Below are 57671 nucleotides of genomic sequence, written 5' to 3'. Positions count from 1 at the left end.
TTACACCCCGCTCCTATCTGGGTGCAGGGGGTGACCTTGGTTCCGCGTGTCCATAGACCCAGGAGGACGCATGTCCGGGCGCACGCAAAGCAGAAGATTCCGGTTGCGCAGAGACTCGGTACCGCTCGCTCGACGTCACGTCCGGGCGACCTTGGCCCAGTGGAAGCTCGCCGCACTCGCCGACGACGCCGAGTTGATCACGGGCGAACTGGCGACCAACGCCGTCCAGCACGCGAAGGGCATCGGCGAGTTCTTCGAGGTCGAGTTACGGCGCCGAAGCGGCGTGTTGATCCTCGAAGTCTCCGACTCCTACCAGTGGCAGATGCCCAAGAAGTGCGACGCGGACCCCGAGGACGTCAGCGGACGCGGACTGGTCATCGTCGACTGTCTGTCGGACAACTAGGGTGTACGCGCTCGGGATTCCGGCAAGACGGTCTGGGCCCACCTGACCGTCAACGGCAGAGAAGCGGCGGCCCCTGCCAACCCTGGCGCGGCACAAGGGGAGTCGTGCGGCGCAGCGTGATGCATCGCCCCGCGTCCGTGGGTCGCGTCGGCTGGTGGTGCGAGTTCGTCGCGTACTTGGCGGCGGGCGACGGTGGTGAGGGCGGGGCGAGGATGCGGACCAGTGCGGCCGGGACCCCGGAGCAGGCCTTGGTGTGGATGCGGCTTGCCGTGCGGGTCCTGCTGTCCGCGTTCGACCCGGAGGACACCGAGCGGGCGTTGCGCTGGCTCGACCATGGCCAGTGGGAAGCGGTCATGCGCCTGAGGGCCGGTGAGCCGTACGCGTTCGTCGCGTCCTCGGGGGACACGCGTGTCGAGTGGTCCGCCCGTCCCGTGCTGTTCCTGCCCGTGACCTGTGCCGCAGTGGGTCCGCCGGGGCCGTGCGGCAGACCCACTCGCAGTGTGTGCGTGATGCCGGGGCACTGGTCGGCGACGCCGCTTCTGTAAGCGCGCCGACTGCCTGCCCAGAGTGGCCAGATGAATCAGGGCGTTTCACGTCGTGGTGTCCCAGAGGAAGCTGGGACACCACGACGTACCAGCGCCCAGGTTCATCGGTGTGGCAGGTGCAGGGCGCGGTTCGTCTCCGACACCGAGGCGTGCTGGCTTCCTGACGACGTGACACTCAAGCGTGTGGCCTACATCCCACTGCCACCGCCGCGCAGCGACGACAGGACCATGCGCCCGTACCGAGTGGTCAGGGCCGCTGCCGTGGCCGCGACCGACAGGCCGAGCGCGATGAGCAGATGGGCCGCAGAGTCGTCACCGAGCACTTGAAGAACGCTGAGAGCGGTGCCGAGTGGCAAGCCGAGAATGGTGAGCACGCCCAGTGCCCCGCTGATCTGCTGGCTCTCCTGTGTCTGCACGAGCCTGCTGTAGTCGGCGGCCTCGGCGAGGATCTCGTTGAAGCGGGCGGGCAGCCGGTGCTGGTGCTGGAAGGCGAGCAGCAGTTCGTTCGCCGGGCCGTGGGCGGTGAGGTGCTGTCGCCAGTAGGTGCTGCGAAAGACAGCGATGTTCTTCTCCAAGGCGGAGACGCGGCGTACCAGTCGTGAGGAGTCGAACACCGCGGAGAGATCGTCGGTGAGTTCGTCGATGTGATCGCGCTGGAGGGAGCCGAGGAGCAGGGCGTCGAGATAGACCGTACGGGAGTGCAGCGCCCCGAACTCGAAGAAGTCACCCGCACCGGTGTCGGGCCGGTGGCCGACGAAGGCGGTCCCTTGCCGCAGCACCAAGGCGCTCCAGTCCGCCGAGATCCGTACGACGTCCTTGAGTTGTTCGTCGGCGGTCTCCGGCGGGAGGGGGAAGTCCTCCGGTGTGGAGCGTGAGGCCAGTTGCCACAGCCAGCTGTCCGCGGTGCCGGGCAGTACTCCCTGAGCGCCGTCGCGGAGAACGGGAGTGTGCTGTTCCGAGGGCGCCATGAAGGCGACGGTGTAGGGCCGGGCGATAGCGAACGGTGCGCCGACGGCACGGACGTCGGCGACCCCGGCGAGGAGCGCGGCCGGGTCGACGGGCCCGGTAAGCGGTTCGTCGACCGTTCTCGATCGTCGGCCTGCCAGGGCCCGGAGCACCGGCAGGAGCGGTCTGTCCACGCTGAAGTGCAGTACTGCCAAGGCGTGTTCGGGATTGCGGGCCGTGGCCGCGTGCAGCAGTTCGATGCCGAGCAGATGCAGCCTGCCGTGTTTGACGTCCTGCGGCAGGTGCCAGCGGCAGGGCCGTCCGGGTGCTCCGTACAGGGCGCGTGCGGAGGCGGGGGCGAAGTAGGTGGACCGGGTCGCGGCGTCGGTGCGGCGGCTGCCCAGCTCGAACGGGAAGGGACCTTCGGGCCAGTCGGGGACGCGCAGCATCCGCGCGGGCAGGACGACGGTCAGCTCCTGGCGCGCCCCCGTGACCTCGTCGAGCAGCGGCACTTCGGCGGTCACAGGTAGTACTCGGCAGGGTCGGGCTGGTCGAGGCGGATGACGAACTCCGCCCGGTCGGGGCTCTCGGCACTGATGTGGAAGCGGACGCGTTCGCCGGTGCGGATGGTCCGGAATCCTTCGGTCACGATCTGCCGGTAGTCGAAGCCGAAGTACCGCTCGTCCTCGTCGTCCCGGACGACGTAGGTGCTGAGCGCACCGCGTGGCCCTCCGCCGGTCGGTCGGGTGTCGACGATGGTTCCGTGGCGCGGTCCGCCGCCGCTCATGCTGTCGTCTCCTCTGTTCCGCTGGTGTCGATGTCCTGCGCACATCGGAAACCGACCGCGTTGCTCCCGCCGTTCTTCCGGTAGACGCCCTTGCTGCTGGCCTGCACCGCGCGCATCGGGTTGTCGTAGCTGCCGCCGCAGATGACGGCCGCGCCGGGGTCGGCCAGGGTTGTGGATGTCCACTCCCAGCAGTTGCCCACCATGTCGAGGACGCCGAACGGTGAGCGGTTGCCAGGGCGTTCCGTGACGGCCGTCGCTCCGGCCCGGCGCAGGGCGTCGCCCGCGAAGTCCCGGTACCACGCCTGGTACGTCACGACAGGATGGCCGACCCAGGAGTCGGCGCAGTTGACGCGGGTGCTGTCGGCTGTGTCGCCCCACGGGAACAGCCGCCCGTCGGTGCCGCGTGCGGTAGCTTCCCATTCGAGCGCGGTCGGGAGACGCTTGCCTTCGAAGGCGGCGAAAGCGAACGCGCTCCACCAAGAGACGCAGACGGCCGGGTGGGCGTCGTAGCGGGGATTCTCGTAGTAGTCCGGCCGCGCCAACCGGTCGGTCATCGGGCGGTGTGTGATGCGGGCGGGCTGGTCCGGGTGGTCCCATCGTGAGGTGCCGTCCGCGTCGAGGGCGTCGAGGAAACGGCGGTAGCGTGCGACGGTGACGGCATGGCGGTCGAAGCGCACGGGACGCTGGACACGGCGGATCAGCAGCCTTTCGGCCGGGCCGACCAGGTACGCCCCGGCGGGCAGCACGCAGTCGTCGGTTTCCGGAGCGGAGGGCATTCCGGCGAGGAAGGCGCGCACTTGCTCGGTGAGGAAGGCACCGCCGGGAATGTCCGCTGCTGCGTTCCGGGCCCCGGGGTCGGCGAGATGCCGGGCGGCCAGCAGCTCCTGGTACGCCGTGCGCACGAAGGCGGCGTGATCGGGCCCCGCAGGGCGCAGCAGCGGTGCGAGGACACAGGCGTCGAGATCGAGGCGCCCGCCCATGAAGGCGTCGGCGCCCAGCTGCCGGAACAAATCGAGGAGGGAGAGGACACTACGGTCGGTGAGGAACGCCCGTCCGAACACGACTGGCAGTCTCCGCTCCAGTTCCGGCTGCCCACGCTCGGCCAGTGTCCGCGTGACATGCGCGCCGAGGAGTTCCGCCAGTGTCTGCCCCGGCGAAAGGTCCAGCGCAGCGGTGAGGCGCTTCTCCAGAGGAGTCGCCTCGGGCTCGGCCAGACGTACGACGTGGAAGTGCGGGACACGTGCCGGGTCGAGGCCGTTCGCGTACATCTGCTCGACCAGTTGCTCGGAGCGGCCGGCGCCACTGTCCAGCAGCTGACGCACCTGGGGGGAGTCCGCGAGGAAGGACACCCGGGAACTCATGACCACCGCCGATTCGGCGGACAGAACCGCTGCGAGATCGGTGAAGAGCCGCAGGAATCCTGCGGGGCTCGATTCCTCGACCCCCTCGTCGACGGCATCGAGCACGCACAGCGCGGTTCCGGATCGGATCAGGTAGAGGAAGAGGTCGTAGGCACGGGAGCGGTCCGCTGATGTCATGGCCGGGGCCAGGAGGCGGGCCGCGTACTCGGAGAACGGTTCGTCCTTCGGCTTGAGACCGAGGTCGAAGTAGAAGCGGAAGCGGCGTATCTCCGGGTCGGCAGCCAGCGCGCGCAGGAGCGTGCTCTTTCCGCTTCCGGGGCGACCGGTGACCAGCGCGTTCGCACTGCCGCGTGCGAGGCGGGCGAGCAGTTCCGCCGCGTCCCCGGACTGCACCACCTGCGTGTCGCCGGTACGCGGGTCGGTGGTCAGCATCGCCGCGGTGACAGTGGCCCGCGGCTCCGCCGGGGGGACTGCGGAGGTGAGAGGGGCGAGGTGGTTGTCGAGCTTGACGATGGTGTCGACGAAACCGTCGTAGCGCACGATCCGGAAGTCCCGGCCCAGCAGCTGATCGAGCTCTCCGGACGCCGCCCCGCCGCCGCTGCGGTCGTCCAGGACGACGAACCGGGTGAGCTTGGGCAGCCGGGTGCGCAGCAGCTCGCCACCACTGGAGGCGAGGACGGCACTCAGGTCGTCGGCGTCCTGGGAAAGCATCAGCTCCACGTACTCCAGCCGTATGCCCGACTCGCGGCAGAACAGCTGGTACACGGTGTCCGGGCTGAGGACGAAGCGCTTCACCTGCCGGTAGCCCAGGGTGACGTACAGCCCGGCGAGGAACTCGCAGCGGCGAGCCACCTCCGGGGCCATGCCGGGTTCGCCGCCGAGCAGCGCCGCGCTCCCGGTGTCGGTGAACCAGACCAGTACGTCGACGAGCCTGCGGACCGCCAGCAGCCCGTCCTCGTCGCTGATGTCGTATCCGTCGTGCGTGGACCGGTTGCGGAGCCGCCGGATGTCGTCGAGCGCGTCCAGGACCGTACTACTGCGGATGTGGGGACGGCAGCGCTTGACGAGGTCGTTCAGCGCCTTCGTCGAAGGGTCACCCTCGATGCCGTGATGGCGCCACAGCTCCTTGAGGAGTTTCTCGGTCAGTTTCCCGACCAGGGCAACCGCGTTCTCTGGATAGCCGTCGTTGAGGGACCGCAGCGGCCGCTCCAGGTCGAGCCCTAATCGGTCGGCGATCCGGGAGTGGTCGTCGAGTTCAGTTCGCAGGCGCCGCAGCCGTTCGTCGACCACTGCGCTCACTCGCCCTCCCGAGGCCGCTGCCCAAGGACGAACGCGAACCGGTCGGGAAAGACCAGAACGGGCTCCGGATGCGCGGCCCGCATCTCTTCGATGCCCTTCTCGATCTCGCTGTCGCTGAACGTGGACAGCAGCGACATGTAGCGGGCACGCACCATGCCGAAGTACTTGTCCCGGTCGATGCACAGTTCATGCTCGACGTGGGTGAGACCGGCTTCCAGTCCGGCCGCGCCCAAGTGCCCTTGGATGTTGGCGGGGTCCGGCTGCAACTCCTCGAAGCGGTCGAGAGCCGCCTGGAACAGCGGGTACTGGATGGTGGCCGGGAGCATCACCACCAGCAGCCGTCCTCCGGACGCCAGCCGGTCGGCCAGACCGCGAAGCGTGCGCGCCTGATCGGCCACATGGTGCACCGATTCCTTGAGCCACATCGCGTCGAGTCGTTCGTACGGCAGGTCGGCGCGCCCTTCGGCGATGTCCTCGGCGGACGCGGCAATCGGCGCCAGGGTCGGCGGAGGCGGCGTGCCGAGCCGACGGAGCATCGCTTCCGAAGGGTCGACGCAAAGGATCGGATGCTGTGGCCGGAGTTGTTGGGCCACTTCACTGGCGAACAGGCCCGTACCACAACCGATATCGGCGATCCGATCGGTGGGACGGAGCCGCAGCGCCTCGGAGATCCGGCCGGACATCCAGGGCACGTAGTCCGGGCCGTAGACCCAGTGCTCGTCGTACTCGGCTGCCAGTTCCTCGTAGTGCCCCTGTACGTCGCCCCGCTCCACAGTCCCCTCGTGCCCCTCGTGTCTCGTTGGTGTGCTGCGGTTGTGCCACACAGAACATGTGCAGGTTATCGCGGGTGACTGTTCGGCAACAGGGCGTCGCTCGGGGGCGGTTGGCCCTTGATCGGTTTGTCCCTGGGGCGGGTGCGCATGCGCGGACGCCAGACAAACGGGTGGCCCCATGCCGACGGCCCGGACAGGGGCGGCCCCGAGCCTCTGGTCCGCCATCGTCCGCTCCGCATGAACGCTGCGCTGCGGAGAGCGGTGTCGGACCTACGCCAGGTGTAGGGGACGCGAGCAGCTCCGCGCCGAGAGCGACGAAAAGACCCCTGCCATACCGAAGCAGGACAAACGAATTACGCCGCGCCCATAACCCTCCGCTGGACGCAGGAAACCCGTAGCGACCAAACTGGCCCCTGACCATATCGGACGCTCGACGGGGGAAAGGTGCCGGACAGACCGATCGCGGGGCGCTACGAGTTGCTCGAACAGTTCAGCCATGGCGGCATGGGGGACGTGTGGCGCGGCTATGACGCCGTACTGGACCGTCCCGTGGCCGTGAAGCGCATCCGGCCCCAGTCCGTGACATCACCGGACCTGGCCGAGGAGTTCGCGAAGCGATTCAAGCGCGAGGCCCGTATCACCGCGCGCATCCAGCACCCGGGCGTACCGCAGGTGTACGACGCGGTGCTGGACGATGACACGTACGAACGCCTGTTCCTCGTGATGGAACTCGTCGACGGCGTCCCCCTCACCGGCTATATCCATCCCGACCGACCGCTGCCCATCAGCTGGGCCGTGGCCGTCGCAGCACAGGTCGCCACCGTGCTGTCGTACGCGCACGACGTGCCGGTCATCCACCGCGACCTGAAGCCGAGCAACATCCTCGTCGCGCGGGACGGGACGGTGAAGGTGCTGGACTTCGGGATCGCGGCGATCCTGCGGACCGACGTCACCAAGCTGACCGCGACCGGCAGCCCCGTCGGCACCTACCAGTACATGTCGCCGGAGCAGGTGCGCGGCGGGCAGGTCACGCCACGGGCCGACCTGTACGCGCTGGGGTGTGTGCTGCACGAACTGCTCGGCGGGCGGCTGCTGTTCAGCGCGGACAGTGAGTACCTGGTGATGTACCAGCACGTCAACGCGGCGCCGACACCGCTGCGGCAGCTGCGCCCCGAGGTTCCCGCCGAGTTGGAGGAACTCGTCCTGCATCTGCTGCGCAAGGCACCGGAGGCCCGCCCCGCGGACGTCCAGGAGGTGTACGAGCGCCTGCGGCCCTTCCTGCCGGCTGCCGGGGAGGATCCCGCGCCGCACGAGGCGGGACCGGCGGGGGCACCCGATCCGACCGGGGTGTTCCGCCGCCCGTACGCTCCCCGTCGGCGTGGTGGGGCGGCCGTGCAGCCGAACGGCGCGGTGCCCGAGGCACCCGACGCGCCGGTGCCCGCGCTGCTGCCGGAGACGTTGCGGGCGCAGATCCGTGAGGTGCGGGAGCACTACGACGCTCTCATGGAGGAGGACCGGTTCGCGCAGGCGGCCGAGGTGGTCGGCGAGATGGTGGAGCCCGCCGCGCGGGCGCTGGGCGCGGAGAACAAGGTGGTACTGGCGCTGCGGATGCGGCGGGCCGTCAGTCGTCTGCTCGGCGGCGACTTCCGGGCCGCGCTGCCTGAGTTCGAGATCCTCGCCGAGGTGCACACCCGGATCAGCGGGCCGACCAGCAAGGCGGCGCTGGACTGCCGTGCGCAGGCGGCCCGTTGCCGCGCGGAGCTCGGCCAGGTCACCGAAGCACTTGCCATGCTCCGGGACGTGCTCGACGTCGTACGGACCGTCGACAGCGACGTCAGCGAGGAGGCGGTCTCGCTGCGCCGGGACATCGGCATGCTGCTGCTCGCCCAGGGCCACGCGGAGGATGCCCGGCGCCTTCTCGAACCCCTCCACGACGACCTGTGCCTGGTGTACGGCGCCGAGGACGAGCTGACCGTCGAGGTCGCAGAAGCCCTCGCGCTGATCCGCCTGGGCCTGGACGACAACGGGTCCGACGCGTCCAACGGTTCCTGAAGAAGTCGTGGGCCGCAGTACCGGCAGTGGTGGTGGGGCTCATCTCCAACTCGAAGTGTCGCTGAAGTCGCTCGGCATCAAGGTAGCCGGGCTCTCCATCCCGCCACGCGGCGGGCACTGGGCCGGAATGGGCCTTCCGGGCGCACCAATGATGGCTGTAAAGAAAGGGAATGGTGGGGGAGTTGTGAAGCGACAGGTGGGGGTTCATGCGCATTCAGGTACTCGGACCGGTCTGTGCATGGCGGGACGGCACCCGTCTCAGCCTCGGCTCACCCCAGCGTCGCGCGGTTCTCGCCCTGCTGGCCGTGTCGCGCGGGCAGCAACTGCCGTTCGCCGGGCTCGCGGACGCCCTGTGGGGTGAGCGGCCCCCGGCGAGCGCGTCGAACGTCGTTCAGACGCACATCAAGCATCTGCGGCGCCTGCTGGAGCCGGACCGGCCGCCGCGCGCACCGAGTACGGTCCTGCCCCGGCTCGGCGACGGCTACGCGCTCCGCGTCCCGTACGACGCCATCGACCTGCTGCGCTTCAGGAACCTGGTCGCCGCGGCGGAGACCGTACGGCGGGACGGTGGCCGGGAGCGGGCCGCGGCGCTGCTCTCCGACGCGCTCGGGCTGTGGCAGCAGCCGCCCCTCGCCGACCTGCCGTTCCTCGCCGCCCACCCGATGGTCATCGCGCTGGCCGGGGAGCGTCACGGCGTGGTGGCCCAGTACGGCGAGGCCATGATCGCGGCAGGCCGGACCGCCGAGGCGCTGCCCCTGCTGGAGGAGGCCGCGGCCGCACAGCCGCTGGACGAGGACGCCCAGGCCCGGCTCATCCGGGCGTACGAGGCGGTCGGGCGCCGCGACCAGGCGGTGGACGTCTACCGGCGAAGCCGCCGCCGACTGGCCGACGAACTCGGCGTCGACCCCGGTCCCGAGCTCGACGAGGCCTACGCCGCCGTGCTGCGCAGCCCCACCAGGACCCCGGCCGTGCTGCGCGGCCCCACCAGGCCCCCGGCCGTGCTTCGCGGCCCGACCGGACCTACTGCTCGCGGCCCGGTGAGCGCCACCAGCACGCCGCCCCGACGATTACCCGCCCAGTTGCCCGCCGACGTGCCCGGCTTCTCCGGCCGGGACGCGGAGCTGGCGGCCCTGGACCGGCTGGTGACCGGTCCCGAGGACAGCCCGGCGAGCCCGACGGCGGTGGCCGTCTCGGTGGTCTCCGGCACCGCCGGGGTGGGGAAGACCGCGCTCGCCGTCCACTGGGCGCACCGGACCCGGCACCGGTTTCCCGACGGCCAGCTCTACGTCAACCTGCGCGGCTACGACCCCGACCACCCCATGCCACCCGGCGACGCCCTCACCCGCTTCCTCACCGTCCTCGGGGTCCCCGGCGACGAGATCCCGCTCGACGCCGACGACCGCGCGAGCCGGTACCGGACCGAGACGGCCGACCGGAGAATGCTGGTGGTCCTGGACAACGCCCTGTCCGAGGAGCAGGTCCGCCCGCTGCTTCCCGGCTCCCCGACCTGCGCCGTCGTGGTCACCAGCCGGGACAGCCTGGCCGGCCTGGTGGCCCTGCACGGCGCCCGCCGCGTCGGCCTGGGCCCGCTCCCGCCGCCCGACGCGCTCGACCTGCTGCGGACGCTCATCGGCGCGCGCGTCGACATCGAGCCGGGGCCGGCCGCCGACCTGGCCGACCAGGGCGTACGGCTCCCCCTGGCACTCCGGATCGCGGCCGAACTCGCGGTCGCCCACCCGTCACGGCCGCTGTCGGACCTGGTCGCGGAACTGGCCGACGAGCAGCGGCGCCTGGATCTGCTGGACGCGGGCGGCGACCGGCGCGCGGCGGTGGAGGCGGTGTTCTCCTGGTCGTACCGGCATCTGCCAGCCCCCGCCGCCCGCGCCTTCCGCCTGCTGAGCCTGCACCCCGGACCGGAAGCCGACGCCCACGCCGTCGCGGCCCTGACGGGAGACGCGCCGAGCGAGGAGAGAGCCGCCGACACGCTGCGGCTGCTGGCCCGCGCCCACCTCCTGCGGCCCGCCCCGTCCGGCCGGTTCGGCATGCACGACCTGCTGCGCGCCTACGCTCACCGCCTGGCCCGTACGCATGACTCCGAGGAGGACAGGCAAACCGCTCTGGCCCGCCTCTTCGACCACTACCTGGGCACGGCCGCGGTCGCCATGGACGCCCTCCATCCCGCCGAACGGCACCACAGGCCCGAGGTCACGCCACCGCCGTACGCCTCCCCCATCGCGGGCGACCCGGCCGCGGCGCGGGCCTGGCTGGACGCCGAGCGCCCGACCCTGGCGGCCGTCTGCGCGGTCGCCGCGGACCGCGGCAGCCCCCGGCACGCCGTCCGGCTGGCCGCCCTGCTGTTCCGTTACCTCGACGGCGGTCACCACACCGAGGCGCTGGAGATCCACCGCCACGCCCTGCACGCCGCCGAGACGACCGGCGACCTGAGCGGCCAGGCCCACGCGCTGACCAACCTCGGTGTCGTGCACTGGCGGCTCGCCGACGCCGGACCGGCCGCGGACCACCTCGTGCGGGCCCTGGAGCTGCACCGCCGGACGGAGGACCTGGCGGGGCAGGCCAGGACCCTGTCCAACCTCGGCAACGTCCACTGGCGGCTGGGCCGTCTCCACGATGCCGCACGCGACCATGAACAGGCCCTCACCCTGTACCGGGAGACCGGGGACCGGGTCGGCCAGGCACGCACCCTGACCAATCTCGGCAACACCCTGCTGCGACTCGGCCAGTACGAACAGGCGGCCGACCGGCAGCGCCGGGCCCTCGCCCTGCACGACCTCACCGGCGACCGGATCGGCCGCGCCCGCACCCTCTCCCACCTGGGCAACGCCCTGCTGCGGCTGGGCCGGTACGAGGACGCGGCCGACCACCAGCAGCGGGCCCTCGCCCTGTTCCGGCAGCTCGGGCACCCCGGCGGCGAGGCGTACGCCCTTTCCGGCCTCGGCGACATCCGGCTGCGGCAAGGCGCGTTCGAGGTCGCGGCCGACCACCAACGGCAGGCCCTCGAACTGTTCCGGGAGAACGGGGAGCGCTACGGCGAGGCCCCGGCGCTCAACGGTCTCGCCGAGGCCCTCCACGGCGGCGGCCACTACGCCGACGCGCTCGTCCACCACTCCACCGCCGCCGCGGTGGCGACCGTCACCGGCGAACACGACCAGTTGACGCGTGCACACGCGGGCGCCGAACGTGCCCGGCGGGCCTTGGAGACCCCCGCCGCGACCACGACCGGTGGACGGTGATGAGCCCGCCGTCGGAAGTACAGGCGGGCTCACCGTTGCCGGTCGGTCGACCGGACGTGTGTCAGGGGTTGGGGTCGAGTGCGACGGCCACGTCGCTGATGGCCAGCGGGAACTGGCCCACGCGGCTCGTGGCGCCGGTGAACAGGTTGACGGTGTAGAACGTCGCCGTGGTGCCGCTCGACGAGAGCAGCGTGGCGAAGCCCGTCACCGACGTCGTCTTGCCGCCCGTCAGGTCGCTGAAGATGTCGAAGCCGGCGTTGGGCGCGGCATCCACGCCGAGCGCGCCGACCGCGGCCAGCGTGCCGTTGTTGGCCGGCGACTGGAGGACGAGCTGGTCCGTGGTCGTGTCGAGGTCGAACAGGGTGGTCGCGGTGTCCGCGTTCAGGTCGTTGTTCGTGTACGCGGCGGCTGTGACGCCCCGGGTCGTCGCCCCGCTGGGCGGGGTGCTCAGGACCCGGTCCTCGATCGTGGTGTGGTCGTGGAGGTTGTGGCGCAGGTTCTGTCCTCTGTCGCTGATCACCCGGAGCCGGTCGGCCGCGGGGTTGAAGTCGACGCCGAAGTTCGTGCCGTACAGCGGGACCTGGAGCTGGGAGACCTTGCTGACGACCACGTCCGTGGTGGCCGGCGGGGTCTTGATCGTGTAGATGCCGCCCTGGTTGCCGACGCCGTACATGATGCCGTTCTGCACGCGGAAGTCGATCCCGACCAGCGCCGTGTCGCCATTGAGCCCGGTGATGACCCTGACCCAGTCCAGGACGTCGGGTCTGTCGGTCCTGAACATGGCCATCAGCCTGCCGTCACTCGTGATCCCGAACGCCCGCAGGCTGTCCACCTGGGCCTGGGCCGTGCTGCTGCCCGGGGCTCCCACAACGAGCGCCGCGACAGCCGACCCGGCCGCGACAGCCGCGGCCAGCCTCTTCCTGATCCGTGTTTTCATCGGTCGTTCCCTCCCGGTGAGCGTGTGGCGCGACAGAGGCACTCCGGCACGGCCCACTTGGCCGAACCATCAGCCGACGGCCACAAGCTATGCGGCGGGACTGGACACCCACTGGACGGTGATTGAACGCCTACGCCTCCCCGCATCTCCGGGCTACGGCGAGGACGCCGCGTCCGTGGAAGTGTCGTGCGGGGTGGTGGGTGGCGGCCATGGGCGGCCTGACGTACGCCCCGATCGAGACCGGCGTCGTCGGCCCGACCCCGAAAAACAGCTTGTGCGGGTCGAGACTGCGCTCGACCCGCACAAGTTGGGAATACGGCCTGTGTCCGAGGGGGGACTTGAACCCCCACGCCCGATAAAGGGCACTAGCACCTCAAGCTAGCGCGTCTGCCATTCCGCCACCCGGACTAGGTGTCCGCCGCCTGGACGGGGGTGTTCCCCGCGGCGACGTGGACAACAATACCAAGTTTCCGGAGTGGCTTTCACCTGCGTATCGGGGCTGTGAGCGGCGGCTTTCGGGCGCTGGACGTGCACTTGTGACGTGGGGTGCACGACCGGTCACGTTCCGAATTCCGTCGCCGTGTCAGTCCGTCAGGGCATGAGGTGGTAGTCCGGAAAGTTCCCCGGCAGCCGCTCCCCCGCCGGGCCCTGGGTCACCGCACGGACCAGGAGGTCGCCGCCCACGAAGGCGCCGCGCCAGGACGCGCCGAAGCCGCCGAAGAGCTCGTCCCGGTCGCCGCGGGAGCGGGGTTTGCCGTGGCCCACCTTGAACGCCCGGATCTGCGGGGCCAGCCGCTCGTACGTCGCCCTGTCGTCCGTCGACAGGGTGGCGACGAGCGCGCCGTTCGACGCGTTCATGGCGGCCAGCAGCTCCGCCTCCGTGTCGACCAGGACGATGGTGTCGACCGGGCCGAAGGGTTCCGCGTGATGGAGCGGGGAGGACGGGGGCGGGTTGAGGAGGGTGACGGGCTGGATGTACGCCTCCGTGTCCTGGCCGGGCAGGAAGCGGGCGTCGGCCGGCTCGCCGCGGTGCAGGGGGACGGCGCCGCGGTCGATGGCCTCGGCGACCTGGTCGGTCAGTTCCTTGGCCTTGGCCGCGTTGATGACGGGGCCGAAGTCCAGCCGTGGGTACGGGTCGTCCGGGTGCTCGACCGCCAGCGGGTGGCCGACCCTCAGCGTGCGTACCGCCGGGAGGTACGCCGCCAGGAACTCGTCGAACAGGGTCCGCTGGACGACGAAGCGCGGGTACGCCGTGCAGCGCTGTTTGCCGTAGTCGAAGAGCTTGGGGATGACCGCCGTCAGCGTGTCCCAGTCCGTGTGGTTCCAGATGCCCCAGGTGTTAAGTCCCTCCTGTTCCAGTACATGCCGCTTGCCGAGGTCGGCGACGGCCGTGGCCACCGCGGCGCCCGTGTCGCGGCCGCCGACGAAGGAGACGCAGCCGATCTCGGGGGCGCGTACGAGCGCCTCCGACAGTTCGCCTCCGCTGCCGCTGACGAGGGTGACGGGGATGCCCTCGCGGGCGGCGAGCGCGCAGGCCAGGGTGAGACAGGCGACGCCGCCGTCGGTCGGGGTCTTGGCGATGACCGCGTTCCCTGCCAATGCCTGTACCAGCATTGCGTGAACGAGCACGCTCATCGGGTAGTTCCAGCTCGCGATGTTGGACACCGGGCCGTCCAGCGGGGTCCGGCCCTCGATCATGGGCTCGATTCCGTCGACGTACCAGCGCACGCCGTCGATGGCCCGGTCCACGTCGGCCCGCGCGAGCCGCCAGGGCTTGCCGATCTCCCAGACGAGGAGGAGGGCGAGGAGCTCGCGGTGCTGGGTCAGGGCGTCGAGGGTCGCCGCGACCCTGGCCCGGCGTTCATCGAGGGGGATGTGGCGCCAGGCCCGGTGCTGGTCGAGTGAGGCGCGTACGGCCTGGTGGGCGGTGGTGCCGTCGAGGCGGGGCGGCCCGGCGATCGGGCTGCCGTCGACCGGGCTGGTCGCGGGGAGCACCCGGCCGTCGGTCTGCCAGGCGGCGCCCCAGAGGTTGAGGACGCGGTCGTCCCGGAAGGCCTCGGGGGCGACGGCGAAGCAGCGCTGCCAGGCCTCCGACCAGGAGGTTCCGGATTTGAGGGTGAGGGCGAGGGTGTTCGGAGTGGGGGTGTTCGGAGTGAGGGTGGATGCCATTCGAATGCTCCGCTCTCGGTGCACGGTCGGGGGCGGGGTCGTACATGGCTCGGTCGTGTCAACTATGGGTGACGTCCCGCCCCCACTCCCAGTACTCCGAGTACCAGTTGGGCCGTCTCGGTCGGTGTGCCGCCCACACGCACCCCGGCCGCTTCCAGGGCCTCCTTCTTCGCCCGTGCCGTACCCGACGAACCGGAGACGATCGCGCCCGCGTGCCCCATGGTCTTGCCCTCGGGTGCCGTGAAGCCGGCGATGTAGCCGATGACGGGCTTGGTGACATGCTCGCGGATGTACGCGGCGGCCCGTTCCTCCGCGTCGCCGCCGATCTCGCCGATGAGCACGACGAGGTCGGTGTCCGGGTCGTCCTCGAAGGCGGCCAGGCAGTCGATGTGGGTGGTGCCGACGACCGGGTCGCCGCCGATTCCGACGCAGGTGGAGAAGCCGATGTCGCGGAGTTCGTACATGAGTTGGTAGGTGAGCGTGCCGGACTTGGACACCAGGCCGATGCGTCCGGGCTTGGTGATGTCGGCGGGGATGATGCCGGCGTTGGCCTGGCCGGGTGCAATCAGGCCCGGGCAGTTGGGGCCGATGATCCGGGTCCCCTTCGACCGCGCGTACGCGGTGAAGGCGACGGAGTCGTGGACCGGGATGCCCTCGGTGATGACGACCGCGAGACCGATTCCGGCGTCGGCGGCTTCCACGACCGCCGCTTTGGCGAAGGCGGGTGGGACAAAGACGACGGTGACGTCCGCGCGGGTCACCTCGATGCCCTCGCGTACCGAGCCGAACACGGGTACGACGCGCTCCTCGAAGTCGACGGTACGGCCCGCCTTGCGCGGGTTGACGCCGCCGACGACGTCGGTGCCCGCCGCGAGCATGCGGCGGGTGTGCTTCATCCCCTCGGCGCCGGTCATGCCCTGGACGAGGACCTTGCTCTCCTTGGTCAGGTAGATGGCCATGTCCCGTCTCCTCAGGCTGCGTTGGCGAGTTGTGCCGCCGTGCGGGCGGCGCCGTCCATGGTGGTGGCCTGCTGGACCAAAGGGTGCGCGCGGCCGTCGAGGATCGCGCGACCGCGTACGGCGTTGTTGCCGTCGAGGCGGACGACGAGCGGCTTGGTCAACCGGACGGTTTCCAGGGCCCGTACGATGCCGTCGGCGACCGCGTCGCAGGCGGTGATGCCGCCGAAGACGTTGACGAAGACCGACTTGACGGCCGGGTCGGAGAGGATGACCGACAGTCCGTCGGCCATGATCTCGGCCGATGCCCCGCCGCCGATGTCGAGGAAGTTGGCGGGGCGTGCGCCGCAGCCCGCGACCACGTCGAGGGTCGACATGACGAGGCCCGCACCGTTGCCGATGACGCCGACCTCGCCGTCCAGCTTCACGTAGTTCAGGCCCTTCGCCGCGGCGGCGGCCTCCAGCGGGTCGTCGTGCGTGGCCCCGTCTTCTCCCCAACGCTCCTGACGGAAGCGGGCGTTGTCGTCGAGCGTCACCTTGCCGTCGAGGGCGAGGATCTGCCCCTGGGCCGTACGGACGAGGGGGTTGACCTCGACGAGGAGGGCGTCCTCGCGGGTCAGCACCTTCCAGAGGCGTACGAGGACGTCGACCGTCTGCGGCGGCAGCCCGGCGGCTTCGGCGATCTCGCTCGCCTTGGCCGTGGTGACGCCCTCGGCCGGGTCGATGGGGACTCGCGCGACCGCCTCCGGCCTGGTGGCGGCCACTTCCTCGATCTCCATGCCGCCTTCGGCCGAGGCGATCGCGAGGAAACGGCCGGCGGCCCGGTCGAGGACGTAGCTGACGTAGAACTCGCGCTCGATGTCGACGGGTTGGGCCAGCATCACCTTGCCGACCGTGTGGCCCTTGATGTCCATGCCAAGGATCTGGCGGGCCGTCAGTTCGGTGGCGGCCGGGTCGGCGGCGAGCTTGACGCCGCCCGCCTTGCCTCGGCCGCCTGTCTTGACCTGGGCTTTGACGACGACGCGGCCGCCGAGCCTGCGGGCGATCTCGCGCGCCTCCTTGGGCGAGTCGGTGACCTCGGCCCGTGGCACCAAGATGCCGTGTTCTTCGAAGAGTTCCCTTGCCTGGTGCTCGAACAGGTCCATTTCGGCTCCTGATTCAAAAGTGCCGCACGCCCCCTGGACACCACCCACCGGATGCGGGATAACAAGCTTCATACAGTATTCGTCGACTGTATGCAATGTACTGCGAGAGCGTTCCACCCCCTACGAAGGGACAGGACTTCGCCATGCCCGACGACAGCAGCGACAAGAGCACAGCACTCACCTCCGGTGGACATCTGGTCGCCAAGGCACTCAAAGCGGAAGGTGTGGAGGTCATCTACACCCTGTGCGGCGGCCACATCATCGATATCTACGACGGCTGCGTCGACGAAGGCATAGAGGTCGTCGACGTACGCCACGAGCAGGTCGCCGCCCACGCCGCCGACGGCTACGCACGCATCACCGGCAAGCCCGGCTGTGCCGTGGTCACCGCGGGCCCCGGTACGACCGACGCCGTCACCGGTGTCGCCAACGCGTTCCGCGCGGAGTCCCCGATGCTGCTGATAGGCGGCCAAGGGGCACTCACCCAGCACAAGATGGGGTCCCTGCAGGACCTGCCGCACGTCGACATGATGGCGCCGATCACCAAGTTCGCGGCGACCGTGCCGGACACGGCGCGCGCGGCCGACATGGTGTCGATGGCGTTCCGCGAGTGCTACCACGGCGCGCCCGGACCGTCCTTCCTGGAGATCCCGCGCGATGTGCTCGACGCCAAGGTGCCCGTCGACAAGGCGCGCGTGCCGAAGGCCGGGGCCTACCGCGCCTCGACCCGCTCGGCCGGCGACCCCGAGGCCGTTGAGAAGCTCGCCGACCTCCTCGTGCACGCCGAGAAGCCGGCGATCCTGCTGGGCAGCCAGGTGTGGACGACCCGAGGCACCGAGGCCGCCATCGAACTGGTGCGCACGCTGAACATCCCCGCGTACATGAACGGCGCGGGCCGCGGCACACTGCCTCCCGGGGACCCGCACCACTTCCAGCTCTCCCGTCGGTACGCGTTCTCGAACGCGGACGTGATCGTCATTGTGGGCACGCCCTTCGACTTCCGCATGGGCTACGGCAAGCGGCTGTCGCCGGACGCCACCGTCGTGCAGATCGACCTCGACTACCGCACCGTCGGCAAGAACCGCGACATCGACCTCGGGATCGTCGGCGACGCCGGGCTGGTCCTGAAGTCGGTGGCCGAGGCGGCCTCCGGGCGCCTCAACGGGGGCGCGTCGAAGCGCAAGGAGTGGCTCGACGAGTTGCGTGGCGCCGAGCAGACGGCGATCGAGAAGCGGCTTCCGAACCTCAGGTCGGACGCCTCTCCGATCCACCCGTACCGGCTGGTCAGCGAGATCAACGACTTCCTCACCGAGGACTCGATCTACATCGGTGACGGCGGCGACATCGTCACCTTCTCCGGGCAGGTCGTGCAGCCCAAGTCGCCCGGGCACTGGATGGACCCGGGTCCGCTGGGCACGCTCGGCGTCGGCGTCCCGTTCGTGCTCGCGGCCAAGCAGGCACGGCCCGACAAGGAGGTCGTCGCCCTCTTCGGTGACGGCGCCTTCTCCCTCACCGGCTGGGACTTCGAGACCCTCGTCCGCTACAACCTCCCCTTCGTCGGCATCGTCGGCAACAACTCCTCCATGAACCAGATCCGTTACGGCCAGAAGGCCAAGTACGGCGAGGAGCGCGAACGCGTCGGCAACACCCTCGGAGACGTCCAGTACGACAAGTTCGCGCAGATGCTCGGCGGTTACGGCGAGGAGGTCCGCGACCCCGCCGACATCGGCCCCGCGCTGCGGCGCGCCCGCGAGTCCGGCAAGCCCTCGCTGATCAACGTCTGGGTCGACCCGGACGCGTACGCCCCCGGAACCATGAACCAGACGATGTACAAGTGAGTTGAACCCTCCCCTGCCCGAAGACCGGGGATTTCTGGCTCAGGCCGCCCGATCGCTCGACGAGCGATCCGGTCTCACGCCCTCAGCACCAGCCGGGTTGGAACCTGCCCGGTTTGCCCAATGATTGGAGGCTGTTGTGCTGGCTTGGCTCTCGCTCAGCACGCCGCGACTCTACCACTGGAAGGCCCGGTGAAGCCCGTGACCGCCAAAGCTCTCGAAGGCATCCGCGTCCTGGACATGACCCACGTCCAGTCCGGGCCTTCCGCGACCCAGCTGCTCGCCTGGCTCGGCGCGGACGTCATCAAGCTGGAGGCGCCGACCGGTGACATCACGCGGGGGCAGCTGCGTGACCTCCCGGACGTCGACTCCCTCTACTTCACGATGCTCAACTGCAACAAGCGGAGCATCACCCTCAACGTCAAGACCGAGCGCGGCAAGGAGCTTCTCACCGAGCTGATCCGCCGCTCCGACGTCATGGTCGAGAACTTCGGGCCGGGCGCGGTCGACCGCATGGGCTTCACCTGGGACCGCATTCAGGAGATCAATCCGCGTATCGTCTATGCCTCCATCAAGGGGTTCGGGGACGGTCCGTACACCAACTTCAAGGCGTACGAGGTCGTCGCTCAGGCCATGGGCGGGTCGATGTCGACCACCGGGTTCGAGGACGGGCCGCCGCTGGCGACGGGGGCCCAGATCGGGGACTCGGGCACGGGCGTCCACGCCGTGGCGGGGATTCTCGCGGCGCTGTTCCAGCGGGAGAACACCGGGCGTGGTCAGCGGGTCAATGTGGCCATGCAGCACGCTGTGCTCAACCTCTGCCGGGTGAAGCTGCGCGACCAGCAGCGCCTGGCACACGGCCCGCTCTCTGAATATCCGAACGAGGACTTCGGCGACGAAGTTCCCCGATCGGGAAATGCCTCCGGCGGCGGTCAGCCCGGCTGGGCGGTCAAGTGCGCGCCGGGCGGCCCGAACGACTATGTGTACGTCATCGTGCAGCCCGTCGGCTGGAAGCCGATCAGCGAACTCATCGGCCGGCCCGAGCTGGCGGATGACCCCGAGTGGGCGACGCCCGCGGCCCGGCTGCCCAAGCTCAACAAGATGTTCCAGCTCATCGAGGAGTGGTCTTCGACGCTTCCCAAGTGGGAGGTGCTGGAGAAGCTCAACGCCCACAACATCCCGTGCGGACCGATCCTGTCCACCAGGGAGATCATCGAGGACCAGTCCCTGGTCGCCAACGAGATGGTCGTGCGCGTCCCGCACCCGCAGCGCGGCGCGTTCACGACGGTGGGCAGCCCGCTCAAGCTCTCCGACTCTCCTGTGGACGTGACCAGTTCGCCGCTGCTCGGCGAACACAACGAAGAGGTCTATATCGGCGAGCTCGGCCTCGGCGACGAGGAACTGCGCCTGCTCAAGTCGAACGGAGTGATCTGATTGATGGCCGAAGACCGGGTGCTGAGGGTGCGTACGCTCCTCGACACCGTACGGGCCGAGGGCCGCAGCGCACTGACCGCGCCCGAGGGCAAGGTGATCGCCGACGCGTACGGCATCGCCGTACCCGGCGAGGAGCTGGCGACGGACGTCGACGAGGCGGTGGCGTACGCGGCGCGCTTCGGCGGGCCGGTGGTCATGAAGATCGTCTCGCCGGACATCCTGCACAAGACCGATGCGGGCGGAGTGATCGTCGGGGTGGAGGGAGCGACCGACGTACGGGCCGCCTTCCACAAAATCATCGACAACGCGCGCGCGTACGACCCCCGGGCGCGCATCGAGGGCGTACAGGTCCAGGAACTGCTTCCCCAGGGGCAGGAGGTCATCGTCGGCTCGGTGACCGATCCGACGTTCGGGAAGGTCGTGGCCTTCGGGCTCGGCGGTGTGCTCGTCGAAGTGCTGAAGGACGTCACGTTCCGGCTGGCACCGGTGAACGCCGACGAGGCGCTGTCCATGCTGGACTCGATCCGGTCGGCGGAGATCCTGCACGGGGTGCGCGGGGCGGCGGCCGTGGACCGGTGGGCGATCGCCGAACAGATCCGCCGGGTCTCCGAACTCGTCGCGGACTTCCCGGAGATCGCCGAGGTGGACCTCAACCCCGTGATCGCCACCCCGGAGGGCGCGGTCGCGGCGGACATCCGCGTGATCCTCGCGGAGTCGGTGCCGAAGCCCCGGCGCACCTACACGCGCGAGGAGATCCTGGGGTCGATGCGGCGGCTGATGCAGCCGCGCTCGGTGGCGGTCATCGGTGCCTCCAACGAGCAGGGCAAGATCGGCAACTCGGTGATGCGCAACCTCATCGACGGCGGCTTCTCCGGGGAGATCCATCCGGTGAACCCCAAGGCCGATGACATTCTGGGCCGCAAAGCGTACAAGAGTGTCACGGACGTTCCCGGTGAGGTGGATGTGGCGGTCTTCGCCATCCCCGCCAAGTTCGTGGCCTCGGCCCTGGAGGAGGTGGGACGCAAGAGGATTCCCAACGCCGTACTGATCCCCTCCGGGTTCGCGGAAACCGGCGAGCACGAGTTGCAGGCAGAGATCGTGGCGATCGCCGAGCGGCACGGCGTCCGGCTGCTCGGGCCGAACATCTACGGCTACTACTCGACGTGGCAGGACCTGTGCGCCACGTTCTGCACGCCGTACGACGTCAAGGGCGGTGTCGCGCTGACCTCGCAGTCGGGTGGCATCGGGATGGCCATCCTCGGCTTCGCACGCACTACGAAGACAGGCGTTTCGGCGATCGTCGGGCTCGGCAACAAGTCGGACCTGGACGAGGACGACCTGCTGACCTGGTTCGGCGAGGACCCCAACACCCAGTGCATCGCCATGCACCTGGAGGACCTCAAGGACGGGCGCGCCTTCGTGGAGGCCGCGCGGGCGACGGTTCCCAAGAAACCGGTCGTGGTCCTGAAGGCGGGCCGTACCGCGGCCGGCGCCAAGGCGGCGGGCTCGCACACGGGCGCGCTGGCGGGCGACGACGCCGTGTACGACGACATCCTGCGGCAGGCCGGTGTCATCAGGGCTCCTGGGCTGAACGAAATGCTGGAGTACGCGCGCGCGTTGCCCGTGCTGCCGGCCCCGCAGGGCGACAATGTCGTGATCATCACGGGTGCCGGCGGCAGTGGCGTACTGCTGTCCGACGCGGTGACCGACAACGGCCTCTCCTTGATGGAGATTCCGGCGGACCTGGACGAGGCCTTCAGGAAGTTCATCCCGCCCTTCGGCGCCGCCGGCAACCCGGTGGACATCACCGGCGGCGAGCCCCCGTCCACGTACGAGGCGACGATCAGGCTCGGCCTGGAGGACCCGCGGATCCACTCGCTCGTCCTCGGCTACTGGCACACCATCGTGACCCCTCCCACGGTCTTCGCCGAGCTCACCGCGCGCGTGGTGGCCGAATTCCGGGACCGCGGCATCGAGAAGCCCGTGGTGGCGTCGCTCGCGGGCGACGTCGAGGTCGAGGAGGCGTGCCAGTACCTCTTCGAGCGGGGCGTCGTGGCGTACCCGTACACGACCGAGAAGCCGGTCGCCGTGCTCGGTGCGAAGTACCGCTGGGCGCGCGCCGCGGGGCTGCTGTGATGCGGGGTCTCTCGGCGCGTCGGCTGGCCGGGGCCCGGCGAGTGTCCTCCCGGCGTGACACGGCCCGCTGGGCACACGCGACGCGCACATCGAGGGGGCGGTCGATGAACTGAGCGACGGCCCGAACCACGGGGCCTGCGGTGACCGCTCGCCGCAGGCCCCTGCGCGAAGAAACACGGACAGGGGGCGCTGGCCAGACTTCTTCCACGCGAAGGGTTCGATCGACATGGCGACAACTGACATCTCCACATCCGTCCCCTACAGGGAGGTGACGGACGCCAACGGCCGGATGTACCGGATCGGTGAATCCGACATCGACATCATGGGCCGCAAACGCAAGTGGATGGTCATCCTGCCCTGGGTGGGCATGATGGGCATCAGCTCGGCGGAGTACGCGTTCGCGTCCGCCGAGGACACGCTGCACCAGGCACATCTCTGGTCCGAAGGCAGCATCTTCTGGATGCTGACCACCTGGGTGTTCTTCCAGGCCGCGGTGGCCTTCCCGGCGGGACGGCTGCGTGAGACCGGCAAGCTGCCGGCCCGCTGGGCGATGATGCTCGGCGCCACCGGAACGCTCTTCGGCTATCTGTCGCTGGCCTACGCGCCGAGCGTCACACTCGCCTTCATCGGCTTCGGCATGTTCAGCGGTATGGGCGCGGGCATGGTGTACGCCACCTGCGTCAACATGGTCGGCAAGTGGTACCCGGAACGCAAGGGCGGCAAGACCGGCTTCGTCAACGGCGGCTTCGCCTACGGCTCGGTGCCCTTCGTCTTCCTGTTCACCAACGTGATGGACGTCTCCAACTTCAAGGTCATCCTGGTCACGGTCGGCGTCTTCCTCGCCGGCGTCGTGGCCGTCGCCGGCTTCTTCTTCAAGGACCCGCCGAAGAACTGGTGGCCTGCCGAGATCAACCCGCTGAACCCGCCGGAGGACCCGCGCGCGCGTCGCTCCCTGGAGAAGAACCCGCCAGCCGTCCACCAGTACAGCCCCCTGGAGGCCTGGAAGACCGGCCGGGTGGCGCTGATGTGGTTCTGTCTCGCCTGCACCTCGGGCGTGAACATCTTCGGTATCTCCTTCCAGATCGACATCGGCAAGGAGGCAGGCTTCGCCGGCGGGATCGTGGCCACCGCCATGTCGCTCAAGGCAATCGTCAACGGCACCGGGCGCGGTGTGATCGGCTGGCTCTCCGACCTCTACGGCCGCAAGAGGTGCCTGCTGTACGTCTGCGTCATTCTGGGCGCTGCCCAGTTCGGCATCCTCTGGTCGGCCGAGGCCGAGAACCTTCCGCTGTTCCTGATCTTCTCCGCCATCTCCGGCTTCGGTGGTGGCGCCATCTTCCCGATGTTCGCGGCGATGACCGCCGACTACTTCGGTGAGAACAACAACGCGACCAACTACGGCATGGTCTACAGCTCGAAGCTCGTGTCCGGCCTCGGCGCGGGTATGGGCTTCGTGGTCGTCGACGCCTGGGGGCTCGACGGCGCCTTCATCCTGGCCGGCTGCATCTCGTTCTTCGCCGGATTCATGGCGCTCTTCCTGACCCCACCGGGACGGCCCAAGACCAGGGGCAGTGGCGGGATCAAGCCGAATCCCCAGCCGATCAGCCGGGAGATGGACTGATTCCCCAGCCCGCCTGACCGCACACACCGGAGCGGCCCCGGCTTCGGCCGGGCCCCTCACTTCGTACCGCGCGCCCCCGTGCAGTGAACCAAAGAGACCACGTACGGTACCGCGATCAACCTTCGAGCAACGGGACGTTCATGCCGAGACGATGGTCACTCCGCGTCACAGCAACCCTCGCAGCTCCCCTGATCGCCATAACTGGAGTCGATTCAGCCTTCGCCGATGACGGAGACGCTTCGATCCTCGGGAACACCTGGGTATACCTCGGATCGTCCGCATCAATGGTGCACATCGACGACGGTGACGACTTCCATGTCTGGGACGACCGCGCCGACAGCCACGGTGTGCGGGGGTCCTTGCAGGTGTTCCACCCGGTCGGCAATCGCTGGTCACTCGCGGACACCGTGTACAACGGCAAGGGGTCGGGCACCTACGCCTCTTTCAGGTACGACGTCCTCACGCGCCTCGCCTACCGGATGAGGGTGTGTACGGTGGACGGCTCGAGTGACACCTCCCCGGTCGCCTGCTCGAACTGGAAGACATTCAACGAGTGAGCTGAAAACAGGTGGCCGGCCCCGGAACCCCCTGGGTTCCGGGGCCGGCCGTCTGCCTACGGAGCCTTAATATCCGCACCTCTCCCGCAGCGAGTGCAGGTGCTCGCTGGACTTGCGGGCGAAGGCGAAGGACTCGACGGGATTGTCGTGCTCCGCCTGCCAGTGGTGGTAGCGGCGCCGGCCGTGCGTGCGCCGGGTGACCTTGGAGATGAACTTCTTGTAGTCGATGTCACCGCCCCCGACGTCCGTCATCCGGTAGCCGTCGCGCACGGAGTCGTCGCGGATGCCGTCCTTGACGTGGAAGAGCGGGTAGCGCTCGGGCCGTTTCAGGACATAGCGCAGCGGGTCGAAGGGGGCGGGGGTGCCGTCGACCTGCCTGGAGAAGCGGAACTGGCCGGCGAACGCCCAGTAGATGTCCATCTCCAGATAGACCAGACCGGGGTCGGTCTCGGCGAGCAGCACGTCGTAGAGGCGTACGTCGGGACGGTCCGACGCGAAGGAGAACTCCTCGGCGTGGTTGTGCTGGTAGAACTTCATGCCGCGCTTCCTGGCGGCCGCGCCGTAGGTGTTGAACTCCTCGGCCGCGCGCTTCCAGGCGTCCACCGTGTCGCCGTAGCGGAAGGGGCCCGACGCCGTGCCGATGTGCTTGAGGCCCAGGGCCTCCGCGTCGTCGAGAACCTTGGTGAGGTTCTGCGCGAAGGTGTACGCGTTGGGGTCACTGGAGTAGTAACCGACGTGGCTGCCGATCGGGTTGAGGCCGTGGTCGGCGGCGAGTCGCTTCAGCTGGGCCAGGGTGATGGAGCCCGCCGAACCCTGGGTGTAGCCGGCGAACTCGATCTCGTCGTAGCCATACTTCTGCAGTTCGCCGAAGACCGGGGCGAAGCCGAGCGTGGAGACCTTGTCGCGGAGGCTGTAGAGCTGGACGCCGAGGCGGCCGGGGGGCAGGACGGGCCGGCCTCTTCCGTGCCGGTCCGTGCCGGTCGCCCCGGCGGGCGCGGCTGCGGCCGGGGAGGCGGCGACGGTCGCGCCGAGCAGGGTCGCGGCGGTGGTGCCGGCGGCGACGCCGAGCACACCTCGTCTGCTGAGTCTGTGCGCCAGTTCCGGGTCTGCCGAGTTGTTCGTGCGGCTTGTGCGGCTCATGCGGGAACTCCTCGTTGTCGGCGGAGCGTTGTCAGTGGTGTCTGGTTCAGTGGTGTGTGTCCGGATGCATCGGTGGAGACCGGTTCAGTGGAGACCGGCGAGTTGGAGCAGCAGTGATTTCACGTCGGTGGCCGCGAGGCGGCCGTCGACAGCGCGGGGGGTGGAGCAGATGATGAGCGGACCGTCGTCGTCGCTCGTGGGAAGGCGGCCGTGGCTGCCGCGAATAGGTGACGGGTCGAGGGGCACGACCGCCATGCGGTAGCGCATGCCGAGTTTCTTGCGGGCCAGTGCGCCCGCCGCCTTGACCTTGACGTACGGGTCGAGCGGATCCATGAAGAGCTCGACCGGGTCGTAGCCGGGTTTGCGGTGGATCTCGACGAGCTGTGCGAAGTCGGGCGCGTGGGCGTCGTCGAGCCAGTAGTAGTACGTGAACCAGGCATCCGGCTCCGCGACGGCGACGAGTTCGCCGGAGCGCGGATGGTCGAGGTGATGGGTCTTCTTGCCCTCGTCGTCGAGGAGTTGCTCGATGCCGGGCAGGTCGGCGAGCGCTGCCCGGGTGGTCTCGAGGTCCTCGGGGCGGCGTACGTAGACGTGGGCGATCTGGTGGTCGGCGACGGCGAAGGCGCGTGAGGCCATCGGGTCGAGGTACTCCATGCCGTCCTGCGTGTGCACCTCGAGGAGTCCGGCGCGGCGCAGCGCGCGGTTGATGTCGACGGGGCGGTCCGCGCGGGTGATGCCGTATTCGGAGAGGGCGACGACCGTACGGCCTGCCGCGCGGGCGTCGTCGAGAAGGGGGGCCATGGCCGCGTCCAGGTCGGCGGCCGCTTTCCGGGAGCGCGGGTCGTCGGGGCCGAAGCGCTGCAGGTCGTAGTCGAGATGGGGGAGATAGCACAGGGCCAGGTCCGGGTGCCGGGTGCGCATGATGTGACGGGTCGCGTCGATGATCCAGCGGCTGGAGACGAGGTCGGCGCCGGGACCCCAGAAGTGGAAGAGCGGGAACGTGCCGAGTTTCTCGGTGAGTTCGTCGTGCAGGGCCGGGGGCCGGGTGTAGCAGTCGGGTTCCTTGCGGCCGTCGGCGTAGTAGATCGGACGGGGGGTGATGGTGATGTCGGTGTCGGCGCCCATGGCGTACCACCAGCAGATATTGGCGACCGTGTAGCCGGGGTGCGCGCGACGGGCGGCGTCCCACAGCTTGTCTCCGGACACCAGGCCGTTGTGCTGGCGCCACAGCAGTACGTCGCCGAGCTCGCGGAAGTACCAGCCGTTGCCGACGATGCCGTGTTCGGCGGGGTGGGTGCCGGTGAGGAAGGTGGACTGGGCGGCGCAGGTGACGGCGGGCAGGACGGTGCCGAGGTGAGCCCATGAGCCTGATCGGCTGAGGGCTTTGAGGTGGGGCATGTGGTCGAGGAGACGGGGAGTGAGGCCGACGACGTCGAGCACGAGGAGAGGGGTGGGCCCGCTGGTGTGCGCCGATTGGTTCGCAGCCTGGTCCGCGGACTGGTTCAGGGACTGGTTGCCGGAGTGGTTCACGGCAGCTCCTTCAGGCCGAGGTCCGTCAGCAGGTCGCGGGCCAGGGTGAGTTCCGCGGCGATGCCGTCGGCGAGCTGGCCGCGGCCGCGCGGGCGCAACTCGGGCGGGAGGGCCTGCCAGGTGTAGGTCTCGACCTCCAGATGGCGGGTGAGCGGGTGCGGGCCGCCGGCCAGTCGGGTCAGGGCGTCCTTGAGTACGGGCAGCGTAGAGGTGAGGGGTGCGGCGGGGGCCGCGTGCAGCGGGACGTGGAAGTGGGCTCGCCAGGGAGACGACTCGGGCAGGGAGTCGCCCTTGAGGGCTTCGCCGAGGTCGTCGGTGCCGCGGAGACCGGCAGCGGTGCTGGTGCGGGTCTGGTGCAGGAAGCGGGGTTCGTCGAAGGCTGCGAGGGCCTCGCGGACTTCGGGGAGATGGGGGTGTTCGGCGTGCAGGGCGGCTGAGAGCTGGGACTTGACGACGGGGACGCGGGCGGTGGTCAGCGCGTCCAGGGCGGTGTGCGGATCCTCGAAGGAGGTGGCGAGGTGACAGGTGTCGAGGCAGACGCCGATGCGGTCGTGGCCGATCGCGGTGAGCGGGGCGATGGCGTCGGCGGTGGTTTCGACGGTGCAACCGGGCTCGGGCTCCAGGCCGATGCGGATGGAGCGGCCGGTCAACTCCTCCAGGGCGTCGAGGCGTTCGGCGAGGGTGGCGAGGGCCGTATGGGCGTGGGCGGCTCGGGTGTCGTCATAGGCGGTGCGCCAGGCGAGCGGCAGTGTGGAGACCGTGCCTTCGGTGACGTCGTCGGGGAGGAGTCCGGCGAGGACGCGGGCCAGGGCGATGGTGTGGTGGAGACGTTCGGCGTCGGCCCAGTCCGGCCTGTACACCCGGTACTTGACCTCTTCGGCTCCGAATCCTTCGTACGGGAAGCCGTTGAGGGTGACCACTTCGAGGCCTCGGACGTCGAGTTCCGTGCGCAGCCGGCGCAGAGCGGAGGGGTCGGTGACGAGGGCGTGCGCGGCGTCCTTGGCGAGCCACAGGCCGATGCCGAGGCGGTCGCGGCCGAGGCGGCGGCGTACGGGTTCGCAGTGGTCGCGGAGTTGGGCGAGGACGCCGTCGAGAGTTTCGGCGGGGTGGACGTTGGTGCAGTAGGCGAGGTGGACGGTGGACCCGTCGGGGTGGCGGAAGCGCATGGGTCACGCCTCCGGGGTGGACGCGTCGGTGAGCGGAGCGCCGCGGAGGATGGAGTTGCCCTCATGGGTGGCGTCCGTTTCGGCGACGTCGAGGTCGAGACGGCCGCTGAGTCCGTAGAAGGCGACGGGGTTGCGCCACAACACTTGGTCGACGTCGTCCTCGGTGAAGCCTGCCTCGATCAGGGCGTCGCCGACCTTGCGGGTCTTGAGGGGGTCGCTCCTGCCCCAGTCCGCGGCGGAGTTGACCAGGACCCGCTCCAGCCCGTACTCCCGCAGGACGGCGATCATCCGTTCCTCGTCCATCTTGGTGTCGGGATAGACGGAGAAGCCGAGCCAGCAGCCGCTGTCCTTGGCCTCCTTGACGGTGATCTCGTTGAGGTGGTCCAGCAGGACCCGGTCGGCGGGCAGGGCGGATGCGTGGACGGCGTCCAGGGTGCGGCGCAGGCCGGCCAGCTTGTCACGGTGCGGGGTGTGGACGAGCGCGGGCAGCTCGTGGTCGGCGGCGAGCTGGAGCTGGGCGGCAAGCGCGGTGTCCTCGGCGGGCGTCATCGCGTCGTAGCCGATCTCGCCGACGGCGACGACCTGGTCCTTGACGAGATAGCGGGGCAGTTCGTCCAGTACCGGGACGCAACGGGGGTCGTTCGCCTCCTTGGGGTTGAGGGCGAGCGTGCAGTGGTGGGCGATGCCGTACTGGGCGGCACGGAAGGGTTCCCAGCCCAGAAGGGAGTCGAAGTAGTCGAGGAAGGAGGCGGGCGAGGTGCGGGGCTGGCCGAGCCAGAAGGAGGGCTCGACGACGGCGCGGACGCCCGCGGCATGCATGGCCTCGTAGTCGTCGGTGGTCCGTGACGTCATGTGGATGTGGGGGTCGAAGATGCGCATCAGGACTCCTTGCCGTCCGAGCCGTCCGAGCTGTCCTTGCCGTCCGAGCTGTCCGCGCGGTCCGTGCCATCGGTGCCATCCGCGCGGTCCATGCCGTCGGCGCTGTCCGCGCGGTCGGTGCCGTCGGTGCTGTCCGCGCGGTCGGTGCCGTCGGTGCTGTGCTGGCTGGGCGAGGTACCGGGGTGATCCACGGGGGCCGGAGCCGCGGGGGCCGGAGCCGCCGGGGCTGTGCGGGGCTCCGGCTCGGTCAGGGCCATCACGCGGTACAGGTCCTCGGGTACGGCACGGCCCGCGGCGGTGCGTTCGTCGGCGTAGGCGCCGAGCATGCGGGCGAGTTCGGCATCCGCGCGGGCGCGGCGGGCCAGGTCGGCCACCTCGTCCACGGGCACGCCGGTGAACAGGCACTTCAGGACGGCGTGCCGCCAGTGGTGGGCATCCAGGTGGCGGGCTGCGTACGGGCCGAGGGCGGCGGCGACCAGGCTCGTGTCGTTGGTGCGCAGGGCGTCCTCGACGAGCGGCACCGCCTGCGGACCGGACACCAGGTGGGGCAGCGCGTGCAGGACGGCCCGGCGTTCGGCGGCGGTGCCCTGGCGGTAGACGCGGGTGAGGGTGTCCGCGTCGGCGCGGGCCGCGTGCAGGATGAGCACGCGGACGGCGTCGGCGTGCTCGGCACCGCAGCGGCGGCCCGCCTCGGCCAGGCGCAGCTCCCACACGGAGATGGGCCCGTGGCTGCCCGGCCGGGCGGCGGCCTCGTCGAGGGCACGGTCCAGCCAGACGCGGGCCGGTGCGGCGAGCCGCGCGGCCAGCCGGGTGCGCAGTTGGGCCGGCGTGGTGCGGGCCGGGTGCGGGGCGTCGGCGGGCGTGGCGTGGACGGCCTGGAGGGGGTGGGCTGTCCGGTGGCCCGGGGTGTGGTGCTGGATCACGAGGTGCTCCGTTCGGGTACGGCGGAGGTGTCCCGGGAACCGTCCGGGGGCGCTGAGGCCGTGGCTGCCGCGCGGTGCAGGAAGGGCAGGGACCGTTCGGCGTGGTGCGGGCCCGCGTGGGAGTGGCGGGGAAGTTCGACGACGGTCAGGGCCTGGTAGCCGGTGGCGGCCAGGGCTTCGAGTACGGGCGGGAAGTCGATCTCCCCGTCCCCGAGAGGGAGGTGTTCGTGGATACCACGGCGCATGTCCTCGATCTGGACGTGGCGCAGCCAGGGCGCGGCGGCGCGGACGCAGTCGGCGGGAGGAAGGGGTTCCAGGCACTGGCAGTGGCCGATGTCGAGGGTGAGGCCCAGCACGTCCGGGTTGCCGAGGGCTTCGCGGAGGCGGTGGAAGTCGGCGAGGGTGGCGAGGAGATGGCCGGGTTCGGGTTCGACGGCGAGGGGGATGCCGGCGGCGGTGGCGGCGTCCAGCACGGGGGCGAGTGCGTCGGGGAGGCGTTTCCAGGCGGTGGACTCGTCCGTGCCGGCCGGGGTGATGCCGCTGAAGAAGTGCACGGCGTGGGCGCCGAGGTCGGCAGCGACCCGTACCGCCCGGACCAGCAGATCCACCCTGCGGGCCCGGTCCTCCGGGTCGGGGTCGAGCAGGGACGGGCCGTGTTTGCGGCGCGGGTCGAGGACATAGCGGGCGCCGGTCTCCACCGTGACGCTCAGGCCGAGCGCATCGAGCCGACGGGCCAGCCGGCGCGTGCGGGTCGCGAGGCCCGGGGTGAGCGGGTCCAGGTGCATGTGGTCGAGGGTCAGGCCGACGCCGTCGTAGCCCAGGTCGGCGAGCAGGGCCAGGGCGTCGCCGAGGCGGAGGTCCGCGAGCCCGTTCGTGCCGTAACCGAAGCGGAGGGGGTGAGGGCTCGGACGTGACGTGGGCTCCGGGGCCGGGTGCGGGCTCATGTGATGCTCACCTTCCTCGCGAACGCGCGGGCCGCCGGGGCGAGGGTCGCGGTGACCAGGGCCGTGCCCAGCGCGCCCGAACGGGCGGTCAGGGCGGCTTGGAGAGGGATCAGGGCACGGATGCCGGCGCCGACGGCTCGTTGGGTGAGCGGAGGTGAGGGGTTGAGGGTGGCGTGCAGCAAGGGGCGCGCGGCAGTCGCGGTATAGGCGGTGGTGAGGGCCGCGCGCAGGACCGCTGCCGCAGTGCCCGGGGGACGACGGTGTCCCGACGCGGGACCTCGCGTCAGCCGCCAGGTCAGCGCCCCCGTCGTCGCCAACGCGGCCAGAGGGGCTCGGATGGAGCCGCCCTGGGTCTCGTGGCGGGAGACGGCGGTGACCGCCAGGGTGTGCGTGCTCAGCAGGGCGGCTGAGGGGAGGGCTCGGCGGGAGCGGCCGGTTGTCGCGGCCGCGCCCAGGAGGAGGTCCAGGCCTCGGGCGGTGGCCATGGCCAGAGGGCCCGCGGGGGTGCGCTTCAAAGTGAGGTCGTACGACCAGACGGTGGCCGCGAGGGGGACGGCGACCGTCAGGGTGGGGCGGCCCGCGCGGGCGGCCAGGGCCAGGCCCGCCGCAGTCAGGGCAGCCGCTGCCGCGAGGGCGGCCGTGGGGTGTACGCGGCCGGAGGGCAGGGGGCGGTGCGGGCGGTCCACGGCGTCCTCGTCGCGGTCGGCCCAGTCGTTCAGGGCCATGCCCGCCTCGTAGAGACAGAGGGAGGAACCGATGGCGAGCAGGGTGCGGGGGTTCGGGCGGGCTCCGGCCGCGGCCGCGCCTGCCAGGGCGTCGCCGGGGACGGTGAACAGGGCGGGAAGGCGGAGGAGTTCGGCCCACGCTCGCGGCAGGGCGGCGGAGGTGGGTATGGGAGTGGGGGTGGTGCGTCGGAGGCGGGAGACCACATCTCTCGACTGCGAGTCCGTCTCCCCTGACGCCGGGCTCGTCGCCGCTGACGCCGAGCTCGTATGCCCCGACACCGGGCTCGTCTCCCCTTGCACCGGCCTCATACCTCCTGCCCTCCTCCCCCTCATCACGCCACCCCTCGCAGCCGTTCCGCGAAGGTCGCCAGGGCCGCGTACTGCTCCCCCAGAGCCGACGGCCCGTCGCCCGCCGGGTCCTTGAAGTAGAAGCCCAGCTCGGCCAACGGGCCCGACAGGCCGGCCTCCTGGGCCCGGGACAGCAGGCGGGCGAGGTCCAGGATCAGGGGTGCGGCGAGCGTCGAGTCGCACCCCTGCCAGGTGGTCTGGAGGGTCATGTGGGTGCCGAGAAAGCCGTCGAAGGCGATGTGGTCCCAGGCGGTCTTCCAGTCACCGAGGGCGGGAACGTCGTCGATGTGGGTCTCGCCCTCCGGTGCCACGCCCAGCGTGTCCGCCAGCACCCGTTCCTTGCCCGCGTTCTTGGCCGCCGCGGCGGCCGGGTCGGAGAGCACGGCGCCGTCGCCGCCGCCGAGGAGATTCGTGCCGGACCAGGCCCGCACGGTCAGCGCCCGCTGGGCGAACATCGGCCCGAGCACCGACCGCAGCAGCGTCTGGCCCGTCTTGCCGTCCCGACCCGCGTACGGCAGACCACAGGCAGCCGCCAAGGACGCAAGGGCCGGATGGTGCAGGCCGGTCGACGGGGTGAAGTTCACATACGCACAGCCCGCCCGCAGGGCCGCCGCCGCGTACAGAGAACTGGGCGGCAGACTGTCCCCGGTCGCCGAGGGTTCCGTCGACGCCACGTTCACGACCACCGCGCGGGACAGCCCGCACCGCCGTACGAAATCCCGTATGTCGGCGACGAAGGTCTCGATCATCGAGTCGTCGTCCCGCGTGTCCCCGGGCACCGGGCCGCCCGGCCTGATCTCCCGGTCGGCGGCGGCCAGTTCGGACGCCACCGCCGACGGGAGGCCGTGGGGCAGCACGCCGCCGGCGGCCAGGGTCTCCGCGCGCTTGGGCAGGGGGCAGTCCACGACGTCGTGGCCGCCGAAGACCAGGGAGGACAAGGGTGGCAGGCCGGAGTCGGTGAAGAGCGGGGTCTCGGTGACCATGCCCGTCGAGGTGTGCAGGCCGGCGGCCACGGCGGCGCAGCCCGCGACGACGGTGGTGGCGACGGAGCCGCGCGCACCGATCAGCCAGACGCCCACCCGGAGTTCGGAGCGGGACTCGGACATGGTCAGCCTCCTTGCCGTACGCAAGCCGAAAGAGAACCGGAAGAGAACCGGTCAGGACGGCGGGCGGGGGTCCGGCGTCCCCCGCCCGCCGTCGCTCAGTTGCCCTTCGCGGAGCGCTCGGGCAGTTCCTTGATCCGGATGTCGCGGAAGGACACCTGGTCCTCGGCTCCGTGGTTCTGGATGCCGATGTGGCCGTCACGCAGGCTCCGGACCGGATCGGTGTTGGTGAAATCGTTGATCTTCACGCCGTTGAGCCAGACGCGGAGCCGTTCGCCCTCCACGCGGATCTCGTACGTGTTCCACTCCCCCGGCGGGTTCAGCGCACGGTCGCGCTTGTCGAGGTCGGCGGACTGGAAGCTGTACACCGAGCCGGTCGTGCGCTCGGGGACATCGGTGGCGTCGATCTGGATCTCGTAGCCGTTGTCGACCGCCGACCACGGGTCGTCCGAGGCCGGGAAGCCCACGAACACCCCGGAGTTGTCGTCGCCGGAGGCACTGGCCATCCTCCAGTCGAGCTTGAGTGAGTACGACGTGAAGTCCGACCCCGCGTACCAGAGCATCCCGAGGCCGTCGGCCGACGTCAGTGTTCCGTCGTCGCTCAACTCGAAGGCGCCCGGTCCCGCCTGCCGCCATGCCGACAGCGACGCGGCCGTGCCGTCGAAGAGCGGCCGGTAGCCGTTCTCCGGTCGGCAGTCCGCCTCGGCGGCGCCGGTGGCCCACTGGATTCCGCCCAACAGGTGCTGACGGACGGCGGGTTCGGCGAAGGACTCCTTGCTGTGGCCGACGCCGGTGTAGAAGGAGCGGCCGCCCTGGTAGTTCTGGCACCAGGCGATCGGATGGTCGCCGTTCATGGTGCCGCCCCAGTACGAGGACTCGTCGAGGGAGGCCAGGACGCGGACCCGTTCCCGGGGGTTCGAGCGGAAGTTGTACCACTCGTCGGTGCGCTTCCAGGTGGTGGGCAGGTCCGCGGTCGCCGGGTGGGCGCGGTCCTCGACGTGCACCGTGGCGCGCATCGGCCACCACGGATGCGACTCGAAGTAGGCACCGACGAGCCCGCCGTAGAACGCCCAGTCGTACTCGGTGTCGGCGGCCGCGTGGATGCCGACGTAGCCCCCGCCACTGCGGATGTAGCCCTCGAAGGCCGTCTCCTGGGCGGCGTTCAGGACGTCACCGGTCGTCGACAGGAACACGACCGCGTCGTAGCGCCCGAGGTTGTCGGCCGTGAAGGCTCCGGCGTCCTCCGTCGAGTCGACCGTGAAGCCGCCCGTCTCGCCGAGCTGTTTCACCGCCTCGATGCCGGCGGAGATCGAGCCGTGGTGGAAGCCGGCCGTCTTGGAGAACACCAACACCCGTGTGCCGTCCTGCTTCGCCTGTGACGCCGCCGGTCCCGAGACGCAGCCGAGGAGCACGGCCGCTCCGACGACTGACGTTGTCAGTCGGTTGGTCGATCGCATGCTGTGTATGTCCCTCTCAGTCGGTGGTGAACGTGAAGTCGTCCACGTCGTACAACGCGCCGGTGCCGCGCCCCTTGAAGACCAGGTAGAGCGTGGTGGTGCCCCACGGTGCCCGGGACAGGCTCGCGGTGACGTCCTGGAAGTTCTCCCAGCCGCCGGTCACCGGCACGGTCGCGGTGCCGAGCAGCCGTCCCTTCGGGGAGCCCGCGCGGACCTCCAGCTTGCCGCCCGCGCCCGCCGAGGAGATCCGTGCGGTGATCTTCGTGGCGTTGGACAGGACGTACGGCTCGAAGGAGATCCAGTCGCCGTTGTGGATGTCGCCGACGGTCCTGCCGCCGTGCGCCGTCGGCTTGTCCTGCACGGTGATGCCGCCGGCCTCGCCGTAGTGCTCGGCCTGCCGGTGCTTGGGCTGGACCACATTCTGGTCGTGCGTGGTCAGCGGGGCCTGCCCGCCGCCTCCGCCGTCGGTGTACTCGGCGTCGAACACCCCGAAGATGTTGGCGTTCTCGTCGTGGCCGCCGTCGGCGCTGGTCTGGATGGTGCCGGTGCACCCGTTGGCGGACGTCAGCGGGTGGCCGTGGCTGTCGTGGCCGAGGATGAAGCTGACCTTCACCTTGGCGCAGTCGATCCTGCCGTCCTCCCGGTCCGCGACCCTCACCTTGAACGGCACGGCGTCACCGAAGCTGAACAACTGCCCGTCCTTGGGGAGTTCGAGCTTCACCCTCGGAGCGGTGTTGCCCACGACGACCTGCACGCTCGCGCTGCCCGTACGGCCCGAGGCGTCCTCGGCGGTCAGCGTCGCCGTGTACGTGCCGTTCTTCCGGTACGTGTACGAGGGGTTCGCCGCCGTCGACGTACCGCCGTCGCCGAAGTCCCAGCTGTACGTCAGCGCGTCGCCGTCGGCGTCCGTCGTGCCCGCGGACGAGAAGCGCACCCTCAGCGGTGCCTGCCCGGAGGTCCGGTCGGCCGCGGCCTGGGCCACGGGCGAGTGGCCGTCGGTGGCGTTCTCGATGCGGTACAGCGCCGAGTTCTCGTCGCCGCCGAACCACGCGAGACCGTAGTCGAGGACGTACAGCGCGCCGTCCGGGCCGAAGGCCATGTCCATCACCTGGGTGCCGGTCCAGGGAATGTCGTTGATGGACTGCACGGTTCCGTCGGCGTCGCTCGTGATCCGCTTGATCCAGCGGCGCCCGAACTCTCCGGCGAAGAAGTCACCGTCGTACGCCTCCGGGAACTTCACCGGGGAGTCCAGCTCGGGGTCGTAGTGGTAGACCGGGCCGCCCATCGGGGACTCGGAGCCGTCGCCGAACTCCGGCAGGGACGGGCCGTCGTAGGGAATCCAGGCGGCCTGGGCCGGGGGAAGGTCGGTCAGGCCGGTGTTGTTCGGCGAGGTGTTCCTGGGGGCGGCGCAGTCGAAGGCCGCGCCCGAGGCGCCGGTCGCGAAGTCGTAGTCGAGGTAGGCCTTGTTGTCGCCGACGCAGTACGGCCAGCCGTAGTTGCCCGGCTCGGTCACCCGCGCGAACTCGACCTGGCCGGCCGGGCCGCGTGTCGGGCTCGCCGCGCCCGCGTCGGGGCCGTAGTCGCCGACGTAGAGGATGCCGGTCTCCTGGTCGACGCTGAAGCGGAACGGGTTGCGGAAGCCCATCGCGTAGATCTCGGGGCGCGTCTTGTCCGTACCGGGGGCGAAGAGGTTGCCGTCCGGTATGGAGTACGAGCCGTCGGCGTTCACCTTGATACGCAGGATCTTGCCGCGCAGGTCGTTGGTGTTGCCGGAGGAACGCTGGGCGTCGAAGGCGGGGTTGCGGTTGGCGCGCTCGTCGATGGGCGTGTAGCCGTCCGACTGGAAGGGGTTGGTGTCGTCACCGGTGGACAGGTACAGGTTCCCCGCCGCGTCGAAGTCGATGTCACCGCCGACGTGGCAGCACAGGCCACGGGAGGCGGGGACGTCGAGGATCTTCGTCTCGCTCGCCGTGTCCAGCGTGCCGTCAGGGTTCAGGACGAACCGTGAGAGGCGGTTGACGCCCTCGAAGGGGGCGAAGTCGGCGGCGGTGCCGGTCTCGGGGGCGTCGCCCGCCGGGGTGTCCAACAGGGGTGCGTAGTAGAGGTAGATGAAGCGGTTGTCGGCGAAATCCGGGTCGATGCCGATGCCTTGCAGGCCCTCCTCGTCGTGCGCGTACACGTCGAGCTTGCCCACGAGTCTCGTGTTGCCCGCGGCGTCCGTCATACGGAGTTCGCCGTCGCGCGAGGTGTGCAGGACCGAGCGGTCCGGGAGTACGGCGAGCGACATGGGCTCGCCGACCTCGGGTTCGCCCTTGGCGAGGGTGACCTGCTGGAAGTCCTCCGCGGCGACCGCGGGGGCCGCGCCCGGGTCGGCGACGGCTGCGCCGGCCGCGGGTGCGGTGAGACCGAGTGAGGTGCCCGCGAGCAGCAGTCCGCTGAGCAGGGCGAGTGCCCCGCGGAATTTCGTGAGCCTCGGGCGTCTCGGGTGTGTGGTGCGACTCCTGTTGTCCCTGTTTTCGTCGTACGGGTGCACGAAATGCCTCCAGGAAGGGGCTGGTCGTACGCGGGTGCACGGGTGTGTGCGGGACGCCGGGGTGCGCCGTCACCCCGGAGAATCGGTGCGTTCAAATACCATCAACTGCTGTCTAATGCGCTCAATTGCCGCCGAACGCCGCGTCGAAGGACGCCGACGGCGGTTCGAAGTCGTACGCCTTGAGGCGGGTCAGCGCCTCGGGGGCGCCCTGGAGCCGGTCCATTCCGGCGTCCTCCCACTCGACGGAGACCGGGCCCTGGTAGTCGATCGAGCGGAGCATCCGGAAGACGTCCTCCCAGGGGACGTCGCCGTGCCCGGCCGACACGAAGTCCCAGCCACGGCGCGGGTCGCCCCAGGGCAGGTGCGAGCCGAGGCGGCCGTTGCGGCCGTCGAGCCGCTTGCGGGCCTCCTTGCAGTCGACGTGGTAGATCCGGTCGCGGAAGTCCCACAGGAAGCCGACGGGGTCGAGGTCCTGCCACACGAAGTGGGACGGGTCGAAGTTCAGTCCGAAGGCGGGACGGTGGTCAACGGCGGCCAGCGCGCGGTGAGTTGTCCAGTAGTCGTACGCGATCTCGCTCGGGTGGACCTCGTGCGCGAACCGCACGCCCTGGGCGTCGAAGACGTCGAGGATCGGGTTCCAGCGTGTCGCGAAGTCGTCGTAGCCGCGCTCGATCATCGACTCGGGGGCGGGCGGGAACATGGCGACCAAGTGCCAGATGGCGGAGCCGGTGAATCCGATGACGGTGTCGACGCCGAAGGCGGCGGCCGCCCGCGCGGTGTCCGCCATCTCGGCGGCGGCCCGCTGCCGTACACCTTCGGCCTCCCCGTCGCCCCAGATGCGGGCGGGCAGGATGGCCTGGTGGCGCTCGTCGATGATGGCGTCGCAGACGGCCTGGCCCACCAGGTGGTTGGAGATGGCCCAGCACTTCAGGCCGTACTTGTCGAGCAGTTGACGCCGCGAGTCGATGTACGAGGAGTCCGCGAGCGCCTTGTCCACCTCGAAGTGGTCGCCCCAGCAGGCGAGTTCGAGTCCGTCGTAGCCGAAGTCGCGGGCGAGGCGGCAGACCTCTTCGAGGGGGAGGTCGGCCCACTGGCCGGTGAAGAGCGTAAAGGTGCGCGGCATGCGAAAGGCCTCCTCAGACCGCTATCGGTGTGTAGACGGAGTTCTTCTCGGCGCTCTCCTCCACCGCCGCGAGGACGCGCTGCACCTGGAGCCCGTCGGTGAAGGACGGGTCGGGGCGGCTGCCGGCGGCGATGGCGTGCACGAGGTCGCGGGCCTGGTGCACGAAGGTGTGCTCGTAGCCGAGGCCGTGGCCCGGCGGCCACCAGGCCTCCAGGTAGGGGTGGTCGGGCTCGGTGACGAGGATGCGGCGGAAACCGGCGTGGGCGCCGGGTTCCGTGTGGTCGTGGTAGGCGAGTTCGTTGAGCCGTTCGAGGTCGAAGGCCAACGAGCCGCGCTCGCCGTTGAGTTCGATGCGCAGGGAGTTCTTGCGTCCGGTCGCGAAGCGCGACGCCTCGAAGGAGGCCAGCGCGCCCGAGGCGAACCGCCCGGTGAACAGGGCCGCGTCGTCGACCGTGACAGCCCCCTTCCCGGCGCCGCCGCCCGCTGCCGCGAGCCCGCTCGACACTCCTGCGGGCAGCGGCCGCTCCCGTACGAAGGTCTCGGTGAGCGCGGAGACCCCCACGACCGGCTCCCCCGCCAGGTACTGCGCGAGGTCGACGATGTGCGCCCCCAGGTCGCCGAGCGCCCCGGAGCCCGCCGCCTCCCTGCGCAGCCGCCAGGTCAGCGGGAACTGGGGGTCCACGAGCCAGTCCTGAAGGTACGTCACCCGTACGTGCCGCAGGGCGCCGAGCCGCCCCTCGTCGACCATGCTGCGGGCGAGCGCGGTGGCGGGCACCCGGCGGTAGTTGAAGCCGACCATGGCCGACTGACCTCGTGCGGAGGCCTCTTCGGCCGCCTCGGCCATGGCCCGGGCCTCCTCGACCGTGTTGGCGAGGGGCTTCTCGCAGAGGACGTGCTTGCCGGCGGCCAGTGCGGCGAGGGCGATCTCGGCGTGGCTGTCGCCGGGGGTGCAGATGTCGACGAGGTCGACGTCGTCCCGGGCGATCAGGGCGCGCCAGTCGGTCTCGGCCGCCGCCCAGCCGTGCCGGTCGGCCATGGCGCGCACAGCCTGTCCGTCACGGCCGCAGACGGCGGCGAGGACCGGGCTCAGCGGCAGATCGAAGACGTGGCCGGCGGTGCGCCAGCCTTGCGAATGGGCGGCGCCCATGAACGCGTATCCGATCATGCCCACGCCCAGCGAGGGCTTCTCGGCCCCCGAGGGCTTCTCGGCCCCCGTGGCGCCCGGCTCTCCCTCGTCGCCCTGGTGCGGCTGTGTCATCAGGATGTCCTCCTCGTCCTCGTCGTCGTGGTGCGTGGGGGGTGCGGGGGCGGTGCGTCACCTGAAGCCGGTGGGCATGTACTGGTCGACGTTGTCCTTGTCGACGACGGCCGAGTAGAGCGTCAGCGAGGCCGGGATCTCGAACTCGGCGAGGCCGCCGACCCCCTTGCCCTGGCCGAGGGCGCGGGCGAGGTCGATCGCGGACGCTGCCATGGTCGGCGGGTAGAGGACGGTCGCCTTCAGTACGCCGTCGTCCTGCTCGATGGCCTGGAAGGCGGACAGGGCACCCGCGCCGCCGACCATCAGGAAGTCGTCGCGCCCGGCCTGCTCGATGGCGCGCAGCGCGCCGACGCCCTGGTCGTCGTCGTGGTTCCACAGGGCATCGAAGTTCGGCTGCGCCTGCAGGAGTTGAGCCATCTTCGCCTGACCCGACTCGACGGTGAACTCGGCGGCCTGGCGGGCCACCTTCGTGATGTTCGGGTAGTTCTTCAGGGCGTCGTCGAAGCCCTGGGTGCGCTGCTGGGTCAGCTCCAGGTTGTCGAGCCCGGCCAGTTCGATGACCCGGGCGTCGTCCACGTCCTTGAGCTGCTCGCCGATGTAGGTACCGGCGTTCAGGCCCATGCCGTAGTTGTCGCCGCCGATCCAGCAGCGGTACGCCTGCGGGGAGTTGAAGATCCGGTCGAGGTTGACGACGGGGATGCCCGCCCGCATCGCCTTCAGGCCGACCTGGGTGAGCGCCTTGCCGTCGGCGGGCAGCACGACCAGCACGTCGACCTGCTTGTTGATGAGGGTCTCGATCTGGCCGATCTGCGCGGCGGTGTCGTTGGAGCCCTCGGTGATCTCCAGCGTGACGTCCTCGTACCTCTCCGCGCGGCTCTTGGCGTTCTCGTTGATCGCGTTGAGCCAGCCGTGGTCGGCCTGCGGTCCGGCGAAGCCGATGGTGACGTCCTTGCCGGGCGTGTCTTCGGCCGCGGGCTGCTCGTTGGCGGCGGGGTCGTCGTCGGACTCGTTGCTGGTGCAGCCGGCGAGGAGTGCGCCGGTCGAGACGGCGGCCGCCCCGAAGAGCAGTCCTCTGCGGCTCGTGAGCTCTGGCATGGCGGTGTGCCCTTCCCGTGTCGGATCGTCCCGTGTCAGGTCGTGCTTGCCGTACGTCGCTGGACCAGGACCGCGGCGACGATGATCGCGCCCTTGGCGATCTGCTGGACGTCGCTCTGGAGGTTGTTGAGCGCGAAGATGTTGGTGATCGTGGTGAAGATCAGCACCCCGAGCACGGAGCCGGTGATGGTGCCGCGGCCCCCGCTGAGCAGCGTGCCGCCGATGATCGCGGCGGCGATGGCGTCGAGCTCGTACAGGTTGCCGTTGGTGTTCTGGCCCGAGCCGGACAGGATGATCAGCAGGAACGCGGCGATGCCGCAGCACAGCCCGGACAGCAGGTACAGGTACAGCCGCTGCCGTCGTACGTCGATGCCGGCGAGCCGGGCCGCCTCCGCGTTGCCGCCGACCGCGACCGTGCGGCGGCCGAAGGTGGTGCGGTTGAGGATCAGCCAGCCGATGATCGTGACGACGGCGAAGACCATGACGAGCGGCGGGATGCCCAGCACGTACGCGTCGCGCTCGCCGAGGTCCAGGACGCCGTCCACGGTGACGACCTGGGTCCTGCCGTCGGTGATCTGCAGGGCCAGTCCGCGGGCCGAGGCCAGCATGGCGAGGGTGGCGATGAAGGGGACCATCCCGCCGTACGCGATGAGCAGGCCGTTCACCAGGCCGCAGCCCAGGCCGACGATGACGGACGTGAAGAGGATGCCTCCGAAGCCGTACTCCTGTGTCGCGACCGTCGTCGCCCAGACGGAGGCGAGGGCGACGATCGCGCCGACCGACAGGTCGATGCCGCCGGAGGTGATGACGAAGGTCATGCCGACCGTGACGACACCGATCACCGAAGCCTGAGTGAGGACGAGTTGGAGGTTGCGGGTGTCGAGGAACTCGTCGGGCTTGGTGATGCCGCCGATGACGACCAGCACGGCGAGGACGCCGAGGAGCGAGAGGGTGCGGACGTCGGCGCGGAACAACACGGTGCGCCACGGGGGGAGTTCACGCTCCGGCTGCACCTTGTCGGTGGTGCCCCGGGGCGGGGATACGGGCTGCGTCATGACGCCGGGGTTCCTTCCATGGAGCTTCCTTTCGTGGGACCCGGGGGAACCGTGGGACCCGTGGGGCTTCCTTCCATGACCAGGTCGAGGACGCGGTGCTCGTCGAGTTCACCCGCGGGCGCCCGGTGCACGACCCTGCCCTCGCGCAGCACGAGCACCCGGTCGGCGAGCCCGAGCACCTCGGGCACCTCGCTGGAGACCAGCAGCACGGCCAGGCCCTCGTCGGCGAGGCGCCGCACGACCGCGTACAGCTCGGCGCGGGCGCCGACGTCGACGCCTCGGGTCGGCTCGTCGAGCAGCAGGACGCGGCAGCCGCGCAGCAGCCAGCGCGCGAGGACCGCCTTCTGCTGATTGCCGCCGGAGAGCGTGCGCACCGGCACGGACGGGTTGTCGGGGCGCAGCGACAGCTCCCGCGTCGCGGCCCGCGCGGCAGCCAGCTCGGCGCCCCGGTCGATCCAACCCCCGTGCGAGAAGCGGGACATGGAGGACACGGACACATTCCGCGTGACGGACTCCAGCATCAGCAGCGCCTGCGCCTTGCGCTCCTCGGGAGCGAGCCCGAGCCCGGCCCGCACGGCGGCCCGTACGCTGCCTGGCTTCAACGGCCTTCCGTCGACCTGGACTTGACCGGTCGTCGGCTTGCGGGCGCCGTAGATCGTCTCCAGGATCTCGGAGCGGCCCGAGCCGACGAGTCCGGCGAGGCCGACGATCTCGCCCGCCTGGACGTCCAGGTCGAAGGGCTCGAACTCTCCGTCGCGCGCCAGCCCCCGCACCTGGAGCACCGGTGTGCCAGCACCGGGCGGAGACGTGGGCCGCTCCGGAAAGACATACTCGACGTTCCGGCCCGTCATCAGCGCCACGACCTCACGGGTCGGCGTGGTCTTCGCGGGCAGCCCTCCGGCCACGGCCCGCCCGTCCTTCAGTACGGTCACCCGGTCGCCGATGCGGCGGATCTCCTCCAGGCGGTGCGAGATGTAGACGACGGCGACCCCGTCGGCGGTCAGGTCCCCCACGATCCGGAAGAGGTTGTCGACCTCGTCGGGGTCGAGCGCGGCGGACGGCTCGTCCATGACGATGAGGCGTACGTCGTGGGAGAGCGCCCGGGCCATGGAGACGATCTGCTGCTGGGCGGCCGACAGTTCCCCGACGAGCCGGGCCGGATCGATCTCCGAGTGCCCAAGTCGCTTCATCAGCTGGGCGGTTGAGGACCGCGCGGTCCTCCGTCGTACGACGAAACCGGCGGCCGTGGGTTCATGGCCGAGGTGGACGTTCTCGGCCACCGACAGGTGCTCCACCAGATCGAGTTCCTGGTAGATGGTGGCGATGCCGAGGCGCATGGCAGCGATGGGCGAGCGGAGGGTGACATGGTCGCCGCGCCAGCCGATGGTGCCTCCGTCGGGCTGGTGGGCGCCGGCCAGGACCTTGATGAGGGTGGACTTTCCGGCGCCGTTCTGGCCGAGCAGACAGTGCACTTCGCCGGCCTGGACATCGAGGTCGACGCCGTCGAGGGCCCGGACTCCGGGGAACGACTTGGTCATACCGGACATGGTGAGCAGCGGTGTTTCTGGTGCCATGTGGGTTCCCCTTGGCGGGCGTGCGGGCCGGTTTCAAGGCGAATTCGCTTGTGCTTCGCATGTGCTTCGCTTGTGCGGCAAGCGTTTTCAGGCAGGGCAGAGCAGGGCGCTGTGCTGGTGGCGTAACCGACGGAGCGGTTACGCGGGAGAGAACAGGTGGTCGCTGATGAGCCGGGCCGCGCCGATGACACCGGCGGTGGGGCCCAACTCCCCCAGCACGATGGGCAGGTTGCCGGTCGCAAGCGGCAGCGACTGGCGGTAGACCTGGGTTCGGATGGCGGCGAGCAGGGTGTGGCCGAGGCCGGTGACCCCGCCGCCGATCACCACCAGGCCCGGGTTGAAGAAGCTGACGAGTCCGGCGATGACCTGACCGGTGCGGTTGCCGCCCTCGCGGATCAGGTCGAGGGCGGTGGCGTCGCCCGCGGCGGCCGCGGCGGCGACGTCCACGGCGGTCAGGGTGCCGTTCGCCTCCAGACGGGTCGCGAGTTCCGCCGACTGCCCCTGTTGGGCGGCGTCCACGGCGTCGCGGGCGAGCGCGGCGCCGCTGAAGTGGGCCTCCAGGCAGCCCCGGTTGCCGCAGGCGCACGGGCGGCCGTCCGGTACGGCGAGGATGTGCCCGATGTCGCCCGCGCTGCCCGTCGTACCGCGGTGGACCTCACCGCCGGCCACGATGCCGCAGCCGATACCGGTACCGATCTTGACGCAGAGGAAGTCGCCCACGGAGCGTGCGACGCCCGCGTGCTGTTCCCCCATCGCCATCAGGTTCACGTCGTTGTCGACCATGACCGGGCAGCCGAGTTCCTGGCTGAGTGCCTCGCGCACCGGGAACCCGTCCCAGCCCGGCATGATCGGCGGGGCCACCGGAACACCCTCGGGGAAGCGGACCGGGCCCGGGACGCCGATGCCGGCGCCGTCGAACCCCTCCGCGAGCCCGGAGGCCTTCAACTTGGCGGCCATGGACAGGACTTGCTCGAAGACGGCGACGGGCCCTTCCCGTACGTCCATGGGCTGGTTGATGTGCCCGAGGATCTCCAGCTCCGGGTTGGTGACCGCGACGTCGATGGAGGTGGCCCCGATGTCGACGCCCAGGAAGCGGAGCGCGGGGGCGAGCCGGATGTTGTGGGAGCGGCGGCCACCGCGCGAGGCGGCGAGTCCGTCGGCCACGACCAGGCCCGTCTCCAGCAGCCGTTCCACCTCGACGGCCAGCTTCGACCGCGAGAGGTCGACCTGATCGCCCAGCTGGGCCCGGGAGTTGGGGCCGCCGTCCCGCAACAGGCGCAGCAGCCTGGCCTGGTGCGCGTTCGCGGGTCGAGCCGTCATACGTCTCACGAGCCCCTCCCCGCCTCAACCGGCCTGCGTCCGTCGGGTTCCGGCCACCTCTGTGTGGCTTGCTTTCGAGGGGAACGTAGCAGCGGCTGCCGTGGCTGGGAAGAAGTTGCGCACGAATTGCTTCCAACTTTCTCCACTCACAGGACAAAGCAGTGCGTGCACTTGGGCGGCCCGGTGCGCTTGGGGCCGCTTCGAGGGACTTCGACGGACTTCGAGGGGCTTCGAGGCGCTTCGCGTGACCGTGGGCTACGGTCGCGGGCGCTCGTGGTACGTCTTGCGCGTGTGTTCGGTGTGCGCCCGCATGACCTCGGTCGCGCGCTGTTCGTCGCGGGCCTCGATGGCCGCGATGAGTTCGCGGTGCTCAATCCAGGACTGCTGCCCGCGCTGCCGGGCCACCGGCGTGTAGTACCAGCGGACACGGCGGTCTACCTGGGCGGCGAGTTCGGCGAGGACCACGTTTCCGGCGAGTTCCATGACCTTCGCGTGGAAGCGGGCGTTCATCGCGACCGCGCCGTCCACGTCGTCGGCGACGACGGCCCGCTCGCCCTCGGCGCACAGCTCCTCCAGGGCGGCGATGCCCGCGGTGCCCGCGGTGGCGGCGGCGAGCCGGGCCGCCTCGGCCTCCAACAGCGTGCGTACGGTGAGGAGTTGGTCGGCCTCCTCCTCGGTCGGCTCGTGCACGAACGCCCCCTGAGCCGGGCGCAGGTCGACCCAGCCCTCTGTGTTCAGCCGTTGCAGGGCCTCGCGCACGGGCTGCCGGGACACTCCGAGGTGACCGGCGAGTTCGCTCTCGACGAGGTGCTGGCCGGGGCGCAGGGCGCGCGTGGTGATCAGTTCGAGCAGAGCCTCGTAGACACGGTCGCGCAACGGTCCGGGGCGTTCGAGCTTGGGCACCGCCCCCTGCGGAAGTCCTGCCGACAACATCGCGGTCCCCCTCCGAGCACCACCAGGCGCTGCAAACGGAAAGTCAAAGGCCAGTATGAATTGGCTTTCGTCTACAGTCTACGGTGCACAATGGCCAGGCCCACGAGGAGTTGGGCACGTCACACCACGGCCGGACACCACAGTCGGACACCCACGGCCGGACACCACAGTCGGAAGCAGGGCACCACAGCGGGGCTCCATCGCCCGGGAGCCCCTCACGGGCAGCGGACGACCTGCCCCGCGTACGACAGGTTCCCGCCGAAGCCGAACAGCAGCACCGGGTCCCCGGTGGAGACCTCACCGCGCTCGACGAGCTTCGAGAAGGCCAGCGGAATACTCGCCGCGGACGTGTTGCCGGACTCGGTCACATCCCGTGCCACCACGGCGTTCACCGCGCCGATCTTCAGCGCGAGCGGCTCGATGATCCGCAGGTTGGCCTGGTGGAGGACGACGGCGGCGAGGTCGTCGGGGGTGAGTCCCGCCCGTTCGACGGCCTGGCGCGCGATGGCCGGAAGCCGGGTGGTCGCCCAGCGGTAGACGCTCTGCCCCTCCTGCGCGAACCGCGCGGGCGTCCCCTCGATCCGTACCGCGTGCCCCATCTCGGGCACCGAACCCCACAGCACGGGCCCGATGCCGGGCTCGCCCGGCCCGGAGGCCTCGACGACCGCGGCGCCGGCGCCATCGCCGACGAGCACGCACGTCGTACGGTCGGTCCAGTCCGTGACGTCGGACATCTTGTCGGCGCCGATGACCAGGACCCGGGTGGCGGCGCCGGCGCGGACGGCGTGGTCAGCGGTGGCGAGGGCGTGTGTGAAGCCGGCGCAGACGACGTTGACGTCCATCGCGGCCGGCGACGGGATACCGAGGCGGGCGGCGACACGGGCGGCCATGTTCGGGGAGCGGTCGACGGCCGTGGAGGTGGCGACGACGACCAGGTCGACGGCGTCCGGGGCGAGGCCGGCCGCGGCGAGCGCCTTGGCGGCGGCGTGTGCGGCCAGCTCGTCGACCGGCTCGTCGGGGCCGGCGATGTGGCGCGTACGAATGCCGACCCGGCTCCTGATCCACTCGTCGCTGGTGTCCACCAGGCCCGCCAGGTCCTCGTTCGTGAGCACCCTGGCGGGCTGGTAGTGGCCGACGGCGGCAATGCGCGAGCCGTTCATTCGGGTGGTCCCCCTCGTTGCTGGGTCAGCGGGATTCACCAGTCTGATCAGTGACTCACGGGTACGAGGGCGGGTGAGGCGACAGGATTGGGGCGTCCGGGTTGTGGGCTTCTGTCAGACCCTCGGACGCCCGAACACCTGCCGGGTCACCCGGTGAACAGTTGCGTCGCCTTTCGCACGAGTTCGTACAGCCCGTATCCGAGCGGCACCCCCACCCATACCCAGGCGAAGGCGATCAGTGCCCGCCGGTCAGGCGTTTTCGGACTGCTGTCGCTGGACATCGGCGGCCTCCTTCGGGGACGGGACGTGGTGGCGGGCGTGGACGGGCCGGACGAACTCGTTGGCGATGAAGCCGACGACGAGCAACCCGATCATGATGAAGAACGACAGCCCGTACAGCGACGGGCCGGTCCGGCCGGCCTCCTCCTGCCGGTCGGCGATCCAGTTCACGATCAGCGGTCCGAGGATCCCGGCCGTGGACCAGGCGGTGAGCAGCCGGCCGTGGATCGCACCGACCTGGTAGGTGCCGAAGAGGTCCTTCAGATAGGCGGGGATGGTCGCGAAGCCGCCGCCGTAGAAGGACAGGATGACGATCGCGCAGAGGATGAACAGCGGCTTCGACGAGTCCCCGAGCAGCGCGATGAGCAGATACATCAGCGCGCCCACGCCCAGGTAGACGCGGTAGATGTTCTTGCGGCCGATCAGGTCGGACGTCGACGACCAGGCGATACGGCCCGCCATGTTGGCCGCGGAGAGCAGCGCGACGAATCCGGCGGCCGCCCCGGCCGAGACCGGCATGGAGGAGTCGGCGAAGAAGTCCGTGATCATCGGGGCGGCCTTCTCCAGGATGCCGATGCCCGCGGTCACGTTCATGCAGAGGATGACCCACAGGCACCAGAACTGGGGCGTGCGGACGGCGCTGCGGGCCGAGACCTGCACGCCCTCAAGGGCGCTCGGCGCCGAGGCCACCGGCTTCACACTGCGCGGCACCCGCACCAGCAGCACGCCGAGCGACATGAAGACGGCGTACGCCAGCCCGTGCACGAGGAAGGCGAGCGCGATGCCGGAGGAGTCGGCGCCGAAGGTCTCCAGCATCTGCGCGGACCACGGCGAGGCGATGAGCGCGCCGCCGCCGAATCCCATGATCGCGATGCCGGTGGCCATGCCGGGCCGGTCCGGGAACCACTTGATCAGCGTCGAGACGGGTGAGATGTAGCCGATGCCGAGGCCGATCCCGCCGACGAAGCCGTAGCCGAACACGATCAGCCAGTACTGCTCGGTGGCGGCGCCCAGGGCGGAGAGCAGGAAGCCGGAGGAGAAGCAGACGAGGGCCACGGTCATCGCCCACCGTGGCCCGTTGCGCTCCACCAGCGTGCCGCCGAACGCGGCGGACAGGCCGAGCATGACGATGCCGAGCTGGAAGGGCAGCGCGCTCTGCGTGCCGCTGAGGCCGAGCGCGGACTCCAGCGGCGGCTTGAACACGCTCCAGGCGTAGGCCTGTCCGATGGAGAGGTGGACCGAGAGGGCGGCGGGGGGAACGAGCCAGCGGCTCCAGCCGGCCGGTGCGACAGGGGGACTCATGATCCCGGAAGGTAGGTGGCAGCCGTGTGGTTGAGAAGCCGTCGGGTCGACCGTATGCGGTGAGCGGTATCCAACGCGCGACGAACGGTCGCACTGGCCGGATTTCGCCAGGACCCGACAGGCTTCCCCACGGCCGCACAAACCCTCATGTGACGTTATGCGCTGGTTGGTCAGGGGTGCCTGGTGTGCCGGGGCTGCCGGGTATGGCTTCTGGCCGGTTGCCGTCCGTGGCCGGAGTGGCTTGGTCCGCGGCGCCGTCGGCCTCCCAGCGCAGCAGGTCTCCCGGCTGGCACTCCAGCGCCTCGCAGAGCGCGGCGAGCGTCGCGAAGCGCACCGCCTTGGCGCGGCCGTTCTTGAGCACCGCCAGGTTGGCCGGCGTGATCCCGACGCGCTCCGCGAGCTCGCCCACGGACATCTTCCGCCTGGCCAGCATCACGTCGATGTCGACGACGATCGGCATCAGATCACCTCGGCCAGCTCGGCCTCCAGCTGCGCCGCCTCGACGTCCCGCTCCACGGCCTGGGCGAGCAGCATCCGCAGCACGAGCACGATGAGCGCGACCCCCAGGACCGCCACGCCGGCCCCGCACACGAGGAGGACCACGCCCGGGGGCACGGCTTCGCCGGGCGCCAGGACGACCGCGAGCGCGAACACGAGGAGCGCGGCCGCCACCATCGCGCCGATCACCACCTCCACGTACCGGAAGGCGGCGTGGGAGAACACCGTTCCGCGCCGCACCATCGTCACCAGCCGCCACACGCAGACCAGGACGACCTGGACCGCCACCATCCCCATGACCGCGATCACGAGGACCGGGGTACGCACATGCGCGAGGTCCGCGTCGAGATCCTCCAGATCGACGGCCAGCAGCGGCACCATCACCGCCTGCACGAACACCGAACCGGCGAGCAGCACCACGAGCACGGCGCGCAGCGCGAGCACTGTCAGCTTTCCCATCACCCCTCCTTCAATCGTGCAACGATGGAAACCTATCGAAAATCGATAGATTAGAAAAGCCGGCGCCCTCAGATCCCCCGGACTCAGCGGCTCACAGCGGTCTCCCGCTCCACACGCGACAGCTTCTCGGGGTTGCGCACGATGTAGAGCCCGGTGACGAGGCCGTCGTCGATCCGTACGGCCACGACGTTGTCGATCTCCCCGCCGAGCCGCATGATCAGGGCCGGGCCGCCATTGAGCTGTACCGGTTCGAGCGTCGCCCGGCCGCCGATCTTCGGCACGCCGGCGCCCAGCAGGCGAGCCACCTTGTCGGCCCCCACGATGGGCCGCGGCACAGCCTGCTTGACTCCGCCGCCGTCGCTCAGGAGGACGACCTCCGGCGCGAGGATGTCGAGCAGACTCTGCAGGTCGCCCGTTTCGACCGCCCGCTGGAAGGCGCCGAGCGCAGCTCGGGTCTCGGCCGGAGAGACGTCGCCGCGCGGCCGACGCGCGGCGACGTGTGCCCGCGCCCGGTGGGCGATCTGGCGTACGGCGGCGGGGGTCTTGTCGACGGCTTCCGCGATCTCGCCGTACCCGAGGTCGAACACCTCGCGCAGCACGAACACCGCCCGCTCGGTCGGTGTGAGCGTCTCAAGGACCAGCAGCATCGCCATCGAGACGCTCTCGGCGAGTTCGACGTCCTCGGCCACGTCGGGCGCGGTCAGCAGCGGCTCGGGCAGCCAGGAGCCGACGTACGACTCCTTGCGCCGACTGAGTGTACGCATCCGGGTGAGCGCCTGGCGGGTGGTGATCCGGACCAGGTACGCGCGCCGATCCCGCACCGTGTCGAGATCGACGCCCGCCCACCGCAGCCAGGTCTCCTGGAGGACGTCCTCCGCGTCGGCCGCCGAGCCGAGCATCTCGTAGGCGACCGTGAAGAGCAGGTTGCGGTGGGCGACGAACGTCTCGGTGGCGGGGTCCGGACGGCCGTCCTCGCTCATGCCCCCGCCGTGTCCTCCGGCGCGGTCTCCCATGACTGGCTCCTGTCTCTGCGCTCTCGACCGTGTCACCCCACAAGACGCCGGGCCCCACCGTTTTGTGACACCACTTCGTGACACCGCTTTGTGACACCACTCTGTGGCTCCAGAGGACCAACCGGCGGCCCAAGCCACACCCTCTCGCTCCGGTGCTGCGCGAACCCTTGCTGCGCCAAGTTCCATACTGTAGACAATATTTCGTCGACAGAGTTCGACAGTTCCTCGGTACCCTCGACCGAACGGAGCTCCCTCGTATGAAAGTCGCAGTTCTCGGCGCCGGTGCGATCGGCGCCTACGTCGGCGCCGCCCTGCACCGTGCGGGCGCCGATGTGCACCTCATCGCCCGTGGACCGCATCTCGCGGCCATGAGGCAGCACGGGGTGCGGGTGCTCAGCCCGCGCGGCGACTTCACCGCGCGCGCCCACGCCACCGACGACCCGGCCGAAGTCGGCCCGGTCGACCAGGTCTTCCTGGGCCTGAAGGCCAACTCGTACGCGGCGTGCGGGCCGTTGATCGAGCCATTGCTGCACGACACGACGGCGGTGATCGCCGCCCAGAACGGCATTCCCTGGTGGTACTTCCACCGGCACGGCGGCCCGCACGACGGCCACCGCGTCGAAAGCGTGGACCCCGACGGCGCGGTCAGTGCGGTGCTCGCGCCCGAACGGGCCATCGGCTGCGTCGTCTACGCGGCAACCGAGCTGGCGGGGCCAGGAGTGGTACGGCACCTCGAAGGCACCCGGTTCTCCATCGGCGAGCCCGACCGCAGTGTCTCGGCGCGCTGTACGGCGTTCAGTGACGCCATGCGGGCGGGCGGCCTGAAGTGCCCGGTCGAGCCCGATCTGCGCAATGACGTCTGGCTCAAACTGCTCGGCAACATCTCCTTCAACCCGATCAGCGCGCTCGCCCGCGCGACCATGCGGCAGATGTGCCTGCACGGCGGCACCCGCCAGGTCATCGAGACCATGATGGCCGAGACGCTCGCGGTCGCCGAGGCCCTCGGCTGCCAGGTGGGCGTCTCCATCGAGCGCCGCCTCGCGGGCGCCGAGCGCGTCGGCGACCACCGCACCTCCACTCTCCAGGACCTGGAGCGCGGCAAACCGCTCGAACTCGACGTACTGCTGGCCGCCGTCGTCGAGTTGGCGGAGATCACCGGTGTTGAGGTGCCCACCCTGCGCACCGTCCACGCCCTCTCGGACCTGCTCGCGCTGAGGAGCGCCGCATGAAGAAACGCGACCGAACCCCGAAGACATACACCCGGCTCACACATCCGCTCATCAGGGACTCCCGCGAGGAGCCGTTCCGGCGGGCGAGTTGGGACGAGGCGCTCGACCGCGCCGCCCGCGGCCTCGGCGCGGCGCGTGGCGCGTTCGGCATGTTCTCCTGCGCCCGCGCGACCAACGAAATGAACTACGTGGCCCAGAAGTTCGCACGGGTCGTCATGGGCACCAACAACGTCGACTCGTGCAACCGCACCTGTCACGCCCCGAGCGTCGCGGGCCTGTCGGCCGCCTTCGGCTCGGGCGGCGGGACGTCGTCGTACGAGGAGGTGGAGCACACGGACCTCATCGTGATGTGGGGCTCCAACGCCCGCTTCGCGCACCCGATCTTCTTCCAGCACGTGCTGAAGGGGATACGGAACGGGGCGCGGATGTACGCCGTCGACCCGCGCCGCACATCCACCGCCGAGTGGGCGGAGAGCTGGCTCGGCCTGAACGTCGGCACCGACATCCCGATGGCCCACGCGATCGGACGCGAGATCATCCACGCGGGCCTGGCGAACGAGGCGTTCATCGAGCGGGCGACCACCGGCTTCGAGGAGTACAAGGCGCTCGTCGAGCCGTGGACGCTGTCCCTCGCCGAGAAGGTGACGGGCGTACCGGCCGCCGCCGTCAGGGAGTTGGCCCACGCCTACGCCCGCGCCGAGCGCGCCCAGCTGTGCTGGACCCTCGGCATCACCGAGCACCACAACGGCACGGACAACGTGCGTGCGCTGATCAACCTGTCGCTGCTGACGGGCCATGTGGGCCGCTACGGCTCCGGCCTGCAGCCCCTGCGTGGCCAGAACAACGTGCAGGGCGGCGGCGACATGGGCGCGATCCCCAACCGCCTGCCCGGCTTCCAGGACATTCTCGACCCCGGCGCACGGCTCAAGTTCGAGTCCGCCTGGGACACCGTCATCCAGCCTCGCTACGGGCTGAACCTGACCGAGATGTTCGAGGCGATGGAGGAGGGCACGCTCCGGGCCGTCTACTGCATCGGGGAGAACCCGGCGCAGTCGGAGGCCGACAGCGAGCAGGCGGTACGGCGGCTCGGCGCCCTCGACTTCCTCGTCGTCCAGGACATCTTCCTCACCAGGACGGCCGAGTTGGCGGACGTCGTGCTGCCCGCGACCGCCGGGTGGGCCGAGACGGACGGCACGACGACCAACAGCGAGCGCCGGGTTCAGCGCGTACGCAGGGCGGTGACCCCGCCCGGCGAGGCCCGCGAGGACATCGACATCATCTGCGAGCTCGCGGCGCGGCTCGGCCACGAGTGGAAGTACGCCGATGCCGAGTCCGTCTGGAACGAGCTGCGGTCGGTGTCGCCGGACCACTACGGGATGACGTACGAGCGGCTGGAGACCTACCAGGGCATCCAGTGGCCCTGTCCGGACACGGACAAGCTCGAACCGACGTATCTGCACGGCCGGTTGTGGGACCCGGACCCGGCCGGGCGGGGCAGGCTCGCACCCTTCGGGCTGGTGCGGCACGATCCGCCGGTGGATCTGACGGACGAGGAGTTCCCGATCCGGCTGACCACCGGGCGGCGGCTCGACTCGTACAACACCGGGGTGCAGAGCGGTGGTTTTGCCTCTCCGCTGCGGCGGGGCGAGTACGTGGAGCTGTGCCCGGAGGACGCGGAGCGCTACGGGGTGGTGGTCGGCGAGGAGGTACGGGTGTCCTCGCGGCGCGGCTCGGTGGTGGCGCCGGTGTGGGTCGATCCGGCCCTGCGGCCCGGGCTCGCCTTCATGACCATGCACTTTCCCGACGAGGTGGACACCAACCAGCTGACGATCGAGGCGAACTGCCCGATCGCGGGCACGGCGGAGTTCAAGGCCTCGGCGATCCGGATCGAGAAGCTGCCGGTTGCTACCTACGTGAGGTGATGTGGTGGATCTGCACTTCGGCGACAGCAAGCCCACGGACGAGGAGAAGGCGGCCGTCGACGCCCTGCTCGGGCCTCCGGAGTCCTCGTGGGAGGGCGCCGACCGGTCCGATGCCGACCTGAGGTGGGCGCGGGGTGGCCGTGCGGCCCGGGACCGCCGCGACCTGCTGTTGCCGGGGCTGCACGCCGTCAACGACCGGGTCGGCTGGATCAGTGAGGGTGCCCTCGGCTATCTGTGCCGGCGGCTGACGGTGCCGCCTGCGGAGGCGTACGGCGTCGCCACGTTCTACTCGATGTTCTCGGTGAAGCCTCGTCCCGCGACGGTTCTGCACGTCTGCACGGATCTCGCGTGCGCGGTGGCCGGGGCTTCTGAGCTGTGCGCCGGGGTGGAGTCGCGGTTGGGCCCGGCCAGCGGGGTCTCGGTCGAGCGGAGCCCCTGCCTGGGGCTCTGCGAGCGGGCGCCGGCGGCGCTGGTGGTACGGGCCGGGGTGACCCCCGAGGAGGATCTCGCCCCCGCCGCCCCTACCCGTCCCATCCCCAGGGGCTCCGCCCCTCCGACCCCACCAGGCGCTCCGCCCCTGGACCCCCCTCGGGGCTCCGCCCCGAACCCCGTTTCCGGGGGCCGGCCCCCGGACCCCCGCTCCTCAAACGCCGGAGGGGCTGAATTTCCCTGGACCGAGGCGGAATCTCCGCGACCCGGGGCTGGATCATCGCGGACCGAGGAGGAATCTCCGCAGACCGGAGCTGGATCCACCCGCACTGGGGGCAGGTTTTCGCTCAGCGAAGCTGGATCTTCGCAAGCGGAGGCTGAATCCTCCCGGACCGAGGGTGGATCTTCGCGGAGCGGGGCGGAATCTTCGCGGAGCGGGGCCGAACCTTCGCTGAGCGGGGCCGAACCTTCGCTGAGCGGGGCCGAACCTTTCAGCCGAGGCCAGGCATCACCAGCCCGTCCGGCGTTTGAGGACGAGGCCGGAGGCCGACAAGCCGCCCACTCGCCCGTGCACAACGCACCCACCCAAGGCACTCCCAGGCGGGGGTCTGGGGGCGGAGCCCCCGGCGGGGGTCCGGGGCGGAGCCCCGGGGATGGGACGGGTAGGGGCGGCGGGGGCGAAACAACCAGGGTCACCACCGTCGTCGCCCCTGCCACCCCGGACGGCACCGCCCTCGCGGCCACCGCCCCGGAGGCAGCCACAGCCGAACCCCCCGCCGCCACAGCAGTACCCCAGGCAGGCGACCCGGGCCTCATCCTGCTCCGGCGCATCGGCGCGGTGGACCCCGCCTCCCTGGACGACTACCGCGCACACGGCGGCTACACAGCCCTCCGCCACGCCTTCGCCCTCGGCCCCGCCGGAGTCATCCGCGAAGTCACCGACGCGGGCCTGGTCGGGCGCGGCGGCGCCGCCTTCCCCACCGGCCGCAAATGGCAGGCCACGGCATCGCAGCCCGACCACCCGCACTACCTGGTGTGCAACGCGGACGAGTCCGAGCCCGGCACCTTCAAGGACCGGGTGGTGATGGAGGGCGACCCGTACGCCCTCGTCGAGGCGATGACGATCGCGGCGTACGCGGCAGGGGCCCACAAGGGGTACCTGTACCTGCGCGGTGAATACCCACGCGCACTGCACCGCCTGGAGCACGCCATCACACAGGCACGGGCACGCGGCCTGCTCGGCGACGACATCCTCGGCCACGGCTACGCCTTCGACATCGAGATCCGGCGCGGCGCGGGCGCGTACATCTGCGGTGAGGAGACCGCCCTGTTCAACTCGATCGAGGGGTACAGAGGGGAACCGCGCTCGAAACCGCCCTTCCCCGTGGAGAAGGGTCTGTTCGGCAAACCCACCGTCGAGAACAACGTCGAAACACTCGTCAACGTCCTGCCCATCCTCACCATGGGCGCACAGGCCTACGCCGCGATCGGCACCCCCAGGTCCACAGGACCGAAGCTGTACTGCGTGTCGGGCAGCGTCGGCCGCCCCGGCATCTACGAGCTGCCCTTCGGCGCCACCCTGGGGGAGCTGCTCACACTCGCCGGTGTACGCGACCGGCTGCGTGCCGTCCTCCTCGGCGGCGCCGCCGGCGGTTTCGTGCGCCCCGACGAGCTGGACATCCCGCTCACCTTCGAGGGCACCCGCGAGGCGGGCACCACGCTCGGCTCGGGCGTCGTCATGGCCTTCGACGACACCGTCCCCCTCCCCCGGCTCCTGCTCCGCATCGCCGAGTTCTTCCGCGACGAGTCCTGCGGCCAGTGCGTGCCGTGCCGGGTCGGGACCGTACGGCAGGAGGAGGCGCTGCACCGGATCGTGGAGCGGACCGGCGCCGCCGCGGCCGACGACATCGCCCTGCTGCGCGAGGTCGGCCGCGCGATGCGGGACGCCTCGATCTGCGGTCTCGGGCAGACCGCGTGGAACGCCGTGGAATCCGCCATCGACCGTCTGGGGGCGTACGCATGACCGTGACACCACTGGGAATCCCCCGCCGCCTGCTGGAGTTCACCATCGACGGGGAGACGGCCAGGGCCCCCGAGGGCTCGACGATCCTCGACGCCTGCCGGGCGGCCGGAAAGGACATCCCCACCCTCTGCCAGGGCGACACGCTCACCCCGAAGAACGCCTGCCGGGTCTGTGTCGTCGAGGTCGAGGGGGCCAGGACCCTCGTCCCGGCCTGCTCCCGCAAGGCGGAGCCCGGCATGGACGTACGGACCGACACCGAGCGCGCCCGCCACAGCCGCAAGATCGTGCTCGAACTGCTCGCGTCCTCGGTCGACCTGTCGACAACGCCCGAGGTCGCCGAATGGATCAAGGAGTACGAGGCGAAGCCGGACCGCTTCGGCCCGGACGCGGCCCGCCTCGACGAAGAGCCGAAGATCGACAACGACCTGTACGTCCGCGACTACGACAAGTGCATCCTCTGCTACAAGTGCGTGGACGCCTGCGGCGACCAGTGGCAGAACACCTTCGCCATCTCCGTCGCCGGGCGCGGCTTCGACGCCCGGATCGCGGTCGAGCACGACGCGCCGCTCACGGACTCGGCGTGCGTGTACTGCGGGAACTGCATCGAGGTGTGTCCGACGGGAGCTCTGTCCTTCAAGTCCGAGTTCGACATGCGGGCGGCGGGTACGTGGGACGAGTCGGCGCAGACGGAAACGACGACCGTGTGCGCTTACTGCGGAGTGGGCTGCAACCTCACCCTGCACGTGCAGGACAATGAGATCGTGAAGGTCACCTCGCCGCACGACAACCCGGTGACCCACGGCAACCTCTGTATCAAGGGCCGCTTCGGCTACCAGCACGTGCAGAACCGGGACTGATGGGACTGATCGGAACATGGGACGAGTCACGGAACGACGCAAGGTGATCCGTATCCGGGACGGCGTGGTCTCCACCCGCCCGGACACGCTCGTCGCCGAGGAACCCCTGGAGATCCGCCTCAACGGCAAACCCCTCGCGATCACCATGCGCACCCCGGGCGACGACTTCGCGCTGGCGGCGGGCTTCCTGGTGAGCGAGGGGGTGCTCGGGGACGAGAAGGAGCTCCAGAACATCGTCTACTGCGCGGGCGCCACGGTGGACGGCTCGAACTCGTACAACGTGGTGGACGTGAGGACGGCCCCGGGTGTCGTGATCCCGGACATCACGCTCGAACGCAATGTCTATACGACGTCGTCCTGCGGCCTGTGCGGCAAGGCGAGCCTCGACGCGGTCCGTACGACGGCCCGGTGGGCCATCGACGACGGTGACGCCTCCCCGGACACTCCCCCGGTCCGGCTCGACCCCGAACTCCTCGCGAGCCTCCCCGACGGGCTGCGCGCGGCCCAGCGGGTCTTCGACCGGACCGGGGGCCTGCACGCGGCTGCCCTGTTCAGCGAGGACGGCGAGCTGCTGGACATCCGGGAGGACGTGGGCCGGCACAACGCGGTGGACAAGCTGGTCGGCCGGGCCCTGCAGAACGGCGCGCTGCCGCTGTCCCGCACGGTCCTGCTGGTCTCGGGCCGCGCCTCCTTCGAGCTGGCCCAGAAGGCGGTGATGGCCGGCATCCCGGTCCTGGCCGCGGTCTCGGCGCCGTCGTCACTGGCGGTCGACCTGGCTGCCGAGTCCGGCCTGACCTTGGTGGGCTTCCTGCGGGGCAGTTCCATGAACGTGTACGCGGGCGAGCACCGGATCGCCCTGCGGGCCGCTGCCACCCAGGGCTGACCGGCACCCCCGCGACAGCGCGGCGGGGCCCCGACCGGCGGGGAGCGCCCCCTGCGCCGACAGGGCCCCGCCGCGCGCACCTTGATTGGCTCGTGAGCCTCTATCGGCTCGTTCGCCTCCGGGGCGCCTGAGCCGGTGCCGAGAGCCCGACCGTGCTCAGGCACCTTTTTTGGCTCGTTCGCCTACGGGGCGCCACAGCCGGTGCCGAGAGCCCGACCGTGCTCAGCCCTCCTTCGTCGGGCCTGCGCGCGCTCGGGCTCTCGGCACCGGCGCGCCCCTACGGGGCACACGCGGCCCACGCGGTA

The 57671-nt window shown here is 70.4% G+C and carries 43 protein-coding genes, 1 tRNA gene and 3 pseudogenes; 15 read left to right on the top strand and 32 right to left on the bottom strand.

Annotated elements, in window-relative coordinates; genetic code table 11:
* The first annotated feature begins 103 nt into the window (after window positions 1-103).
* On the top strand, window positions 104-403 hold the full coding sequence (locus tag ACWD3C_RS32660) for an ATP-binding protein (RefSeq protein WP_451149785.1): 300 nt from the start codon (window positions 104-106) through the stop codon (window positions 401-403).
* 104 nt (window positions 404-507) lie between these two features.
* Entirely contained in the window at window positions 508-948 is a 441-nt protein-coding gene (locus ACWD3C_RS32655; RefSeq protein WP_451149784.1) for a hypothetical protein, read from the top strand.
* A 188-nt stretch (window positions 949-1136) separates the two neighbouring features.
* Here the strand turns inward: ACWD3C_RS32655 and ACWD3C_RS32650 are convergent, their stop codons facing one another.
* Genes ACWD3C_RS32650 through ACWD3C_RS32635 form a run of 4 tightly spaced genes read right to left on the bottom strand, consistent with a single transcriptional unit; the run spans window position 1137 to window position 6023 of the window.
* Complete coding sequence (locus tag ACWD3C_RS32650) at window positions 1137-2417, bottom strand: hypothetical protein (protein WP_451149783.1); 1281 nt, start codon at window positions 2415-2417, stop codon at window positions 1137-1139.
* On the bottom strand, window positions 2414-2680 hold the full coding sequence (locus ACWD3C_RS32645) for a hypothetical protein (protein WP_451149782.1): 267 nt from the start codon (window positions 2678-2680) through the stop codon (window positions 2414-2416). The genes ACWD3C_RS32650 and ACWD3C_RS32645 overlap by 4 nt, the downstream gene beginning before the upstream one ends.
* On the bottom strand, window positions 2677-5340 hold the full coding sequence (locus ACWD3C_RS32640) for an SUMF1/EgtB/PvdO family nonheme iron enzyme (RefSeq protein WP_451149781.1): 2664 nt from the start codon (window positions 5338-5340) through the stop codon (window positions 2677-2679). Before ACWD3C_RS32640 ends, ACWD3C_RS32645 begins: the two co-directional genes overlap by 4 nt.
* Window positions 5337-6023 (bottom strand): class I SAM-dependent methyltransferase, encoded by a 687-nt coding sequence (locus ACWD3C_RS32635; protein WP_451149780.1) that lies wholly within the window; start codon window positions 6021-6023, stop codon window positions 5337-5339. Before ACWD3C_RS32635 ends, ACWD3C_RS32640 begins: the two co-directional genes overlap by 4 nt.
* Window positions 6024-6617: 594 nt before the next feature.
* Here ACWD3C_RS32635 and ACWD3C_RS32630 point away from each other — a divergent pair.
* Entirely contained in the window at window positions 6618-8165 is a 1548-nt protein-coding gene (locus ACWD3C_RS32630) for a protein kinase domain-containing protein (protein WP_451149792.1), read from the top strand.
* Window positions 8166-8371: 206 nt separating this feature from the next.
* Window positions 8372-11416, top strand: coding sequence for an AfsR/SARP family transcriptional regulator (locus tag ACWD3C_RS32625; RefSeq protein WP_451149779.1), 3045 nt, complete (start codon window positions 8372-8374; stop codon window positions 11414-11416).
* Window positions 11417-11477: 61 nt separating this feature from the next.
* On the opposite strand, the gene ACWD3C_RS32620 is transcribed toward ACWD3C_RS32625, so the two are convergent.
* From ACWD3C_RS32620 to sucC, 5 genes are all read right to left on the bottom strand, one after another.
* On the bottom strand, window positions 11478-12353 hold the full coding sequence (locus ACWD3C_RS32620; protein ID WP_451149778.1) for a DUF4394 domain-containing protein: 876 nt from the start codon (window positions 12351-12353) through the stop codon (window positions 11478-11480).
* A gap of 323 nt (window positions 12354-12676) precedes the next feature.
* Window positions 12677-12761, bottom strand: a tRNA-Leu gene (locus ACWD3C_RS32615).
* A 183-nt stretch (window positions 12762-12944) separates the two neighbouring features.
* Window positions 12945-14522: an aldehyde dehydrogenase family protein gene (locus ACWD3C_RS32610; RefSeq protein WP_451149777.1), complete on the bottom strand. Its 1578-nt coding sequence runs from the start codon at window positions 14520-14522 to the stop codon at window positions 12945-12947.
* A 62-nt stretch (window positions 14523-14584) separates the two neighbouring features.
* Entirely contained in the window at window positions 14585-15481 is an 897-nt protein-coding gene (gene sucD / locus ACWD3C_RS32605) for a succinate--CoA ligase subunit alpha (RefSeq protein ID WP_451149776.1), read from the bottom strand.
* 11 nt (window positions 15482-15492) lie between these two features.
* Window positions 15493-16623 carry an ADP-forming succinate--CoA ligase subunit beta gene (gene sucC / locus ACWD3C_RS32600; RefSeq protein ID WP_451149775.1) on the bottom strand — a complete coding sequence of 377 codons (1131 nt, stop codon included), beginning with the start codon at window positions 16621-16623 and terminating at the stop codon, window positions 15493-15495.
* 143 nt (window positions 16624-16766) lie between these two features.
* On the opposite strand from sucC, the gene ACWD3C_RS32595 reads away from it, so the two are divergent.
* The 5 genes from ACWD3C_RS32595 (at window position 16767) to ACWD3C_RS32575 (ending at window position 24206) form a co-directional block, all read left to right on the top strand.
* A complete protein-coding gene (locus ACWD3C_RS32595) occupies window positions 16767-18461 on the top strand; it encodes a thiamine pyrophosphate-binding protein (protein WP_451149774.1) in 1695 nt (564 codons plus the stop codon).
* Between the two features lie 198 nt (window positions 18462-18659).
* Window positions 18660-19892 carry a formyl-CoA transferase gene (frc, locus tag ACWD3C_RS32590; protein WP_451149773.1) on the top strand — a complete coding sequence of 411 codons (1233 nt, stop codon included), beginning with the start codon at window positions 18660-18662 and terminating at the stop codon, window positions 19890-19892.
* A gap of 3 nt (window positions 19893-19895) precedes the next feature.
* The gene (locus ACWD3C_RS32585) at window positions 19896-22028 is read left to right on the top strand and encodes an acetate--CoA ligase family protein (protein ID WP_451149772.1); all 2133 of its coding nucleotides are present in this window, start codon (window positions 19896-19898) and stop codon (window positions 22026-22028) included.
* Between the two features lie 226 nt (window positions 22029-22254).
* Window positions 22255-23649: an OFA family MFS transporter gene (locus ACWD3C_RS32580; RefSeq protein WP_451149771.1), complete on the top strand. Its 1395-nt coding sequence runs from the start codon at window positions 22255-22257 to the stop codon at window positions 23647-23649.
* A 284-nt stretch (window positions 23650-23933) separates the two neighbouring features.
* On the top strand, window positions 23934-24206 hold the full coding sequence (locus tag ACWD3C_RS32575) for a hypothetical protein (RefSeq protein ID WP_451149770.1): 273 nt from the start codon (window positions 23934-23936) through the stop codon (window positions 24204-24206).
* A gap of 66 nt (window positions 24207-24272) precedes the next feature.
* Here ACWD3C_RS32575 and ACWD3C_RS32570 read toward each other — a convergent pair whose 3' ends face one another.
* From ACWD3C_RS32570 to ACWD3C_RS32460, 23 genes and pseudogenes are all read right to left on the bottom strand, one after another.
* The gene (locus ACWD3C_RS32570; RefSeq protein WP_451149769.1) at window positions 24273-25346 is read right to left on the bottom strand and encodes a sugar phosphate isomerase/epimerase family protein; all 1074 of its coding nucleotides are present in this window, start codon (window positions 25344-25346) and stop codon (window positions 24273-24275) included.
* A gap of 84 nt (window positions 25347-25430) precedes the next feature.
* Complete coding sequence (locus ACWD3C_RS32565; protein ID WP_451149791.1) at window positions 25431-26852, bottom strand: alkaline phosphatase family protein; 1422 nt, start codon at window positions 26850-26852, stop codon at window positions 25431-25433.
* Window positions 26853-26872: 20 nt separating this feature from the next.
* Window positions 26873-28042, bottom strand: coding sequence for a metabolite traffic protein EboE (gene eboE, locus ACWD3C_RS32560; RefSeq protein ID WP_451149768.1), 1170 nt, complete (start codon window positions 28040-28042; stop codon window positions 26873-26875).
* A gap of 3 nt (window positions 28043-28045) precedes the next feature.
* Window positions 28046-28921 carry a TatD family hydrolase gene (locus tag ACWD3C_RS32555; protein ID WP_451149767.1) on the bottom strand — a complete coding sequence of 292 codons (876 nt, stop codon included), beginning with the start codon at window positions 28919-28921 and terminating at the stop codon, window positions 28046-28048.
* On the bottom strand, window positions 28921-29844 hold the full coding sequence (locus ACWD3C_RS32550; RefSeq protein ID WP_451149766.1) for an EboA domain-containing protein: 924 nt from the start codon (window positions 29842-29844) through the stop codon (window positions 28921-28923). The genes ACWD3C_RS32555 and ACWD3C_RS32550 overlap by 1 nt, the downstream gene beginning before the upstream one ends.
* Window positions 29841-30788 (bottom strand): sugar phosphate isomerase/epimerase family protein, encoded by a 948-nt coding sequence (locus tag ACWD3C_RS32545; RefSeq protein WP_451149765.1) that lies wholly within the window; start codon window positions 30786-30788, stop codon window positions 29841-29843. The genes ACWD3C_RS32550 and ACWD3C_RS32545 overlap by 4 nt, the downstream gene beginning before the upstream one ends.
* Window positions 30785-31822, bottom strand: coding sequence for an SCO3242 family prenyltransferase (locus tag ACWD3C_RS32540; protein WP_451149764.1), 1038 nt, complete (start codon window positions 31820-31822; stop codon window positions 30785-30787). The genes ACWD3C_RS32545 and ACWD3C_RS32540 overlap by 4 nt, the downstream gene beginning before the upstream one ends.
* 23 nt (window positions 31823-31845) lie before the next feature.
* Window positions 31846-32967 carry an inositol-3-phosphate synthase gene (locus tag ACWD3C_RS32535; protein WP_451149763.1) on the bottom strand — a complete coding sequence of 374 codons (1122 nt, stop codon included), beginning with the start codon at window positions 32965-32967 and terminating at the stop codon, window positions 31846-31848.
* A 95-nt stretch (window positions 32968-33062) separates the two neighbouring features.
* Window positions 33063-34421, bottom strand: a complete 1359-nt coding sequence (locus tag ACWD3C_RS32530) for a ThuA domain-containing protein (RefSeq protein ID WP_451149762.1) — start codon at window positions 34419-34421, stop codon at window positions 33063-33065.
* Between the two features lie 16 nt (window positions 34422-34437).
* Entirely contained in the window at window positions 34438-36954 is a 2517-nt protein-coding gene (locus ACWD3C_RS32525; RefSeq protein ID WP_451149761.1) for a PQQ-dependent sugar dehydrogenase, read from the bottom strand.
* Window positions 36955-37075: 121 nt separating this feature from the next.
* Entirely contained in the window at window positions 37076-38077 is a 1002-nt protein-coding gene (locus ACWD3C_RS32520; protein ID WP_451149760.1) for a sugar phosphate isomerase/epimerase family protein, read from the bottom strand.
* Window positions 38078-38090: 13 nt separating this feature from the next.
* Entirely contained in the window at window positions 38091-39335 is a 1245-nt protein-coding gene (locus tag ACWD3C_RS32515; RefSeq protein WP_451149759.1) for a Gfo/Idh/MocA family protein, read from the bottom strand.
* Window positions 39336-39392: 57 nt separating this feature from the next.
* Window positions 39393-40430, bottom strand: a complete 1038-nt coding sequence (locus tag ACWD3C_RS32510; protein WP_451149758.1) for a substrate-binding domain-containing protein — start codon at window positions 40428-40430, stop codon at window positions 39393-39395.
* A gap of 35 nt (window positions 40431-40465) precedes the next feature.
* Complete coding sequence (locus tag ACWD3C_RS32505; RefSeq protein WP_451149757.1) at window positions 40466-41485, bottom strand: ABC transporter permease; 1020 nt, start codon at window positions 41483-41485, stop codon at window positions 40466-40468.
* On the bottom strand, window positions 41482-43059 hold the full coding sequence (locus tag ACWD3C_RS32500; RefSeq protein ID WP_451149756.1) for a sugar ABC transporter ATP-binding protein: 1578 nt from the start codon (window positions 43057-43059) through the stop codon (window positions 41482-41484). The genes ACWD3C_RS32505 and ACWD3C_RS32500 overlap by 4 nt, the downstream gene beginning before the upstream one ends.
* Window positions 43060-43197: 138 nt before the next feature.
* Window positions 43198-44379 (bottom strand): ROK family protein, encoded by a 1182-nt coding sequence (locus tag ACWD3C_RS32495; protein WP_451149790.1) that lies wholly within the window; start codon window positions 44377-44379, stop codon window positions 43198-43200.
* Window positions 44380-44634: 255 nt separating this feature from the next.
* Window positions 44635-45312, bottom strand: coding sequence for a GntR family transcriptional regulator (locus ACWD3C_RS32490; RefSeq protein ID WP_451149755.1), 678 nt, complete (start codon window positions 45310-45312; stop codon window positions 44635-44637).
* A gap of 215 nt (window positions 45313-45527) precedes the next feature.
* On the bottom strand, window positions 45528-46472 hold the full coding sequence (locus ACWD3C_RS32485; protein ID WP_451149754.1) for a beta-ketoacyl-ACP synthase III: 945 nt from the start codon (window positions 46470-46472) through the stop codon (window positions 45528-45530).
* A 146-nt stretch (window positions 46473-46618) separates the two neighbouring features.
* Window positions 46619-46753: an MFS transporter small subunit gene (locus tag ACWD3C_RS32480; RefSeq protein WP_451149753.1), complete on the bottom strand. Its 135-nt coding sequence runs from the start codon at window positions 46751-46753 to the stop codon at window positions 46619-46621.
* Window positions 46722-48053 (bottom strand): OFA family MFS transporter, encoded by a 1332-nt coding sequence (locus ACWD3C_RS32475; RefSeq protein WP_451149752.1) that lies wholly within the window; start codon window positions 48051-48053, stop codon window positions 46722-46724. Before ACWD3C_RS32475 ends, ACWD3C_RS32480 begins: the two co-directional genes overlap by 32 nt.
* A 241-nt stretch (window positions 48054-48294) precedes the next feature.
* Window positions 48295-48513, bottom strand: a pseudogene (locus ACWD3C_RS32470) (helix-turn-helix domain-containing protein); the annotation flags it as partial.
* Window positions 48513-49010: a DUF2975 domain-containing protein gene (locus tag ACWD3C_RS32465; protein ID WP_451149751.1), complete on the bottom strand. Its 498-nt coding sequence runs from the start codon at window positions 49008-49010 to the stop codon at window positions 48513-48515. The pseudogene ACWD3C_RS32470 and the gene ACWD3C_RS32465, both read right to left, overlap by 1 nt.
* A gap of 83 nt (window positions 49011-49093) precedes the next feature.
* Window positions 49094-50023: an RNA polymerase sigma-70 factor gene (locus ACWD3C_RS32460; protein WP_451149750.1), complete on the bottom strand. Its 930-nt coding sequence runs from the start codon at window positions 50021-50023 to the stop codon at window positions 49094-49096.
* A gap of 257 nt (window positions 50024-50280) precedes the next feature.
* Between ACWD3C_RS32460 and ACWD3C_RS32455 the strand changes: the two genes are divergently transcribed.
* From ACWD3C_RS32455 to fdhD, 6 genes and pseudogenes are all read left to right on the top strand, one after another.
* Window positions 50281-51252: a 2-dehydropantoate 2-reductase gene (locus ACWD3C_RS32455; RefSeq protein WP_451149749.1), complete on the top strand. Its 972-nt coding sequence runs from the start codon at window positions 50281-50283 to the stop codon at window positions 51250-51252.
* A complete protein-coding gene (locus tag ACWD3C_RS32450) occupies window positions 51249-53174 on the top strand; it encodes a molybdopterin oxidoreductase family protein (RefSeq protein ID WP_451149748.1) in 1926 nt (641 codons plus the stop codon). Before ACWD3C_RS32455 ends, ACWD3C_RS32450 begins: the two co-directional genes overlap by 4 nt.
* 4 nt (window positions 53175-53178) lie before the next feature.
* Window positions 53179-53662: pseudogene (locus tag ACWD3C_RS32445) on the top strand (NADH-quinone oxidoreductase subunit NuoE family protein); the annotation flags it as partial.
* A gap of 635 nt (window positions 53663-54297) precedes the next feature.
* Window positions 54298-55626: pseudogene (locus ACWD3C_RS32440) on the top strand (complex I 51 kDa subunit family protein); the annotation flags it as partial.
* On the top strand, window positions 55623-56483 hold the full coding sequence (locus tag ACWD3C_RS32435) for a 2Fe-2S iron-sulfur cluster-binding protein (protein WP_451149747.1): 861 nt from the start codon (window positions 55623-55625) through the stop codon (window positions 56481-56483). The pseudogene ACWD3C_RS32440 and the gene ACWD3C_RS32435, both read left to right, overlap by 4 nt.
* Window positions 56484-56499: 16 nt before the next feature.
* Entirely contained in the window at window positions 56500-57366 is an 867-nt protein-coding gene (fdhD, locus tag ACWD3C_RS32430; RefSeq protein ID WP_451149746.1) for a formate dehydrogenase accessory sulfurtransferase FdhD, read from the top strand.
* Window positions 57367-57671 lie beyond the last annotated feature (305 nt).

Source organism: Streptomyces sp. NPDC002845, from assembly GCF_053591955.1.
This window is presented reverse-complemented; position numbering and strand designations above follow the sequence as displayed.

What these genes read in the sequence shown, in the direction of transcription:
- ACWD3C_RS32645 (WP_451149782.1), bottom strand. Translation starts at nt 2,680, where the DNA reads ATGAGCGGCGGCGGACCGCGCCACGGAACCATCGTCGACACCCGACCG.
- ACWD3C_RS32635 (WP_451149780.1), bottom strand. Translation starts at nt 6,023, where the DNA reads ATGTCCGGCCGGATCTCCGAGGCGCTGCGGCTCCGTCCCACCGATCGG.
- ACWD3C_RS32630 (WP_451149792.1), top strand. Translation starts at nt 6,618, where the DNA reads ATGGGGGACGTGTGGCGCGGCTATGACGCCGTACTGGACCGTCCCGTG.
- ACWD3C_RS32625 (WP_451149779.1), top strand. Translation starts at nt 8,372, where the DNA reads ATGCGCATTCAGGTACTCGGACCGGTCTGTGCATGGCGGGACGGCACC.
- ACWD3C_RS32620 (WP_451149778.1), bottom strand. Translation starts at nt 12,353, where the DNA reads ATGAAAACACGGATCAGGAAGAGGCTGGCCGCGGCTGTCGCGGCCGGG.
- ACWD3C_RS32610 (WP_451149777.1), bottom strand. Translation starts at nt 14,522, where the DNA reads ATGGCATCCACCCTCACTCCGAACACCCCCACTCCGAACACCCTCGCC.
- sucD (WP_451149776.1), bottom strand. Translation starts at nt 15,481, where the DNA reads ATGGCCATCTACCTGACCAAGGAGAGCAAGGTCCTCGTCCAGGGCATG.
- sucC (WP_451149775.1), bottom strand. Translation starts at nt 16,623, where the DNA reads ATGGACCTGTTCGAGCACCAGGCAAGGGAACTCTTCGAAGAACACGGC.
- ACWD3C_RS32595 (WP_451149774.1), top strand. Translation starts at nt 16,767, where the DNA reads ATGCCCGACGACAGCAGCGACAAGAGCACAGCACTCACCTCCGGTGGA.
- ACWD3C_RS32585 (WP_451149772.1), top strand. Translation starts at nt 19,896, where the DNA reads ATGGCCGAAGACCGGGTGCTGAGGGTGCGTACGCTCCTCGACACCGTA.
- ACWD3C_RS32580 (WP_451149771.1), top strand. Translation starts at nt 22,255, where the DNA reads ATGGCGACAACTGACATCTCCACATCCGTCCCCTACAGGGAGGTGACG.
- ACWD3C_RS32575 (WP_451149770.1), top strand. Translation starts at nt 23,934, where the DNA reads ATGGTGCACATCGACGACGGTGACGACTTCCATGTCTGGGACGACCGC.
- ACWD3C_RS32570 (WP_451149769.1), bottom strand. Translation starts at nt 25,346, where the DNA reads ATGAGCCGCACAAGCCGCACGAACAACTCGGCAGACCCGGAACTGGCG.
- eboE (WP_451149768.1), bottom strand. Translation starts at nt 28,042, where the DNA reads ATGCGCTTCCGCCACCCCGACGGGTCCACCGTCCACCTCGCCTACTGC.
- ACWD3C_RS32555 (WP_451149767.1), bottom strand. Translation starts at nt 28,921, where the DNA reads ATGCGCATCTTCGACCCCCACATCCACATGACGTCACGGACCACCGAC.
- ACWD3C_RS32545 (WP_451149765.1), bottom strand. Translation starts at nt 30,788, where the DNA reads ATGAGCCCGCACCCGGCCCCGGAGCCCACGTCACGTCCGAGCCCTCAC.
- ACWD3C_RS32540 (WP_451149764.1), bottom strand. Translation starts at nt 31,822, where the DNA reads ATGAGGCCGGTGCAAGGGGAGACGAGCCCGGTGTCGGGGCATACGAGC.
- ACWD3C_RS32535 (WP_451149763.1), bottom strand. Translation starts at nt 32,967, where the DNA reads ATGTCCGAGTCCCGCTCCGAACTCCGGGTGGGCGTCTGGCTGATCGGT.
- ACWD3C_RS32530 (WP_451149762.1), bottom strand. Translation starts at nt 34,421, where the DNA reads ATGCGATCGACCAACCGACTGACAACGTCAGTCGTCGGAGCGGCCGTG.
- ACWD3C_RS32520 (WP_451149760.1), bottom strand. Translation starts at nt 38,077, where the DNA reads ATGCCGCGCACCTTTACGCTCTTCACCGGCCAGTGGGCCGACCTCCCC.
- ACWD3C_RS32515 (WP_451149759.1), bottom strand. Translation starts at nt 39,335, where the DNA reads ATGACACAGCCGCACCAGGGCGACGAGGGAGAGCCGGGCGCCACGGGG.
- ACWD3C_RS32510 (WP_451149758.1), bottom strand. Translation starts at nt 40,430, where the DNA reads ATGCCAGAGCTCACGAGCCGCAGAGGACTGCTCTTCGGGGCGGCCGCC.
- ACWD3C_RS32505 (WP_451149757.1), bottom strand. Translation starts at nt 41,485, where the DNA reads ATGACGCAGCCCGTATCCCCGCCCCGGGGCACCACCGACAAGGTGCAG.
- ACWD3C_RS32500 (WP_451149756.1), bottom strand. Translation starts at nt 43,059, where the DNA reads ATGGCACCAGAAACACCGCTGCTCACCATGTCCGGTATGACCAAGTCG.
- ACWD3C_RS32495 (WP_451149790.1), bottom strand. Translation starts at nt 44,379, where the DNA reads ATGACGGCTCGACCCGCGAACGCGCACCAGGCCAGGCTGCTGCGCCTG.
- ACWD3C_RS32490 (WP_451149755.1), bottom strand. Translation starts at nt 45,312, where the DNA reads ATGTTGTCGGCAGGACTTCCGCAGGGGGCGGTGCCCAAGCTCGAACGC.
- ACWD3C_RS32485 (WP_451149754.1), bottom strand. Translation starts at nt 46,472, where the DNA reads ATGAACGGCTCGCGCATTGCCGCCGTCGGCCACTACCAGCCCGCCAGG.
- ACWD3C_RS32480 (WP_451149753.1), bottom strand. Translation starts at nt 46,753, where the DNA reads ATGTCCAGCGACAGCAGTCCGAAAACGCCTGACCGGCGGGCACTGATC.
- ACWD3C_RS32475 (WP_451149752.1), bottom strand. Translation starts at nt 48,053, where the DNA reads ATGAGTCCCCCTGTCGCACCGGCCGGCTGGAGCCGCTGGCTCGTTCCC.
- ACWD3C_RS32465 (WP_451149751.1), bottom strand. Translation starts at nt 49,010, where the DNA reads ATGGGAAAGCTGACAGTGCTCGCGCTGCGCGCCGTGCTCGTGGTGCTG.
- ACWD3C_RS32460 (WP_451149750.1), bottom strand. Translation starts at nt 50,023, where the DNA reads ATGGGAGACCGCGCCGGAGGACACGGCGGGGGCATGAGCGAGGACGGC.
- ACWD3C_RS32455 (WP_451149749.1), top strand. Translation starts at nt 50,281, where the DNA reads ATGAAAGTCGCAGTTCTCGGCGCCGGTGCGATCGGCGCCTACGTCGGC.
- ACWD3C_RS32450 (WP_451149748.1), top strand. Translation starts at nt 51,249, where the DNA reads ATGAAGAAACGCGACCGAACCCCGAAGACATACACCCGGCTCACACAT.
- ACWD3C_RS32435 (WP_451149747.1), top strand. Translation starts at nt 55,623, where the DNA reads ATGACCGTGACACCACTGGGAATCCCCCGCCGCCTGCTGGAGTTCACC.
- fdhD (WP_451149746.1), top strand. Translation starts at nt 56,500, where the DNA reads ATGGGACGAGTCACGGAACGACGCAAGGTGATCCGTATCCGGGACGGC.